Annotated in this window: 61 protein-coding genes (1 of these 61 running past the window's edge); 25 read left to right on the forward strand and 36 right to left on the reverse strand. The window is 65.2% G+C overall.

The features are described from left to right. Positions 1 to 405: 405 nt before the first annotated feature. The 5 genes from AC58EF_RS20200 to AC58EF_RS20220 form a co-directional block, all read right to left on the reverse strand. The gene (locus AC58EF_RS20200) at positions 406 to 741 is read right to left on the reverse strand and encodes a UrcA family protein (protein ID WP_497278165.1); all 336 of its coding nucleotides are present in this window, start codon (positions 739 to 741) and stop codon (positions 406 to 408) included. Positions 742 to 1,287: 546 nt separating this feature from the next. Next, positions 1,288 to 2,118 carry a phosphotransferase family protein gene (locus AC58EF_RS20205; RefSeq protein ID WP_497278166.1) on the reverse strand — a complete coding sequence of 277 codons (831 nt, stop codon included), beginning with the start codon at positions 2,116 to 2,118 and terminating at the stop codon, positions 1,288 to 1,290. Between the two features lie 60 nt (positions 2,119 to 2,178). Then, the gene (locus AC58EF_RS20210; RefSeq protein ID WP_497278167.1) at positions 2,179 to 2,409 is read right to left on the reverse strand and encodes a hypothetical protein; all 231 of its coding nucleotides are present in this window, start codon (positions 2,407 to 2,409) and stop codon (positions 2,179 to 2,181) included. A gap of 2 nt (positions 2,410 to 2,411) precedes the next feature. Then, on the reverse strand, positions 2,412 to 3,038 hold the full coding sequence (locus AC58EF_RS20215; protein WP_497278168.1) for a calcium-binding protein: 627 nt from the start codon (positions 3,036 to 3,038) through the stop codon (positions 2,412 to 2,414). A 1-nt stretch (position 3,039) separates the two neighbouring features. Then, entirely contained in the window at positions 3,040 to 3,222 is a 183-nt protein-coding gene (locus AC58EF_RS20220) for a hypothetical protein (RefSeq protein WP_497278169.1), read from the reverse strand. A 309-nt stretch (positions 3,223 to 3,531) separates the two neighbouring features. On the opposite strand from AC58EF_RS20220, the gene uvrA reads away from it, so the two are divergent. Continuing rightward, complete coding sequence (gene uvrA / locus AC58EF_RS20225; protein ID WP_497278170.1) at positions 3,532 to 6,447, forward strand: excinuclease ABC subunit UvrA; 2,916 nt, start codon at positions 3,532 to 3,534, stop codon at positions 6,445 to 6,447. A 385-nt stretch (positions 6,448 to 6,832) separates the two neighbouring features. Here the strand turns inward: uvrA and AC58EF_RS20230 are convergent, their stop codons facing one another. Continuing rightward, positions 6,833 to 7,498, reverse strand: coding sequence for a hypothetical protein (locus AC58EF_RS20230; RefSeq protein WP_497278172.1), 666 nt, complete (start codon positions 7,496 to 7,498; stop codon positions 6,833 to 6,835). Between the two features lie 103 nt (positions 7,499 to 7,601). On the opposite strand from AC58EF_RS20230, the gene AC58EF_RS20235 reads away from it, so the two are divergent. Continuing rightward, positions 7,602 to 7,736 (forward strand): hypothetical protein, encoded by a 135-nt coding sequence (locus AC58EF_RS20235; RefSeq protein WP_497278292.1) that lies wholly within the window; start codon positions 7,602 to 7,604, stop codon positions 7,734 to 7,736. On the opposite strand, the gene AC58EF_RS20240 is transcribed toward AC58EF_RS20235, so the two are convergent. Next, complete coding sequence (locus tag AC58EF_RS20240) at positions 7,684 to 7,929, reverse strand: DUF433 domain-containing protein (protein ID WP_497278173.1); 246 nt, start codon at positions 7,927 to 7,929, stop codon at positions 7,684 to 7,686. The genes AC58EF_RS20235 and AC58EF_RS20240 overlap by 53 nt on opposite strands. Positions 7,930 to 7,951: 22 nt before the next feature. Between AC58EF_RS20240 and relB the strand changes: the two genes are divergently transcribed. The 7 genes from relB to AC58EF_RS20275 all read left to right on the forward strand — a co-directional run bounded on the left by relB (position 7,952) and on the right by AC58EF_RS20275 (position 11,205). Next, on the forward strand, positions 7,952 to 8,122 hold the full coding sequence (gene relB, locus AC58EF_RS20245; RefSeq protein ID WP_497278174.1) for a type II toxin-antitoxin system RelB family antitoxin: 171 nt from the start codon (positions 7,952 to 7,954) through the stop codon (positions 8,120 to 8,122). Beyond that, positions 8,119 to 8,397, forward strand: coding sequence for a type II toxin-antitoxin system RelE/ParE family toxin (locus AC58EF_RS20250; protein ID WP_497278175.1), 279 nt, complete (start codon positions 8,119 to 8,121; stop codon positions 8,395 to 8,397). The genes relB and AC58EF_RS20250 overlap by 4 nt, the downstream gene beginning before the upstream one ends. A 79-nt stretch (positions 8,398 to 8,476) precedes the next feature. Next, a complete protein-coding gene (locus AC58EF_RS20255) occupies positions 8,477 to 9,529 on the forward strand; it encodes a hypothetical protein (protein ID WP_497278176.1) in 1,053 nt (350 codons plus the stop codon). A 217-nt stretch (positions 9,530 to 9,746) separates the two neighbouring features. Next, the gene (locus tag AC58EF_RS20260; protein ID WP_242929927.1) at positions 9,747 to 9,959 is read left to right on the forward strand and encodes a cold-shock protein; all 213 of its coding nucleotides are present in this window, start codon (positions 9,747 to 9,749) and stop codon (positions 9,957 to 9,959) included. Positions 9,960 to 10,095: 136 nt separating this feature from the next. After that, positions 10,096 to 10,293: a hypothetical protein gene (locus AC58EF_RS20265; protein WP_497278177.1), complete on the forward strand. Its 198-nt coding sequence runs from the start codon at positions 10,096 to 10,098 to the stop codon at positions 10,291 to 10,293. A 102-nt stretch (positions 10,294 to 10,395) separates the two neighbouring features. Beyond that, positions 10,396 to 10,617 (forward strand): hypothetical protein, encoded by a 222-nt coding sequence (locus AC58EF_RS20270; RefSeq protein ID WP_497278178.1) that lies wholly within the window; start codon positions 10,396 to 10,398, stop codon positions 10,615 to 10,617. Positions 10,618 to 10,845: 228 nt separating this feature from the next. Then, on the forward strand, positions 10,846 to 11,205 hold the full coding sequence (locus AC58EF_RS20275) for a glycine zipper 2TM domain-containing protein (RefSeq protein ID WP_497278180.1): 360 nt from the start codon (positions 10,846 to 10,848) through the stop codon (positions 11,203 to 11,205). A gap of 117 nt (positions 11,206 to 11,322) precedes the next feature. Here AC58EF_RS20275 and AC58EF_RS20280 read toward each other — a convergent pair whose 3' ends face one another. From AC58EF_RS20280 to AC58EF_RS20295, 4 genes are all read right to left on the reverse strand, one after another. Then, positions 11,323 to 12,252 carry an electron transfer flavoprotein subunit alpha/FixB family protein gene (locus AC58EF_RS20280; RefSeq protein WP_497278181.1) on the reverse strand — a complete coding sequence of 310 codons (930 nt, stop codon included), beginning with the start codon at positions 12,250 to 12,252 and terminating at the stop codon, positions 11,323 to 11,325. 73 nt (positions 12,253 to 12,325) lie between these two features. Further along, entirely contained in the window at positions 12,326 to 13,075 is a 750-nt protein-coding gene (locus AC58EF_RS20285; RefSeq protein ID WP_497278182.1) for an electron transfer flavoprotein subunit beta/FixA family protein, read from the reverse strand. 129 nt (positions 13,076 to 13,204) lie between these two features. Beyond that, positions 13,205 to 14,404, reverse strand: a complete 1,200-nt coding sequence (gene sucC, locus AC58EF_RS20290) for an ADP-forming succinate--CoA ligase subunit beta (protein WP_497278184.1) — start codon at positions 14,402 to 14,404, stop codon at positions 13,205 to 13,207. 144 nt (positions 14,405 to 14,548) lie between these two features. Continuing rightward, positions 14,549 to 14,875 carry a hypothetical protein gene (locus tag AC58EF_RS20295; RefSeq protein ID WP_497278186.1) on the reverse strand — a complete coding sequence of 109 codons (327 nt, stop codon included), beginning with the start codon at positions 14,873 to 14,875 and terminating at the stop codon, positions 14,549 to 14,551. 67 nt (positions 14,876 to 14,942) lie between these two features. On the opposite strand from AC58EF_RS20295, the gene AC58EF_RS20300 reads away from it, so the two are divergent. Next, complete coding sequence (locus tag AC58EF_RS20300) at positions 14,943 to 15,341, forward strand: low affinity iron permease family protein (protein WP_497278187.1); 399 nt, start codon at positions 14,943 to 14,945, stop codon at positions 15,339 to 15,341. A gap of 12 nt (positions 15,342 to 15,353) precedes the next feature. On the opposite strand, the gene AC58EF_RS20305 is transcribed toward AC58EF_RS20300, so the two are convergent. Beyond that, complete coding sequence (locus AC58EF_RS20305) at positions 15,354 to 15,533, reverse strand: hypothetical protein (RefSeq protein WP_497278305.1); 180 nt, start codon at positions 15,531 to 15,533, stop codon at positions 15,354 to 15,356. Positions 15,534 to 15,639: 106 nt separating this feature from the next. Then, entirely contained in the window at positions 15,640 to 16,851 is a 1,212-nt protein-coding gene (nhaA, locus tag AC58EF_RS20310; protein WP_497278188.1) for a Na+/H+ antiporter NhaA, read from the reverse strand. Positions 16,852 to 16,939: 88 nt separating this feature from the next. Between nhaA and AC58EF_RS20315 the strand changes: the two genes are divergently transcribed. Genes AC58EF_RS20315 through AC58EF_RS20330 form a run of 4 tightly spaced genes read left to right on the forward strand, consistent with a single transcriptional unit; the run spans position 16,940 to position 21,142 of the window. After that, entirely contained in the window at positions 16,940 to 18,349 is a 1,410-nt protein-coding gene (locus tag AC58EF_RS20315; RefSeq protein WP_497278189.1) for a glycosyl transferase family protein, read from the forward strand. Beyond that, entirely contained in the window at positions 18,346 to 19,410 is a 1,065-nt protein-coding gene (locus AC58EF_RS20320) for a hypothetical protein (protein WP_497278190.1), read from the forward strand. The genes AC58EF_RS20315 and AC58EF_RS20320 overlap by 4 nt, the downstream gene beginning before the upstream one ends. Before the next feature lie 59 nt (positions 19,411 to 19,469). Continuing rightward, positions 19,470 to 20,384 carry a sulfite exporter TauE/SafE family protein gene (locus AC58EF_RS20325; RefSeq protein ID WP_497278192.1) on the forward strand — a complete coding sequence of 305 codons (915 nt, stop codon included), beginning with the start codon at positions 19,470 to 19,472 and terminating at the stop codon, positions 20,382 to 20,384. Positions 20,385 to 20,386: 2 nt separating this feature from the next. Beyond that, a complete protein-coding gene (locus AC58EF_RS20330) occupies positions 20,387 to 21,142 on the forward strand; it encodes a TIGR02186 family protein (RefSeq protein WP_497278193.1) in 756 nt (251 codons plus the stop codon). A 36-nt stretch (positions 21,143 to 21,178) separates the two neighbouring features. On the opposite strand, the gene AC58EF_RS20335 is transcribed toward AC58EF_RS20330, so the two are convergent. Together AC58EF_RS20335 and AC58EF_RS20340 are read right to left on the reverse strand one after the other, a co-directional pair. Beyond that, positions 21,179 to 22,183, reverse strand: coding sequence for a threonine ammonia-lyase (locus AC58EF_RS20335; protein ID WP_497278195.1), 1,005 nt, complete (start codon positions 22,181 to 22,183; stop codon positions 21,179 to 21,181). Positions 22,184 to 22,315: 132 nt separating this feature from the next. After that, on the reverse strand, positions 22,316 to 23,425 hold the full coding sequence (locus tag AC58EF_RS20340) for an HlyD family type I secretion periplasmic adaptor subunit (protein WP_497278293.1): 1,110 nt from the start codon (positions 23,423 to 23,425) through the stop codon (positions 22,316 to 22,318). Here AC58EF_RS20340 and AC58EF_RS20345 point away from each other — a divergent pair. After that, positions 23,407 to 23,922, forward strand: a complete 516-nt coding sequence (locus AC58EF_RS20345) for a hypothetical protein (protein ID WP_497278197.1) — start codon at positions 23,407 to 23,409, stop codon at positions 23,920 to 23,922. The genes AC58EF_RS20340 and AC58EF_RS20345 overlap by 19 nt on opposite strands. A gap of 103 nt (positions 23,923 to 24,025) precedes the next feature. Here the strand turns inward: AC58EF_RS20345 and AC58EF_RS20350 are convergent, their stop codons facing one another. Genes AC58EF_RS20350 through AC58EF_RS20360 form a run of 3 tightly spaced genes read right to left on the reverse strand, consistent with a single transcriptional unit; the run spans position 24,026 to position 26,679 of the window. Next, positions 24,026 to 25,366 carry an SPOR domain-containing protein gene (locus AC58EF_RS20350; RefSeq protein ID WP_497278199.1) on the reverse strand — a complete coding sequence of 447 codons (1,341 nt, stop codon included), beginning with the start codon at positions 25,364 to 25,366 and terminating at the stop codon, positions 24,026 to 24,028. A 16-nt stretch (positions 25,367 to 25,382) separates the two neighbouring features. Further along, positions 25,383 to 25,943, reverse strand: coding sequence for a hypothetical protein (locus tag AC58EF_RS20355; protein WP_497278200.1), 561 nt, complete (start codon positions 25,941 to 25,943; stop codon positions 25,383 to 25,385). A gap of 13 nt (positions 25,944 to 25,956) precedes the next feature. After that, positions 25,957 to 26,679 (reverse strand): AAA family ATPase, encoded by a 723-nt coding sequence (locus AC58EF_RS20360; RefSeq protein ID WP_497278202.1) that lies wholly within the window; start codon positions 26,677 to 26,679, stop codon positions 25,957 to 25,959. A gap of 165 nt (positions 26,680 to 26,844) precedes the next feature. Here AC58EF_RS20360 and AC58EF_RS20365 point away from each other — a divergent pair, with 165 nt between their 5' ends. Then, the gene (locus tag AC58EF_RS20365) at positions 26,845 to 27,831 is read left to right on the forward strand and encodes an SPOR domain-containing protein (protein WP_497278203.1); all 987 of its coding nucleotides are present in this window, start codon (positions 26,845 to 26,847) and stop codon (positions 27,829 to 27,831) included. A gap of 409 nt (positions 27,832 to 28,240) precedes the next feature. Here AC58EF_RS20365 and gcvA read toward each other — a convergent pair whose 3' ends face one another. Continuing rightward, complete coding sequence (gene gcvA, locus AC58EF_RS20370; RefSeq protein ID WP_497278205.1) at positions 28,241 to 29,140, reverse strand: transcriptional regulator GcvA; 900 nt, start codon at positions 29,138 to 29,140, stop codon at positions 28,241 to 28,243. 86 nt (positions 29,141 to 29,226) lie between these two features. Here gcvA and AC58EF_RS20375 point away from each other — a divergent pair, with 86 nt between their 5' ends. The 3 genes from AC58EF_RS20375 (at position 29,227) to purU (ending at position 32,582) form a co-directional block, all read left to right on the forward strand. After that, the gene (locus tag AC58EF_RS20375; protein ID WP_497278207.1) at positions 29,227 to 30,267 is read left to right on the forward strand and encodes a DUF1338 domain-containing protein; all 1,041 of its coding nucleotides are present in this window, start codon (positions 29,227 to 29,229) and stop codon (positions 30,265 to 30,267) included. 5 nt (positions 30,268 to 30,272) lie between these two features. Then, a complete protein-coding gene (gene astD / locus AC58EF_RS20380; protein WP_497278294.1) occupies positions 30,273 to 31,673 on the forward strand; it encodes a succinylglutamate-semialdehyde dehydrogenase in 1,401 nt (466 codons plus the stop codon). 69 nt (positions 31,674 to 31,742) lie between these two features. Then, a complete protein-coding gene (gene purU, locus AC58EF_RS20385) occupies positions 31,743 to 32,582 on the forward strand; it encodes a formyltetrahydrofolate deformylase (protein ID WP_497278296.1) in 840 nt (279 codons plus the stop codon). Positions 32,583 to 32,584: 2 nt separating this feature from the next. Here the strand turns inward: purU and AC58EF_RS20390 are convergent, their stop codons facing one another. The 6 genes from AC58EF_RS20390 to AC58EF_RS20415 all read right to left on the reverse strand — a co-directional run bounded on the left by AC58EF_RS20390 (position 32,585) and on the right by AC58EF_RS20415 (position 37,450). Further along, complete coding sequence (locus tag AC58EF_RS20390; RefSeq protein WP_497278208.1) at positions 32,585 to 32,740, reverse strand: hypothetical protein; 156 nt, start codon at positions 32,738 to 32,740, stop codon at positions 32,585 to 32,587. A gap of 192 nt (positions 32,741 to 32,932) precedes the next feature. Next, entirely contained in the window at positions 32,933 to 33,313 is a 381-nt protein-coding gene (locus AC58EF_RS20395; RefSeq protein ID WP_497278209.1) for a VOC family protein, read from the reverse strand. Positions 33,314 to 33,702: 389 nt separating this feature from the next. Continuing rightward, positions 33,703 to 33,918, reverse strand: coding sequence for a DUF2093 domain-containing protein (locus AC58EF_RS20400; RefSeq protein ID WP_497278210.1), 216 nt, complete (start codon positions 33,916 to 33,918; stop codon positions 33,703 to 33,705). An 11-nt stretch (positions 33,919 to 33,929) separates the two neighbouring features. Beyond that, the gene (locus AC58EF_RS20405; RefSeq protein ID WP_497278211.1) at positions 33,930 to 35,333 is read right to left on the reverse strand and encodes an NAD(P)H-dependent flavin oxidoreductase; all 1,404 of its coding nucleotides are present in this window, start codon (positions 35,331 to 35,333) and stop codon (positions 33,930 to 33,932) included. A gap of 91 nt (positions 35,334 to 35,424) precedes the next feature. After that, positions 35,425 to 36,588 carry a glycosyltransferase family 4 protein gene (locus tag AC58EF_RS20410; protein WP_497278212.1) on the reverse strand — a complete coding sequence of 388 codons (1,164 nt, stop codon included), beginning with the start codon at positions 36,586 to 36,588 and terminating at the stop codon, positions 35,425 to 35,427. After that, entirely contained in the window at positions 36,581 to 37,450 is an 870-nt protein-coding gene (locus AC58EF_RS20415) for an alpha/beta fold hydrolase (protein WP_497278213.1), read from the reverse strand. Before AC58EF_RS20415 ends, AC58EF_RS20410 begins: the two co-directional genes overlap by 8 nt. Positions 37,451 to 37,487: 37 nt before the next feature. Here AC58EF_RS20415 and AC58EF_RS20420 point away from each other — a divergent pair, with 37 nt between their 5' ends. After that, a complete protein-coding gene (locus AC58EF_RS20420) occupies positions 37,488 to 38,885 on the forward strand; it encodes a protein adenylyltransferase SelO family protein (RefSeq protein ID WP_497278214.1) in 1,398 nt (465 codons plus the stop codon). Between the two features lie 63 nt (positions 38,886 to 38,948). After that, on the forward strand, positions 38,949 to 40,382 hold the full coding sequence (astD, locus tag AC58EF_RS20425; protein WP_497278215.1) for a succinylglutamate-semialdehyde dehydrogenase: 1,434 nt from the start codon (positions 38,949 to 38,951) through the stop codon (positions 40,380 to 40,382). 347 nt (positions 40,383 to 40,729) lie between these two features. On the opposite strand, the gene nagZ is transcribed toward astD (AC58EF_RS20425), so the two are convergent. The 4 genes from nagZ to AC58EF_RS20445 all read right to left on the reverse strand — a co-directional run bounded on the left by nagZ (position 40,730) and on the right by AC58EF_RS20445 (position 45,003). Beyond that, the gene (gene nagZ, locus AC58EF_RS20430; protein WP_497278216.1) at positions 40,730 to 41,743 is read right to left on the reverse strand and encodes a beta-N-acetylhexosaminidase; all 1,014 of its coding nucleotides are present in this window, start codon (positions 41,741 to 41,743) and stop codon (positions 40,730 to 40,732) included. Between the two features lie 79 nt (positions 41,744 to 41,822). Next, entirely contained in the window at positions 41,823 to 42,539 is a 717-nt protein-coding gene (locus tag AC58EF_RS20435) for an SPOR domain-containing protein (protein WP_497278217.1), read from the reverse strand. Between the two features lie 11 nt (positions 42,540 to 42,550). After that, positions 42,551 to 44,278, reverse strand: a complete 1,728-nt coding sequence (gene argS / locus AC58EF_RS20440) for an arginine--tRNA ligase (protein WP_497278218.1) — start codon at positions 44,276 to 44,278, stop codon at positions 42,551 to 42,553. A 116-nt stretch (positions 44,279 to 44,394) separates the two neighbouring features. Continuing rightward, positions 44,395 to 45,003 (reverse strand): hypothetical protein, encoded by a 609-nt coding sequence (locus AC58EF_RS20445; protein ID WP_497278297.1) that lies wholly within the window; start codon positions 45,001 to 45,003, stop codon positions 44,395 to 44,397. A 171-nt stretch (positions 45,004 to 45,174) separates the two neighbouring features. Here AC58EF_RS20445 and ispH point away from each other — a divergent pair, with 171 nt between their 5' ends. From ispH to rnhA, 3 genes are all read left to right on the forward strand, one after another. Then, a complete protein-coding gene (gene ispH, locus AC58EF_RS20450) occupies positions 45,175 to 46,134 on the forward strand; it encodes a 4-hydroxy-3-methylbut-2-enyl diphosphate reductase (protein WP_497278219.1) in 960 nt (319 codons plus the stop codon). A 124-nt stretch (positions 46,135 to 46,258) separates the two neighbouring features. Then, complete coding sequence (gene thrB, locus AC58EF_RS20455) at positions 46,259 to 47,251, forward strand: homoserine kinase (protein ID WP_497278221.1); 993 nt, start codon at positions 46,259 to 46,261, stop codon at positions 47,249 to 47,251. Positions 47,252 to 47,338: 87 nt separating this feature from the next. Continuing rightward, positions 47,339 to 47,785 carry a ribonuclease HI gene (gene rnhA / locus AC58EF_RS20460; protein ID WP_497278222.1) on the forward strand — a complete coding sequence of 149 codons (447 nt, stop codon included), beginning with the start codon at positions 47,339 to 47,341 and terminating at the stop codon, positions 47,783 to 47,785. Positions 47,786 to 47,837: 52 nt separating this feature from the next. Here the strand turns inward: rnhA and msrA are convergent, their stop codons facing one another. The 5 genes from msrA to AC58EF_RS20485 form a co-directional block, all read right to left on the reverse strand. After that, on the reverse strand, positions 47,838 to 48,371 hold the full coding sequence (msrA, locus tag AC58EF_RS20465; RefSeq protein ID WP_497278224.1) for a peptide-methionine (S)-S-oxide reductase MsrA: 534 nt from the start codon (positions 48,369 to 48,371) through the stop codon (positions 47,838 to 47,840). Positions 48,372 to 48,426: 55 nt separating this feature from the next. Continuing rightward, positions 48,427 to 50,133, reverse strand: a complete 1,707-nt coding sequence (locus tag AC58EF_RS20470; protein ID WP_497278225.1) for a long-chain-fatty-acid--CoA ligase — start codon at positions 50,131 to 50,133, stop codon at positions 48,427 to 48,429. A gap of 137 nt (positions 50,134 to 50,270) precedes the next feature. Next, positions 50,271 to 50,954, reverse strand: a complete 684-nt coding sequence (locus AC58EF_RS20475; RefSeq protein WP_497278299.1) for a DUF1013 domain-containing protein — start codon at positions 50,952 to 50,954, stop codon at positions 50,271 to 50,273. 129 nt (positions 50,955 to 51,083) lie between these two features. Continuing rightward, the gene (locus AC58EF_RS20480; RefSeq protein ID WP_497278226.1) at positions 51,084 to 52,112 is read right to left on the reverse strand and encodes a glycosyltransferase family 4 protein; all 1,029 of its coding nucleotides are present in this window, start codon (positions 52,110 to 52,112) and stop codon (positions 51,084 to 51,086) included. 11 nt (positions 52,113 to 52,123) lie between these two features. Continuing rightward, positions 52,124 to 52,999 carry a UDP-2,3-diacylglucosamine diphosphatase gene (locus AC58EF_RS20485; RefSeq protein WP_497278227.1) on the reverse strand — a complete coding sequence of 292 codons (876 nt, stop codon included), beginning with the start codon at positions 52,997 to 52,999 and terminating at the stop codon, positions 52,124 to 52,126. Between the two features lie 378 nt (positions 53,000 to 53,377). Between AC58EF_RS20485 and AC58EF_RS20490 the strand changes: the two genes are divergently transcribed. Further along, on the forward strand, positions 53,378 to 53,731 hold the full coding sequence (locus AC58EF_RS20490; RefSeq protein ID WP_497278228.1) for a YbaN family protein: 354 nt from the start codon (positions 53,378 to 53,380) through the stop codon (positions 53,729 to 53,731). 64 nt (positions 53,732 to 53,795) lie between these two features. Here AC58EF_RS20490 and AC58EF_RS20495 read toward each other — a convergent pair whose 3' ends face one another. Beyond that, entirely contained in the window at positions 53,796 to 54,212 is a 417-nt protein-coding gene (locus tag AC58EF_RS20495) for a DUF3035 domain-containing protein (RefSeq protein ID WP_497278230.1), read from the reverse strand. After that, positions 54,209 to 54,506: the 3' portion of a signal peptidase II gene (lspA, locus tag AC58EF_RS20500; protein ID WP_497278232.1), read on the reverse strand. It continues 224 nt past the right edge of the window; the window shows 298 of its 522 coding nt (coding positions 225–522); its start codon lies off the right edge, out of view; its stop codon occupies positions 54,209 to 54,211. The genes AC58EF_RS20495 and lspA overlap by 4 nt, the downstream gene beginning before the upstream one ends.

Consider the following 54,506-nt stretch of genomic DNA (forward strand, 5'->3'; position numbering starts at 1 on the left):
CTGCGCTTGATCGATGAGCGCGCGTCCGGTCAGCTTCGCTACCGTCGAACTACACCATCACCCGGGGCACGACCCGCCGCTACGCCGGCTGCATGTCGGTCCGGGTCCTGCATCGCGATGACGGAACGATGGTCAACGACCGAGCGAAACTCATTTGTAATCGGTCGAAGACCCAGCATGATGGCATTAGAGCCGCCGAGCCGATGCAATCGGATCGACGGCTCTAGTGGTCCGATTCTGACATTCGACACCGCTTGAGGCCATGTCCCACATGAATGTCAGAATCTATTCGGACCACTAGAAATATTTGATTCTAGTGGATTTTACGATTTTGACATTTGCAGACCCATCCCAACCGCCAGGGGATGCAAATGTCAAAATCAATCCACTAGATGGCGGCGGCGATCAGTTGCCGGCGATCGAACGGGTTCCGCTCGCATCGGCATAGCGTTCGCGCGTCTCGGCGCGGGCGATGGCGGCAGTGATCGGCGCCTGGACATGCGCAATCGCATTGCGGCGGCAGGCGGCCACCATCGCCAGGTCCGTCGACGCGCAAACCCGCGAAGCGGCGCGGGAGATGCGGCTGCGCAGCTCCTTCTGCTGGTCGGCCTTCGCCAGGTTCAGGTCGCCATGATAGACTTCGCTGGTGCGGCCATTGGACTGGAAATCCTCGGCCGCGGCGGCGCCGGTCAGGGCGGCGACGGCAAGGACGGCGGCGGCAATCTTCGACGAACGGAACATGGGCATATCTCCTCGAAACCTGTTGTGACCCGGGCCGCCCATGGGGGGCATCGCGGCGCCGGAGGGTGCGAGCGGGGAAGCCGGAGGTCTTGGGGTCGGCTCCTGTCCCGCTCGCTTATTCTGTGTAGGCGTGCACGCCGGTCGCCGCGCGTCCGGTTCGACCGGATGCGATCGTCATCGGCCAACGACGCCGGCTTCGACCAATGACAGGAAGGGAGGGGATGAACGGCGCGACGAACGACATCCGCCCGACGACAAGCGGCATGTTCCGTAACGGAAAGTGCGAATCGCAACGAAATCGTCAGATACAAGAACGCCCCCGGCGCAAGGGAGGGCCGGGGGCGTATCCAGGATGCTGTCGGGCACTCCGGATCGGGTTGAACGCTATGACGGAGAGACGACGCCTTTGGCGGTGAACCGTCCCTTAACGCCCACCATCATATCGTCGGGACGACATGGGTGATCCACGGTTCGATGACCGGCCTTCCCCGGACGCCGGGCGGCATGGCCGATGGACCAACCACCTACCAGCGCCGACGAACGACATCAGTCGAGCGGCGGCAGGCCCGCCGCGCGCAACGCATCGGCCAGATAGGCGGCGAAGGCCGCCGCGCGCACCGGCGCGCGCTGGCGTGTCCAGGCGAGCGCGACCAGCGGGCGCCAGGCCGCCAGCGCTTCGGCGTCCAGTCCCGTCAGCGTGCGATAGCGCCGCAGATACCAACCGCTCGCCGCGTCGCGCACCGCCGCCTCCACTCGCCCGACATCGCCGCCCCGCCCGACATCGCCTCCTGGCCCGAAACGCATCACCATTTCGGTCCGCACCAGATCCGTCGCGATCGCACCGCAGGCCGCCCGCGACCAGTCGATCACGCTCACGCCCCTGTCGGTCACGATCAGATTGGCCGGATGCAGGTCGCCATGCGACAGCGCGTCGCCTTCGTTCAGCACGTCCAGCCGCTCGATCGCCGCCAGCCGCAGCGCAGCGCCTACCGGCGCCGCCTCGATATCCTCGGCGATGATCGCCTTGCGGCTGCGCAGCGAAGGCGCATGGCAGGCCTGGATGCGCTGTTGCAGCCGCACCATCTGGTCCAGCGCCCAGCGCGTGCGGTGCGGGCGCCGGCGGATATAGGCCAGCAGATTGGGACCGCGCATCTCCTCATAGACGATGCCCTGCCGCCCGCCCGCCTCTTCCAGGCCGAAGACGCGCGGCACCGGCAGCCCGCTCGCCTGGAGCGTCCGCCCGATCGCATATTCGCGCGCGACGATGCCGGGATCGACGCCCGCATGGAACAGCTTGAGCACCCGCCCGCCGTCCAGCCGATAGACCTGCGCGCTCGCCCCGGCGGCGATGAAGGACGAAGGATCGGGCGGCGTCATTGCGCCGCCCTCTGCCCCAGCCAGCCCGGCTTGGCCAGCGTCTTTTCTACGTCTGGCCGTTTATGCCGCGACGAACATATCTGCGCCCGGCGCCAGGACGCGATGCTCATAATAGCCCGCGTCGATATAATGTTCGGTCAACGCCTCGACATCACTGCCGAAGGCGGCGGCCAGGTCGGGATTGGCTGCGGCATAGGCCAGCGCGTCGAACCCGTCGACATCGCGCCCCGCGGCCCGGCCCCACTGGATATAGTCGCGGGCCGCCGCATCGTCGTCGCTGCCCAGCGCCACGATCAGGTCGGGGTTGGACGCGATATAGCGCAGCCCGTCGAACGCATCGGCGGACCGTCCCTCGGCCCGCCCGGCCAGGTCCAGCCATCGGCGGACAGCAGACTGTAGCTCGCCTGCGTATCGCCCAGCACCAGCGTATCGAACCCCGCGCCGCCATCGACGATATTGTTACCGGCGCCCGGTTCGAGCAGGTCGTCGCCAAGGCCGCCGTCAAGCCGATCATGCCCCGCCCCGCCGGCAAGCAGGTCATTCCCGTCATGCCCGCTGAGGACATCGTCGCCCGCAAGGCCGGCCAGATGATTGTTGCCAGCATCGCCTTCCATGATGTCATGCCGGACAGTCCCGGCCCGGTCATTGTCGGGCACGGTGACGGTCACGATCTCGCTGTCCGTCCCCGCCGCGAAAATCTGCCCGCTCGCCGTCACCTTGAACGCCAGTATCTCGTCGCCCTCGATCAGAAGATCGTCCACGCCGCCGCCGATGACCGGCAGGTCGATGACATAATCGCCCGTCGGCGACTGGGAGACGGCATAGGTGCCGACAAAGGCAGGCACATTGACTTCATCGGCCGTTACGGTCGAATGTTCGGCATCGAAAGCGACCCTGACGGTGCCAGAATAACTGCTCACTTCATGTAGCGTGAGAACCGGCGAAACCGATGTGCCGGCCCCCTCCCCGATCGAACCGGATCGTCGTCACATCGTCACTCGCTCTGGCCGTGAAGGTCAATATCGTGCCACCTCCCGTCACATCCACGAGCGTCGGAAAACTCAGCGACATCAAAACCGGATTCGTCGTATCGGCAGTTGCCATGATCACCCCTGTATCACCCAGCGGATATGCCCCCATATCCTTGAGCGCGCCATCTCCAAATAAATGCAAAGAAATCAACCGTTATTCATTCGCGGCCATAACCCGGCCATGACAAATTCTATCGCGGCTCAGCAAAAATACGCTTTTCGGTTCGCGATAGCCTTCCCGTCTCGCGGCCCTTCCAACCCTTGCCGTATTCCCTCCCCATATCCATCTGGCTGGCTTTGACGGCATCTTGCCCAATCAGAACAAATATGGAACAACACGCCCCATGAGTCTCACGCACATCCAGAAGCAGAGCTTTGCCGAATGCTGACCCACATCTCCGTCCGCGGCGCGCGCGAGCACAACCTCAAGGGCGTCGACGTCGACCTGCCCCGCGATTCCCTCATCGTGATCACCGGCCTCTCCGGCTCGGGCAAGTCGTCCCTCGCCTTCGACACCATCTATGCCGAGGGGCAGCGCCGCTATGTGGAGTCGCTCTCCGCCTATGCGCGCCAGTTTCTGGAGATGATGCAGAAGCCCGATGTCGAGCATATCGAGGGGCTCAGCCCCGCCATCTCCATCGAGCAGAAGACCACCAGCCGCAACCCGCGCTCGACGGTGGCGACCGTCACCGAGATTTACGACTATATGCGCCTCCTCTGGGCGCGCGTCGGCATCCCCTACAGCCCCGCGACCGGCCTCCCCATCAGCGCCCAGACCGTCAGCCAGATGGTCGACCGGGTGATGCTCCTGCCCGAAGGCACCCGCTTCTACCTGCTCGCCCCCGTGGTGCGCGGCCGCAAGGGAGAGTATCGCAAGGAACTGATGGAGTGGCAGAAGGCGGGCTACACCCGCGTCCGCATCGACGGCGAAATCTATCTGATCGAGGACGCCCCGGCCCTCGACAAGAAGTACAAGCACGACATCGAAGTCGTGGTCGACCGCCTCGCCGTCGCCCCGGACATGGCCACCCGCCTCGCCGACAGTTTCGAACAGGCGCTCAAGCTCGCCGACGGCCTCGCCTATGTCGACCTGGCCGAAGGCGTCGTGCCGGGCCGCGAGGACGAAGCCCAGCCCGCCGACCAGAAGATGAAGGGCGCCGGTATTCCCGCCAACCGCATCGTCTTCTCCGAAAAATTCGCCTGCCCCGTCAGCGGCTTCACCATAGCCGAGATCGAGCCGCGCCTCTTCTCCTTCAACGCCCCGATGGGCGCCTGCCCGGCCTGCGACGGCCTGGGCGAGCGGCAGGAATTCGACCCCGAACTGGTCGTCCCCAATGAGGCCCTCTCCCTCAAGAAGGGCGCCGTCGTCCCCTGGGCCAAGTCCAACCCGCCCAGCCCCTATTATATGCAGGTGCTCGGCTCCCTCGCGCAGGAGTTCGGCTTCTCCCTCGACACCCCGTGGGCCGACCTGCCCGGCGAGGTGAAGCTCATCATCCTCCACGGCACCGGCGGCAAGCCCGTCACCCTACGCTTCCAGGACGGCAAGAAAAGTTACGAGGTCAAGAAAGCGTTCGAGGGCGTCATCGGCAACCTCAACCGTCGCCTCCTGCAAACCGACTCCGCCTGGATGCGCGAGGAACTGAGCAAATATCAGACCGCCATGCCGTGCGAGACCTGCAACGGCGCGCGCCTGAAACCCGAAGCGCTCGCGGTCAAGATCGCGGGCGAGGATATCTCCCTCTCCACCCGCCGCTCGGTGGTGGACGCGCTCGCCTTCTTCACCGCCATGCCGGACGCGCTCAACGACCAGCAGAACCAGATCGCCCGCGCCATCCTCAAGGAAATCGTCGAGCGCTTGGGCTTCCTCAACAATGTCGGCCTCGACTATCTGAACCTCGACCGCACCAGCGGCACCCTGTCGGGCGGCGAAAGCCAGCGCATCCGCCTCGCGTCGCAGATCGGCAGCGGCCTGTCGGGCGTCCTCTACGTCCTCGACGAACCCTCGATCGGCCTGCACCAGCGCGACAATGACCGGCTCCTCGTCACCCTGAAACGCCTGCGCGACCTCGGCAACAGCGTCATCGTCGTGGAGCATGACGAGGATGCGATCCGCCACGCCGACTATATCGTCGACATGGGGCCGGGCGCGGGCGTCCATGGCGGGCAGATCGTCGCGCAGGGCACCCTCAATGAACTGCTCGCGCACAAGGACAGCCTGACCGCCGACTATCTGAACGGCACCCGCCGCATCGAGGTGCCCACGAAACGCCGCAAGGGATCGGGCAAGAAGCTCACCGTCCACAATGCCCGCGCCAACAATCTGCGCGGCGTCACCGCGTCTATCCCGCTCGGCACCTTCACCTGCATCACCGGCGTCAGCGGCTCCGGCAAGTCCAGCTTCACCATCGACACGCTCTACGCCGCGTCGGCGCGCGCCCTCAACGGCGCCCGCATCGTCGCCGGGCCGCATGACAAGATCACCGGCCTCGACCATTGCGACAAGGTGATCGACATCGACCAGTCGCCCATCGGCCGCACCCCGCGCTCCAATCCGGCCACCTATACCGGCGCCTTCACCAACATCCGTGACTGGTTCGCGGGCCTCCCCGAAAGCCAGGCGCGGGGTTACAAGCCGGGCCGCTTCAGCTTCAACGTCAAGGGCGGCCGCTGCGAAGCCTGCCAGGGCGACGGCGTGCTCAAGATCGAGATGCACTTCCTCCCCGACGTCTATGTCACCTGCGACGTGTGCCACGGCGCGCGCTACAATCGCGAGACGCTGGAAGTGAAGTTCAAGGGCCAGTCGATCGCCGACGTGCTCGACATGACGGTCGAGGATGCGGTCGAATTCTTCAAGGCCGTCCCGCCGATCCGCGACAAGATGGCGATGCTCGCCGAAGTGGGCCTTGGCTATATCAAGGTCGGCCAGCAGGCCACGACCCTGTCCGGCGGCGAAGCCCAGCGCGTGAAACTCGCCAAGGAACTCTCGCGCCGCGCCACCGGCAACACGCTCTACATATTGGACGAGCCCACCACCGGCCTGCATTTCGAGGACGTCCGCAAACTGCTCGAAGTCCTCCACGCGCTGGTGGAGCAAGGCAACAGCGTGGTGGTGATCGAGCATAATCTCGACGTCATCAAGACCGCCGACTGGATCGTTGATATGGGACCGGAAGGCGGCGTGAAGGGCGGCGAGGTAGTCGCCGAAGGAACGCCGGAGAAGGTGGTGAAGGAAAAGCGCAGCTTTACCGGGCGCTATCTGGCGCCGCTGCTGGGGCTGGAGGCTGTGGCGGCGGAGTGAGGATTATAACTCAGGCTCGATAGGATCGACGAAAGTGTATCAGGATAATCGATGAAGGTACGCATTGTCAGCGTAGGCGAATACGATCGTCATGAAACAGAAGTGCGTTTCATTGCCACTGTGGATGGTCAATCTACACGCACAATGATAACGAACTATGCGATTTACATTCATTGGAGCGGCACTGAATATGCCTCCAGTAGATCCACTAGTGACATATGCTGCAAGTGGGAGGTTATTGGAGGTGATAGTAGCGCACACAATTAGAAATTCAGATGAACGGCCTGCTGCTTATTTGATTACTCATCAGGAAGTTTTGAGGGTAACAGGCAATATGAGTAACGCTGGAAATCCTCACACCCCAAATAAATGGAAATCCTAGAAGTTATTCATATTCCAGCCTCAGCCGTTGCCAATCGGCTAAAGCATCAGTAAAGCGCCGACGAAAAATATCCGCTTCATTCCCGTGAAGCGGATACCTATCTATGGAATAAGTCTGTCCTCGAATGACATCCAAAATTCTCATTTCATTTTGATTCACATTTGGAAAAGCATGGCCTAGCGCCCATAACGCTAGCCGAGCCGCCTCTTCGCCGAGAGCTGGTTCAGGGAACCAATATGGATAAACGAAGTGGTCTTCGTCACGCCCATCGCGAACAGACAAAATGTTTGCGAATTTTATCGACGCATCAACGTCAGGCAATCGGCAAACGGTTTTAAGAGCGTCACTCGGGACAAATGGCTGATTAGTCCAACGTCGCCGTTCATCCCACCACAGCAAAAACCCGTCTCGCAATCGGCCATATAAATTAGCACGTCTGGAATTGCCTTCAATTCTCAGCTCTGTTTGCTCAGTCAAGTCAGTTACGTCGAAGACATGATCCTTGGCGTCCCGCCAGAACGGACCATAGAAGTCCCCACCTCCCGCCTCTCCCCCATTTTCGCGAGCAAGATCATCTCGAATATCTCCTCGCAAAGCCGCAGTGCGCTGAGGTCCATGAAGATACATAATTTTCAATAACTTACGAAGATGGATGCTTTGCAATGACATATGCTCAATCCACTGTTTAGGAGAAAGTCATAACACATTGCCAACGAAAAAGAACAGTTACAGAACATGTTAGATTTGACAATTTGATCAGCGCCAGGAGTTAATTGCAACGATCATCAGCGTCCTAAACTCGCCGCATACCAACGCCGCCCGCACATCATCCGCACTCAGATACGGAAAATCCGCTACATCTCATCCACGCTCGCCCCACCGGCGAGCATATCCAAAATGTCGCTAACCCGCACCCGCGTTCCGGTCACGATCAGCCTCCCCCCGCAAATTGCAGGATCGACGGCGATACGGGAAAAGCCTGCGAGGGTCATGACAGCCAAACTATCAGACAAATTTCTTCCCTGCCAAATTTTCTCCGAATCTTGTCCGATATGGACCAATCCCCGCATCACGCCTCTGCGCGATATGGAAAGCCACATATTTCCGCGCTATCATCCGCTAATGACCAAACTCACCCCCATCGAGTCCGAGTTCGCGACGACCGAGGAAGCCGACGCCCATGACGCATGGGTCCGCGCCAAGGTAGAACGCGCACTCGCGTCCACCAAGCCGCGCATCCCGCATGACGCGGTCATGGCGAAGGCGCAGGCCATTCTCGACAAATATAAATGACGCTGCCGGTCGTTTGGGATGATGAGGCCGAAGCGGCTCTGCTCACCATTCTCGACTATATCGGCCCGCGCAACAAAGTGGCGGCTGACCGCCTCTATGCTGCCATCCGGCACACCGCCGATAATCTGCCCAACCATCCCTACGCCCACCGCCCCGGCCGCAGACCCGGCACGCGAGAAGCTGTGGTCCACCCCAACTATATCCTCATTTATCGCGTCGCCGCCGATGCCATAGAAGTGCTGACTCTCGTTCACGCCCGCCAACAATACCCCTGAAAATCCTATTTGCTGTCCTACACGGCCCCAATCTGCCTACCCTCCCGGCAAGCCTCACTCTTGAAGCAGGAGCCTTGCCATGACCATGCAATTCCCGCCCCTCCCCACCCCGGCCGATCCGGTCCGCGAAGACGGCTGGTCGCCCGCGCGCCAGCGCCGCTTCCTCGAAACCCTGGCGTCCTGCGGCGTCGTGCGCCTCGCCTGCGAATCCGTTCGCATCACCGCGCGCTCGGCCTATAATCTCCGCATCCGCCGCGACGGCGCGGCCTTTCGCCTCGGCTGGGACGCGGCGATCCTCATCGCCCGCGCGCGCCTCGCCGACGATCTGCTCGCCCGCGCCATCACCGGCTGCACCGACACGATCCGCCGCGACGAGGATAATTTCGAAGTCACCCGCCACCGCCACGACAATCGCCTCGCCATGTCGATGCTCGCCCGGCTGGACCGCATGGCCGATTGCCCGGCCGAAGGCTCCGACGCCGCCCTCGCCCGCATCGTGGCGCAGGATTTCGTCGCCTTTCTCGACATGATCTGCCCGGAGGAGGCGGTGCGCGCGGAGGCCGACCGCCTCGACCTCCCCCGCCCCGGCGCCGAACCCGGCGCGCGCACCATGGAGGATGCCCGGATGCTCGACGGCGACATGCCCGACATGCCGGAGCCGGTCGCCGGGGACACGGCCACCGCCCTGTCCCCCGCCGCCTCGGTGGCCCTCTTCATCGCCGCCCGCCTGGCGCTCCATGCGGCGCAGAAACCGCAGATTTCCGACACCCAGCAACGGTGTGAACTTCGCGCGCCGCCGGTGGTCCGCGCGACCCTTCCGCCCGACGAAGCCGCCGCGCGGCTGCGCGGCATCTGGTGGGATGAGGACCGGGAGGTCTGGCGCACCGACTTTCCCGCGCCGCCCGGCTTCGACGGCGAGGAAAGCGACGAGATTTACGATGTCGACGATTATGAGCGCGACCTGACGCCGGAGGAGGAAGAGGCGCTCGCCATCCGCGACGAGGCGGAACGCCGCCCCTATGAGGAAGCCGCCGCCCGCGCCCGCGACCTCTTCTTCGGCTTCGCCATGGACAATGGCGCGATGGCGCAGGGGACGGCGGGGGCCGTCATGGCCCAGGCCAGCCCCGGATGACGGCCCGGATGAGGCACCGCTGACGACCTTGCCGGCCGCCCCCGTCGCGCCGCACCGCGCCGATTTGCTATTATGGGCGCCTTATCCTATAAGGGCGGCGCTACAGTCGCAAATCGACGGTCTTCGGCGCTTTGCGGCCTTCCTCCTTCTTTCCCTGCCCCTTTAGCAACCCGGCGCGTCCACGCGGGATGCGTCGCATTGAAAGAAGGAATATTCCATGAGCATCGTAGGCACCGTCAAATTCTTCAACGCCGACAAGGGCTATGGCTTCATCGCCCCCGATGACGGCAGCCCGGACGCCTTCGTCCACATCAGCGCCGTGGAGCGCGCCGGCCTCGCCACGCTGCGCGAAAAGGACCGCGTCTCCTATGATCTGGAGCAGGACCGTCGCGGCAAGATGGCGGCCGTGAACATCGCCCACGCCGAATAAGCGGCGTTCGGGGCGGGCCGTCGTGCCCGCCCCCCTTCGGCCATAGGTCCGTGCCGCGCCTGCGCCCTGCGGGAATGGCGGCGCGGGCCGGCCGGGCGCCGCTCCCATGGCGTCCGGCCTCCTTCAAGGAGACTGCATGATGGCCAATCCCGACTATCGCGCCCTCGCCGCCCAGGCCCGCGGCGAAGCCGACGCCGCCACGCTGGACAATGTCCGCGACCGCTGCCTGCGGTCCGAAGCCGCCTTTCTCGCCATGGCCCGGCGCCAGGATCTGGCCGACGCCAACCGCGCCCGCCGCGAGCAGGAAGCACCGCCTCTCGTTGGCGAACCCTGAACCGCCGCATCCCCCGCTCGCCCCGTCGCGCCCTGCATATTCCGCGGAACCCGCCGCCGCCCCACCGGTTAAAGCTCCAAACCCTCACCAAGGAGCACTCCCATGATCCGTACCCTGATTTTCGGCGCCATCGCCGCCTATGTCGGCAAGAAACTTTATGACGACGGCAAGCTGACCGAGTTCAAGGACGATCTCGTCACCCGCTACAACGAAGCCAGGGCCAGGCTGGAGGATCGCCCTGCCGCGACGGCAAGCGAATCCGCCGCGCCAGCCGCCCCGCTCGTCTCCCCCGCCGCCGGCCCGGCCCGGCCCCTGCCCAATTGATCCCAGGATTCCGTTCGGCCTGAGCTTGTCGAAGGCCCATATTTTTCCTTGGAGGCTCGAAGCAACGCACTCCATCGACTCCCTGGCCACCCGCCCGCTGCCGTCTCCCCTCTCACGGCATCGGCGGGTGGCTTCTCCTTACCCGTCGCGAAATAGTTACCCTTACGCAACCATCGGCCCGCTGCGGGGTTGTTCCGCCGACGGGGTTTGAAAAAGGAGAGCGCCACCATGCGAAAAACCATTCTCGCCGCCGCCATTTTGGCGATGCTTCCGCTGGGGGCCTGCGCTTCGGACAATGGAGGTGGCTATGGTTATGGCTATGACCGTCCCGGCGACCGCCGCGGCCCGCCGCGTCATCACCGCCGGCCGATCCGCGACAGCGACACCATCTACCGCGACCGCGACGGCCGCTATTATTGCAAGCGCGACGACGGCACCACGGGCACCATCGTCGGCGCCATTGCCGGTGGCGTGCTCGGCAATGTCATCGCACCGGGCGGCTCCAAGACGCTCGGCACCATTCTCGGCGGCGCCGGCGGCGCGCTGGCGGGCCGGGCCATCGACCGGAACGACATCAACTGCGAATAAAGCATTTTCAAGTCAGAGGGTTGCATCTGACGACAGGGAAAATGCGGCAAGCAAGCAAAACATAAAAAAGGGCGCGGGGATCACGCCCCGCGCCCTTTCCTATTGCGTGACGCTGGATTACAGCTTTTCGGTAAGTTCCGGCACGATCTTGAACAGATCGCCGACCAGGCCGATGTCGGCGACCTGGAAGATCGGCGCGTCCTCGTCCTTGTTGATGGCGATGATGGTCTTGCTGTCCTTCATGCCGGCCAGATGCTGGATCGCGCCGGAGATGCCGACGGCGATATAGACTTCCGGCGCGACGATCTTGCCGGTCTGGCCGACCTGATAGTCGTTGGGCACATAGCCCGCGTCGACAGCGGCGCGGCTTGCGCCCACCGCCGCACCCAGCTTGTCCGCCAGCGGGAAGATGGTCGCCTCGAACGTCTCGCCGTCCTTCAGCGCGCGGCCGCCCGACACGATGATCTTGGCACTGGTCAGTTCCGGGCGCTCCTGCTTGGCGATCTCGGCGCCGACGAAGGACGAGATACCCTTGTCTCCGGTCGAGGACACCGCTTCGACCGCGCCCGAGCCGCCTTCCTTGGCCGCCTTCTCGAAGGCCGTGCCGCGAACGGTGAGGACCTTCTTGGCATCCTTCGACTTGACGGTCGCGATCGCGTTGCCGGCATAGATGGGACGTGTGAACGTGTCTTCGCTCTCGACCGACAATATGTCGCTGATCTGCATCACGTCCAGCAGAGCCGCGACACGCGGCGCGATATTCTTGCCGTTGCTGGTGGCGGGCGCGACGAAGGCGTCGTGGCTGCCCATCAGTTCGACGATCAGCGGCGCGACATTTTCCGGCAGCGCATGGCCAAAAGCCGCGTCATCGGCGACATGGACCTTGCCCACGCCCGCGATCTTCGCGGCTTCGGCGGCCACGCCCTCGACGCCCTGGCCCGCGACCAGCAGATGCACCTCGCCCAGCTTTCCAGCGGCGGTGACGGCGGAAAGGGTCGCGTCCTTGACGGCGCCGCCCTCATGTTCAACCCAAACAAGAGTCTTCATATTCTCTATCCTCTACACCCGTCCGGGCCGAGCCTGTCGACAAGCTCAGGGCGAACGGCGTTGGAAACCTGCGTTACGCCGCGACGCCCAGAGCCTTGAGCTTGGCGACCAGTTCATCGACATCGGCAACCTTTACCCCAGCCGACCGCTTGGCGGGTTCGGAAACCTTGAGCGTTTCGAGACGCGGCGAAATGTCCACGCCATAATCGGCAGGCGCCTTGGTCGCGAGCGGCTTCGACTTCGCCTTCATGATGTTGGGCAGCGAGGCATAGCGCGGTTCGTTGAGGCGCAGGTCGGTGGTGATGATGGCGGGCGTGTTGAGCTTCACCGTCTCCAGGCCGCCATCGACTTCGCGGGTCACGCTGACCTTGTCGCCCCCGACCTCGACCTTGGATGCGAAGGTGCCCTGCGGCAGGTTCAGCAGCGCGGCCAGCATCTGGCCGGTCTGGTTGCTGTCATCGTCGATCGCCTGCTTACCCAGGATGATGAGGCCGGCGGCCTCTTCTTCCTGCACCTTGGCGAGCAGCTTGGCCACGCCCAGCGGTTCGACTTCATCGTCGGTCTGGATCAGTATGGCGCGGTCAGCCCCCATGGCCAGCGCCGTGCGCAACGTTTCCTGCGCCTTGGCGACGCCGATGGAAACAGCCACCACCTCGGTCGCGACGCCCTTTTCCTTCAGGCGGATCGCTTCTTCCACGGCGATCTCGTCGAAGGGGTTCATGCTCATCTTGACGTTCGCCAGGTCAACGCCCGTCCCGTCGCCCTTCACCCGCGGCTTCACATTATAGTCAATCACCCGCTTCACGGGCACAAGGATCTTCATCTTCAACATCCTCCATATTAACGCCAAATTCCCAGCCGGGCCAAATCCGCAAATGGGAACAAGGGCGCGGGCAGCCCGCTTCCGGACTGCCCACACCCCCTTGGTGTATCGTTCAGGCGAAAAAGCCGGTCAGGCCGCCTTCCTCACTTCCGCCACGATCTTCTTCGCCGCGTCGCCCAGATCGTCCGCCGGGACGATGGCCAGGCCCGACTTGGCCAGAATTTCCTTGCCCTGCTGGACGTTCGTGCCTTCCAGGCGGACGACCAGCGGGACCGACAGATTCACATCCTTGGCGGCCGCGACGATGCCCTCGGCAATGATGTCGCACTTCATGATGCCACCGAAAATGTTGACCAGGATGCCCTTCACCGCCGGGTCCTTCAGGATGATCTTGAAGGCCGCAGTCACCTTCTCCTTTGAAGCGCCGCCACCGACGTCCAGAAAGTTGGCGGGGAATTCGCCGTTCAGCTTGATGATGTCCATGGTCGCCATGGCCAGGCCCGCGCCGTTCACCATGCAGCCGATATTGCCGTCCAGCTTGATATAGGCCAGGTCATATTCCGAAGCCTCGACCTCGGCCGGGTCTTCCTCGGTCAGATCGCGCAGCTGCGCTATGTCCTTATGGCGGAACATGGCGTTGCCGTCGAAGCCCACCTTGGCGTCGAGCACCAGCAGATTGCCCTGCTCGGTCAGCGCCAGCGGATTGACTTCGATCTGCTCGGCGTCGGTGTCGAGGAACGCGGCGTAGAGCGACGAGGCGACCTTGGCGGCCTGCTTCGCCTGGTCGCCGGTCAGGCCCAGCGCGGCGGCGACGGCGCGGCCATGGTGCGGCTGGAAGCCGGAAGCCGGATCGACCGAGAAGCTGTGGATCTTTTCGGGGGTCGAATGGGCGACCTCTTCAATGTCCATGCCGCCTTCGGTCGACACGACGAAGGCGATGCGGCTGGTGGCGCGGTCGACCAGCAGGGCCAGGTAGAATTCCTTGGCGATGTCGGCGCCGTCGGTGATGTAGAGGCGGTTGACCTGCTTGCCCGCTTCGCCGGTCTGGATCGTGACCAGCGTATTGCCCAGCATGTCGGCCGAATGGGCCTTCACTTCGTCCAGGTTGAAGGCAAGGCGGACGCCGCCCTTCGCTTCGGGAGCCAGTTCCTTGAACTTGCCCTTGCCGCGACCACCGGCATGGATCTGCGACTTCACGACATAGAGCGGCCCAGGCAGCTTCTTGGCGGCTTCGACGGCTTCTTCGACGGTGAAGGCGGCATAGCCGGCGGCGATCGGCGCGCCATATTTGGCCAGCAGTTCCTTGGCCTGATATTCGTGAATGTTCATGGGCTCGCCCGTCCTTTTGCGTTGAACCTGATGTCCAGCGGCTAAGCACAGGCGGCAAAGGGGCGCCAGCAGATTTTGCAAAATCACTTTGCAAAATTGCAAAACGGTTGCAGGGAACGGCGCCGGATTATTGTGAAATCGAGGTCACAGGCTGCACTTCAGGACGGCCTTGCTCATCACCCGAAATATCTCCGGATCGTCCAGCGCCCGCAGTTTGTAGAGCAGTTCGTCCATGCCCATCTTCCCGCTGTGAGATTTGCGGAGCGACGCGATCGACTGGAGCTTGCGCAACTGGTCGACGCTCAATCGGTCGGCCATCCGCCGCGCCAAACATTCCGCCTTATGCTGCGACAGGCCGGCCTCCAGCAGCTTCGCGCGCAGCCGCGATTCGGGCGACAGTCCGCTACAGGAAACCAGCAACAGCGACAGGGAAAGCAGGCCGACGGCAGCGCGAAAGGATATGGTCGTCATGCCGGCATTCATGCCAATTGTTGGCTGAACACAGCCTAAATGCAGATGCAGTGACAGGGAGCCGATAATGGACAGGATTTTCGCGACATTCTCTCACCGGATCGCCAGTTGGACCGGTCAACCGACCGCCTTCATCCTCGCCATCGGGGTCGTGCTGATCTGGGGCATCACCGGGCCGATCTTCCATTATTCGGATACATGGCAACTGGTCATCAACACCGGCACCACCATCGTCACCTTCCTGATGGTGTTCCTGATCCAGAATGCGCAAAATCGCGACGGCTCCGCGATACAGGCCAAGCTGGACGAACTGATCCGGGCGGTGGACGGCGCGCGCAACGATTTCATCGGCATCGAACATCTGACGGAAGCCGAACTGGAACGCATCAAGGATATTATGGAACGGGAATATGGCGACGATATGATCCATCGCCGCTCCATCGAACGTCTGATCCAACGACGCTGATCGCCTCACCCGCTAATGGGCGCGGACGATCAGCCGTTCATTTTCCCTGCGATAGGCATCAACTTGATTCGTGTAACCGCGCGCCAGGCTCTCATAGGCCGCACGCCCTTCCCGCGACGCACTGGCCTGTGCGCGGATCAGGGAAATCTGCTGGCGATGCAGCAGATAGTTGACATCCGTCTCCATGCTCATCTTCGCCCTCCTCATTATGAGATTGACCGATGAGCCGATAATGCGACTCACGCGCATATCAGCGACGCGATGCTATCATGATCGCGCAGGCAGGCGAACAGGCTAATTACCGCAAATGTTCGGAGCGGCGCGGTCGGGGGGCAACCCAGCGCAATACGGCAAAACCGGCCAGGGCGGACAGAAGCGATCCCATCAGCACGCCCCCCTTGGCCTCCTCCACCAGCAGTGGTTGATCGGGGAAGGCCAGCGCGCCGATGAAGAGGCTCATGGTAAAGCCGATCCCGCACAGCATGGCCATGCCATAGACCTGCGTCCAGTTCGCGCCCGATGGCCGCTCGGCAATGCCCAGCCGCGCCGCGCCCCAGATGGCGCCGAACACGCCGATCTGCTTGCCCAGGAACAGCCCCAGCGCAACGCCCAGAGGCAGGGGCGACAACAGGGCGCCCAGCATTTCCCTATTCAGCACCAATCCGCTGTTCACGAAGCCGAACAGTGGAATGATGGCATAGGCGCTCCAGGGATGAACCGCATGTTCCAGTCGATGAAGCGGGCTGTCAGCTGCATCGGGGGCGCCCGGCGTACAGCGGATCGGCACCGTCATCGCGGCCAGCACTCCCGCAACCGTGGCGTGCACGCCCGACAAGAGGGTGAAATACCAGAGCAGGGCGAAACCGATCATATAGGGCGCAAGCGCCCTCACACCCGAACGGTTGAGACCATACATCACCGCCAGCACGCTCGCCGCCGCCGCAAGAGCCGCCAGATCCAGTCCCTTCGTGTAAAAGAGGGCGATAATCGCCACCGCGCCCATATCATCGACGATCGCGACGGCGGTCAGGAACAGTTTGAGCGAGGCCGGCGCGCGATTGCCGAGCAGCGCCAGCACGCCGATGGCGAAAGCGATGTCCGTCGCGGCGGGGATGGCCCAGCCATCGGCCAGCCCCGGCTGCGCCTTCGTCACCGCCAGATAGACGAGCGCCGGGACGGCCATGCCCGCGACAGCCGCGAGGATCGGCAGCCGTCGCCTGTCCCATGTGGACAGCCCGCCGTCGAGAAATTCGCGCTTGATCTCCAGACCCACGACCAGGAAGAAAATCGCCATCAGCCCGTCATTGATCCAGAGATGGGCGGTCATCGGCCCCAATTTGGCCGACAGGGTCGGTCCGAGTTCCAGATGGACCAGCATATGATAGAGATGGCTGGTGCCCGGCAGATTGGCGAACAGCATGGCCAGCCCCGCCGCGACGATCAGCAACATCGCGCCACCCGCTTCGCCGGTCAGAAAATCCCGAAGAGCGGAAGCAGGTCGTTGCATCATCTGGAAATAAGTCCTTTTCGGTGCCTGAGGAGAAGCGAAGGGGCTTGGAAACGACATGCGTCAATGGCATCCTCTCCCCTGATCGGGCATGGGGGTCAAGCCTTTGGGGGACGGGCTGTTTGCGGCGCTTGCGGCGTTGCATCATGAATTGCTGCTGTTCGCAGCCGTGGGCCTCGCCATTGGCGGCCTGGACGACGCCCTTGTCGACCTCATCTTCCTGCTGCGAAAGGTCTGGCGCGACCTTACCATCTATGTCCGCCATCCGCGGATGACGACGGCCGGCCTGCCCCCATCCCAACGCCCCGGCAAGATCGCCATCTTCGTGCCCGCCTGGCAGGAATCCTCCGTCATCGGGCCGATGCTGCGCCACGCGCTGAGCCGCTGGGGAGACGCCCGTTATCGCATCTTCGTAGGCACCTACCCGAATGACCCGGCAACGATCGATGCGGTCGCGGCGCTGGCGGCGGACGAACCACGCCTGTTGCTGGCCATCAACGACCGTCCCGGCCCAACCACCAAAGCGGACTGCCTCAACCTGCTGTGGCGCGCCATGCTGGCGGAGGAAGCGGCTGGCGGCTTCCGTTACAAGGCCGTCGTGCTGCACGATGCCGAAGACGTCGTCCACGCCGACGAAATCCGCGTCTACGACTTCATGATCGACCGCTTCGATCTTGTTCAACTGCCCGTTCTGCCGCTGCCCGGTCGCGGCGGATGGCTCTCCCGCGCCATTGCCAATCATTATGGCGACGAGTTTGCGGAGAGCCATGGAAAATTGCTGACCGTGCGCGAGGCACTGGGCGCGTCCGTTCCCTCCGCCGGCGTCGCCTGCGCCTTTGAGCGCGACGCGCTGGAGGCATTGGCGGATGACCCCGCCTATGGCCCGTTCGATCCGTCCTCCCTGACCGAAGACTATGAGGCTGGCCTGCGCATCCGCGACATGGGCGGGCGCAGCGTCTTCATCCGAATGCGCGACGCTGCCGGAGAATTGGTGGCGACGCGCGAATATTTCCCCGACAGCATCCCTGCCGCCGTGAAGCAGAAGGCCCGCTGGATGATCGGCATTTCGCTTGCCGGCTGGGATCGGATGGGCTGGCGCGGCGGCCCCGCCGAATGGTGGATGCGCCTGCGCGACCGGCGCTCGGCAATGGCGGCGCTGGTGCTGTTCGCGGCCTATCTGACCTTGCTGCTCGGGGCCGCCCTTTTACTGATCGGCCAGTTTCGCCCGCTTCCGTCCCATATGTCGCCCCTGCTGACCCCCCTCCTCTGGCTGAACCTGGGACTGATGCTGTGGCGTGCGATCATGCGCGCGCTGTTCGTGACCCGCGCCTATGGCTGGCGCCATGGGCTGGGCGCCGTCCCGCGCACGCTCATCGCCAATTACATCGCCATCCTGGCCGCCCGCCGGGCCGTCTTCCTCTATGTCCGCTCCTTGATGGGCACACCCCTGACCTGGGACAAGACGCAGCATCATTTTCCTGATCTGCGGACCGATCCATGATAGCGGCAGGCGGTCGCCCTCTGCGCTTCTTCGCGCTGCTCATGCTTGGCTGGATCGGCGTCCGCGTTGCCGCTTATTATGAACCGGCGGGCGCGCCATTTCCCGATGTCGCCCTGCGACAGCCCGCCATGGCATCCCCGTTTTTGCCATCGCAGCCTGTCCGGTGGAGCGGCCCGCCGTTTCTCCAGCCAAGCGCGGCCGGGGTCATCCGACCCTCCGCCCGGACGCCGCTCCTGGCCGCCCGCTCTCCTCTGTCCACCGCCCCCTCGTTCGCCAATCCGGGCGCGCCGGTCGATTTGCTCGAATTCATCCGCTTCACTACTGCCTTCGCCAACCGGCATCATGCCAGCGACGCCATGGGCAGCGCGCCTACCGCCCTTCCCCGCCCCCTGCCCGCACCGCAACCGCAGCAGCCCCGCACAGATCGATGGCGCGGCGGCGCCTGGCTGCTCTGGCGCCCCGGCGACGCCAGCCGGGCCGACATCGCCACGGTCGGACGGCTGGGCGGATCGCAGGCGGGGCTTCGCATCGACTATGCGCTTGCTCCCGGCTCGGCGCGACGCCCCGCCGCCTATGCCCGCATCACCAGCGCGCTGGAACGGCCGACCGCACCCGAAGGCGCTATCGGTCTGGCCGTCCAGCCCTTCCCCGCCCTCCCCGTCAGCTTTGCGATTGAACGCCGCGTCAAGATGGGCGCCGGCGCCCGCAACGCCATGGCGGTCCTTGCCGTCGGCGGCTTCGGGCCGACCCGTATCGCGCCCGGTATAGAGGCCGAGGCCTATGCCCAGGCCGGTCTCGTCGGCTTCCGCCGCCGCGACGCCTTCATCGACGGCAAGCTCTCCCTGTTCACGCCCCTTGCCGATACGCCGCTGCGCATCGGCGCGGCCATTTCCGGCGGCGCCCAGCCCGGTGTCGAGCGGATCGATATCGGCCCGGAAATCCAGCTTCGCCTGCCCCTTCCCCAGACCGCCGCCCGCCTCTCCGTCGAATGGCGCCAACGGATCGCGGGCAAGGCGGCACCGTCCTCCGGGCTGGCCGTCACGCTGGCGGCGGATTTTTGACCGCTCCCGCCCAAGCCGCCTTTATATCGCCGCGCTTTGCGACTAGGCCTTGAGAAGCCATGGATCTTTACCTGCCCATCGCCAATCTTTCGGTGAACGCGCTGGTCATCATCGGCCTGGGCGGCGTGGTGGGCCTGTTGTCGGGCATGTTCGGCGTAGGCGGCGGCTTCCTGACGACGCCGCTGCTCATCTTCTACGGCATTCCCCCGACGGTCGCCGCCGCCTCCGCCGCGTCGCAGGTGACGGGGGCCAGCGTCTCCGGCGTCGTCACCCATATGTCGCGCGGTACCGTCGACTTCCGCATGGGCGGCGTGCTGATCGCCGGGGGCGTGGTCGGCGCGGGCCTGGGCGTGCTGATCTTCCGCCTGCTCCAATATCTGGGGCAGATCGATACCGTCATCGGCATCCTCTACGTCCTGATGCTGGGCGGAATCGGCGGGTTGATGGCCAAGGAATCGATCCAGGCGCTGGTCGCACTCAAGACCGGGCAGAAGCCCCAGGCGCGCAAGCGCCGCCACCATCCGCTGGTCGCCGCGCTGCCGATGCGCTGGCGCTTCTATCGCTCGGGTCTCTATATCTCGCCGCTCGCGCCGCTGCTGCTCGGCATGGCGACGGGCATCCTCACCATGTTGCTGGGCGTGGGCGGCGGCTTCATCCTGGTGCCGGCGATGCTCTATCTGCTCGGCATGACGACCCAGTCTGTGGTCGGCACATCGCTGTTCCAGATATTGTTCGTCACCATGGCGACGACGATGATGCACGCGATGACGACCAAGGCGGTCGATCTGGTCCTCGCCATGCTGTTGCTGATCGGCAGCGTCACCGGGGCGCAGGTCGGCACGCGCCTGTCGATGACGATCCGGCCGGAATATCTGCGCATCCTGCTGGCCGCCATCGTGCTGCTGGTCGCGGCGCGAATGGCGCTGGGCCTCGGCTTCCGGCCCGACGAAATCTACACGATCGAGGTGCGGTGACGATGCGCCGCCCACTTGCCTTGCTCACGGCGGCGCTGATGCTGGGCGCGGCCGACGAGCCGCAACTGGTGCCCGACGTGTCGCAGCGCGATGTCGAGATTCAATACAGCTTCACCGGCGCGGACCTGCTGCTGTTCGGGGCGATCGTCTATCCCGGCGGGGTGCGGCCGGAAAAGCCCGCCGACGTCGTGGTCGTGCTGAAAGGCCCGGACCAATCGATCCTGATGCGCGAAAAGCAGAAGGTCGCGGGCATCTGGGTCAATGCCGATCGCGCGCGCTTCCAGTCGGCGCCCAGCTTCTACGCCATGGCGTCGTCGCGCCCCATCGACCGGATCGTCGATGAACGCACCGCCGCCATCTACGAACTGGGCGTCGACAAATTGCAACTTTCCCCCTCCTCGCTCAACGACAGCGCGGAACTGGACCGGTTCCAGGCCGGGCTGGTCGACCTGCGCGAGCGCTCCGGCCTGTTCGTGGAGCGCCCCGGCACGATCGAGATCACCGACGGCGTGTTGTATCGGGCGCGCCTGCCCTTGTCGGCGCGCGTCATTGTCGGCGACTATACCGCCGAAACTTTCCTGGTGCAGGACGGTCGGGTTGTCGCCGCCGCGGTGCGCGACATCACCGTCCGCAAGTCGGGCTTCGAACAGTTCATGGCGGTCGCGGCCGAACGATGGTCCTTTCTCTATGGTCTGGTGGCGATCGCGCTGGCAGTCGGCATGGGCTGGACGGCCGGCGCAATCGCGCGGCGGATCTAACGTCAAATCGGACGCATCCGTGCGCGTCATCGCTTGTCAAAACGGAGGGGTCACGTCCCCGTCGGTCAGAATGGCGGCATAATCGGCCGGATCGACATTGCTGCCCGACAGGACGACCACCACCGCGCCGTCGCGCGGCGGCACCAGACCGGCCAGCAACGCCGCAAGCGCCACCGCCCCGCCCGGCTCGACCACTAGTTTGAGTGTCGAAAAGGCAAAGCGCATCGCCGCGCGCACCTGATCGTCGGTCACGGCCAACCCGCTCGTCACCAGCGCGCGGTTGATCGGAAAGGTCAGTGCGCCAGGGCTAGGCGCCAGCAGTGCGTCGCAGATGGACCGCGCATCCGGCGCCACCGTTTCCCGCAGCCCGCTGCGCAGCGATCGCGCGGTATCGTCGAACCCGGCCGGCTCGACCGTATGAATGTCGACATGCGCTGCCCGCGCCTTGACCGCCGTGGCGATTCCCGCGGTCAGCCCACCGCCCCCGCAGCAGACGAGCAGTTGCGCGATCTCCGCACCGGCCTCCGCCGCCTGGTCGACTATCTCCAGTCCGGCCGTGCCCTGCCCGGCGATGATGAAGGGATCGTCGAAGGACGGCACCAAAGTCGCACCCCGCGTCCGCGCCAGTTCGGTTGCGATCTCCTCCCGGCTCTCGGTCAACCGGTCATAGGGCACCACCTCCGCGCCCAACGCACGGGTATTGGCAATCTTGATGGCGGGCGCGTCGGCCGGCATCACGATCGTCGCTGGCATATCCAGCATCCGCGCCGCCGCCGCCACACCCTGCGCATGGTTGCCCGATGACCAGGCGACCACCCCCGCTGCCCGCTCGGCATCATCCAGCCGCGCCAGCCGGTTATAGGCGCCGCGAAACTTGAACGATCCGGTATGCTGCGCGCCCTCGAACTTCAGCAGCACGCGCCGCCCGCATCGTTCGTTAAGGCGGGTATTTTCCAGCAGCGGAGTGCGCACCGCCGCCTGCGCGATCACCCGAGCGGCATCCATTATGTCGTCGATCGCGATGGCAAGGTCCTGGCTCATGCCTTGTCTTAGAGTCTGTTTGGAAAATGCGCAAAAGCGCATTTTCGGCGCGGCGCCGGCCCGCTCCAGTGGGAACCGGCTTCATACGAGACGATGCCGCAACAAGACGGGAGAAGTCGCGTCCTCGCCGGATCATTGCTCGCGAAAGGCGCGGTGGAAGCTGTCGAACAGCGGTTGGAAGAGATATTGGAACAGCGACCGGCCGCCCAGGTTGATGAACACTTCCGCCGGCATACCGGACACCAGCCTGACATCCTGCAGCCCCCTGATCTCCGACCCGTCAATCTCGATTTCCACCTTGTAGAACAATGTGTTCGTCGCCTCATCCAGCGTCGCGTCCGGGCTCACGTCCCGCACCACGCCATGCAGCAGGGGCAATATGCGCGCCTTGTAGGGGGTCAGCTTGACCTCGGCTCGAAGATCCTTGTGAACGACGTCGATATCATGGGCCTTCAGCCGCGCCGACACGATGATCTTCTCCCTGTCGGGCACGATGTCGAGCAGCGGCTGTCCCGCGCCGACCACGCCGCCCGCCGTCACCAGCCGCAGGTTCATCACCGTGCCGTCGACCGGGGCGACGATCTGCTGGCGCTGCTTGATGTCGCGGCTGACCGCCAGCCGCTCGCGCGCATCGGCCAGGCTGACCTGGACCTCGCGCTGCTGGGCGGCGGTTTCCGTCGCCTGCTGGCCGCGGATCAGGGACATTTGCGCCGTCGTTTCGCCGATCGTGTCGCGGATACGACCCAGGCTCCCGGTCAGTTGGCCCTGCTGTCCCACCGTCGCGGCCTGCTGGCGCTGGAGCGCCAGAAGCCGCGACTTGCGCTCCAGCCCTTCATTGACGAGGGCGCTGACGCTTTTCATTTCCTCCGCCAGCAGGCTATTCTGGTCGCCCAGGGCGGCGACCTGCGACCGAGTCCCCGCCATGTCGGCACTGGCCTGGCCAAGACGCTGGTTCAGGACGGAAATCTGGTCGCCCAGGGCCCGCTTCCGGGTGCGGAACACGGCGTCGGATGCCGCAATGATCGAACGGACTTCCGGGTCGGCGTGCTTGGCCAACAGTTCCTGCGGATAGGCGACGGCACCCGCGCCGCTCAATTCCGCCGTCAGCCGTGCATCCTGCGCCAGCAAGGCATAATAGCTTGTCCGCATCGCCGCTTCGCGTGCTTCGCTCTGCGTGTCGTCCAGCAGGACGAGCGGCTGTCCGGCGACGTGGCCTGATCGGCATGTCCGGCAATGCCGAATTTCCTCATCTTCACTTTGCCGTGCGGTTTCAGGACAAGAGCATCGACCCGTTCACCGGGCCGGGCGGACCGGGCGACTGCAAGCGAAAGCAGCCGGGTGCGGGATCGCTCTGGACCGCTCGCGCGGCGCAGGCGCTCCACTACCAGCCCACGGCCGTCATCGCGATCGCCTTTGCGCCGGCCGTTCCTGCGGCGTCGGTCGCCGATCGGGCGGCGTCCATAGGCCGGCAGGGGCGGATGGACCCGATCATCCTATGGGCGGATATATTCGGGTCCCAGACGGGGGATATACAGCGTTTCCGCATCATCGACCCGAACCAGGACAGCCTGTTGGACCAAAGCAAAAAGCTGGATCAGGGGCATCTTTCCTGGTTCACCTACGCAGGTCGGCGCGCGCCCGAGGGCGGCTGGAAGCAGGGTCGCTATATTGGCACTTATGAATTGATGCGCGGCAGCGCCATCGTGGCCCGCGGCCGTTCCGAGACGGTCATCCAATAGGAGCGCAGGAACGGCCCCCCTCTCCGACCTCATGCGCAGAAAAAAGCGCGCGAAGCCGTACGGCCCCGCGCGCATCAGGTCTGCCTGGGAGAGGGAAGGAAATTCAGCGCGACGCGAATTGACGTCCACGGGTCGCGACCGCCCAGCGCTGCGGTGTCGCGTTCGGCGCGGTTTCGCGCACGAAGCACTGGCCACGCTGCGACCGGACCATCCGACAGGCCGCCATCGCATCGGCGCGGCTGGCGAAACCGCTGACCGCCAGACGGTGATAAAGCTTGCCGCCCACCGTCGCCTGGCTGGTCAGGACCGGGAAGGCCGCGATCGACGCGCTGCGCCCCGCCATTCCCATCCATTTCTCCTTGGCGATCGCCGCGCTGTCATAGGCGCCGAGCTGGACCACCCAGTTGCTGGCCCCCTTGCCGACTGGGCCGACCGGCTTGAGGAAGGCCGCCTTCCGCATCCGCGCCATCGGCGCCGGAGCAATGGCGCGTTGCGCCACGACCGGGCGACGGCCCTGTTCCTCGATGATGAAATCCCCGCTGGCGACGCGGACGGGTGCGGCGACGGAGGCCGGCGCCTGCACCGGCTGCACTATGGGCGCCTGCGCGGCTTCGGCGACCTGGACCGGCGGCATTGTTTCGGCGGCCGGAAGCGGAGGCGCGCCATGGTCCGCGGCCGCCATCTCCACCGGCGTCGCGGCCGGCGCGGCGAGCGCCAGCATGGCCGGCTGCCCCTGGTCGGCGCCATTGATCGTCACGCCCATCAGCGCAGCGACGCGCTGCGGCGCCAGCGACGGTTCGGCGATCTGCGCCCAGTCGGTGATGCGCCTGTTGGCGTCCTTCGGATCAAGGTCCATGCCCACCAGCAGCCGCGCATCCTTCCAGCGCCCGGCCAGCGCATAGGCATAGGCCAGGTTCTGGCGTGTCCGCGCGGTGGCCGACGGATCATGGATCGCTTCCGACAGGATGCGCACGCCCTCCGCCGCATCGCCCGCCATCGCCATGGCCAGGCCATAGTCGGACGCGGGGACAGTATCGGCATGGGCGGTCAGCAGATTGCGCGCGGCATCGGGGCGGCCCTGCGCCACCTGCACCAACGCCAGGCTGACGATCGTGCGCGCATCGGTGCTGCCCAGCGCCAGCGCGTCGGACAGCGCCGTCTCGGCCGAAGCGAAGCGCCCCGCCAGCACATAGGCGCGGCCCAGAATCTGGCGATATTCGCCATTTTGCGGCGCCAGTTGGACGGCGGCCTCGGCCGCCTCCACCGCCTTGCCGGCATTGCGGTCGGCCAGCGCCTTGCTGGCGGTTGCGGCCAGCTTCGCCGGATCGCCCTTGACCGGCGCGATCGACGCGGACGGACGGAAGGCCGCGCCGGTGCAGCCGACCATCGTGGTGGCGACCATCAGCGAAGCCAGTGCCGCCTTTCCGAATGTCTTGCGGTTCATATCTCTAATCCTCGCTTCATTTGCCCGCGCGCAGGCGCGGCAATTGTTCGGTCAGCCGGTCCACTTCCGGCAGGTTGCTGAGAAATTCGTCGAGCGCCTGCGTCACCATCTGCTGCGCCGAACGGCCGGTCAGCGCGCTCGCCAGCCGCAGCTTCAGGTGGCGGTCGGCATCCAGCCGCAGCGTGAAGGCCGCCTTGCGGTTGGGCGCGGGCTTGGGCGTGGGCTTCGTGCGCTCCTGCGTGGCGCCGATCCGCTCGGCCAGTTCCTCGCGCTCCACAACGACAGCGGGCACGACAGCAGCCTCCGGCGCAACCCCCGCCAGACTGACGGGCGTGGTCACGCCCATCGGCGTCAGGCCGAGCGCCACCGGCGGCTGTTCGACCGGCATGGGTTCAGGCTGAACGTCGAAGCCCATGTCGTTCCAACCGAGGTCATCCTGCTGGCCAGGCTCCAGTTGGACAGCGAGCGCCGCATTCCGGCCGAAGCCGAGCATGGGGCGGCGCATCGCCGGCTGGGCCGCGCCCTTGCGGGCGAGCAGGCCGGAGGTGAGCGATGCGAGCGGCTTTGCTTCTGCCATGACGATGCCCTCCTTACTGGCCGATCACGCGGCGGCCGAAGCCACCGCCGGCGGGACGCACGGCACCGATCGTGCCGACGCTGCCTTGCGGCACGGAAAAGACTGTGCGGCGGAAATTCTTCTCCAGCCGGTCGAAGACATAGGCCCACAGCGCCTCGACCTCTCCGGCGGAGCGGCCCTTGGGGTCGACCTCCATCACGGTGCGGCCGTCGATCATCGACGCGGCGAAATCGGTGCGGTGGTGCAAAATCACCGGCGCGACCGTGCCATGCTGCGACAGGGCGACGGCGGCTTCGGAGGTGATGCGCGCCTTGGGCGTAGCGGCGTTGACGACGAAGATCAGCGGCTTGCCCGCGCGTTCGCACAGGTCGACCGTGGCGCCCACGGCGCGCAGGTCGTGCGGGCTGGGCCGAGTCGGCACGACGATGAGTTCCGCGACCGAAATGACGCTCTGGATCGCCATGGTGATGGCGGGCGGCGTGTCGATGACGGCCAGCTTGAAACCCTGCTGGCGCAATATCTCCAGATCGGCGGCCAGACGGGCGACGGTGGTCTGGGCGAAGGCGGGAAATTCGGCCTCGCGCTCGTTCCACCAGTCGGCCAGCGATCCCTGCGGGTCGATGTCGATCAGCACGACCGGGCCGGCGCCGGCGCGCTGCGCCTGTACCGCCAGATGCCCCGACAGGGTGGTCTTGCCCGACCCGCCCTTCTGCGACGCCAATGCCAATATCCGCACGCCTAACCCCCGACGAAAATCCAGTCCCGCCAGGACCTGCCACGGGCGCACCTAAAATTCGGTTAACCGGCCCGTAGCGGAAAGGACTGCCGCCGCGCCGCACTTATGCTAATCGGACCTTAACCTTGTCGCGTCATGACAATCGCAATGGATTGCCGCAGGAGCATGAATATGAAGCAGATCTGGGGAGCCATGGCCGCCGGCGCATTGCTGGCCCTGTCCGCACCAGTGCTGGCCGATGTGAAGACCGGCGTCGATGCCTGGCAGCAGGGGGACTATGCCAAGGCGATCGGCGAATGGCGTCCTCTGGCCAATGCCGGCGATCCCGACGCCCAGTTCAACATGGGCCAGGCCTATAAGCTGGGCCGCGGCGTTCAGCCAGACCCCAGGGCCGCGATCGACTGGTATCGCAAGGCGGCCGTCCAGGGACATATGCGCGCCGAGGAGAATCTGGGGCTACTGATGTTCCAGCAGGGCGAGCGCGCGGGGGCCATGCCCTATCTGCAACGCGCCGCGATGCGGGGGGAGCCGCGCGCGCAATATATCGTCGGCACCGCCCTGTTCAATGGCGACCTGATCGGCAAGGATTGGGTGCGCGCCTATGCGCTGATGAGCCGCGCGGCGGCGTCCGGCCTTGCCCAGGCATCGACCAGCCTGACGCAGATGGACAAATATATTCCCGAGGATCAGCGCAAGCAGGGTCTGGCCATGGCGACCAATCTGGAACGGGACAAGGGCACCAGTTTCGCCGCGGCCGAACCTGCGCCGGTCCGCGCCACGCCCGCGCCGGTGCGCACGGAGGAAATGCCGGCATCCAAACCACCAGCGCCCAAACCGGCCCCGCCTGCACCTCGTCCTGCACCAAGGCCCGCCGCGCCCAAGCCGCAGGTCGCAGCCGCAGCGCTGCCCAAACCCGCATCCGGCAATTGGCGCGTCCAGCTGGGCGCCTTTGGGGAGGAAGGCAATGCCCGCGCGCTGTGGAACCGTCTGACCGGCAGGGTCAGCGGCCTATCCGCCTACCAGCCCTTCCTGGTGAAGGCCGGCGCCGTCACCCGCCTCCAGGCCGGCCCGATCGCCAGCAGCGCCGATGCCAGCCGTCTCTGTTCGCGCATCAAGGCGGCCGGGGCGGACTGTATGCCCAAGAAGATCTAGTGGTCCGATTCTGACATTCGACACCGCTTGAGGCCATGTCCCACATGAATGTCAGAATCTATTCGGACCACTAGAAATATTTGATTCTAATGGATTTTACGATTTTGACATTTGCAGACCCATCCCAACCGCCAGGGAATGCAAATGTCAAAATCAATCCACTAGTTCCTACATCCGTTCGTTTTGAGCGTGTCGAGAAACGAGGCAGAGCCGAGTTCAGCGTAGCTATAGCAGGATGGCTTTTGTTTGAATCGTCATTGCGAGCGCAGCGAAGCAATCCAATGTCACCCCCATGGATTGCTTCGCTGCGCTCGCAATAACGAGGTAAGTCGACCTGATGTCATCCGACGCTAACCGCGAGCGAAGTTCTACCCGCTTTTCGACACGCTCGAAGCGAACGGATGTGGAGTCAGTGCCTCCCCGCCTGCTCCAGCATCCAGTCGCGAAACTGCGCGACCGCCGGGCTGGCCAGCGCATCGGGCGGGTAGACGAGATAATAGGCCTGCTCGGTCGACATCGGCCGGGCGAAGGGGATGACCAAAGTCCCCGCCTCCAATTCCGGCCGAATGAGGAAGCTGGGGATCAGCGCCACCCCCGCCCCGGCCGCCGACGCCTGCGCCAGCATCAGAAAATGTTCGAAGGCCGGACCCGGCGCCAGCCCCGACGCATCCACCCCCGCCGCTGCCAGCCAGCGCGGCCAGGCGTCGCGGCGCGACGTCTGGCTGAGCAGCGGCGCATGGAGCAGGTCTGCGGGCGTGCGCAGCGGGTTCGCCGCCAGCCATCCCGGCGCACAGACCGGCACCGCCTCCTCGCGGAACAGATAGTCCATCGCGACGCCCGGCCAGTCCTGCGCGACACCGAAATGGACAGCTGCATCGAAATCCTCATGCCCGAAGTCGAAGGGCTGCGACCGGGCGGCGAAGTCGATCACCAGATCGGGATGCCGCGCCGTCAGTTGCGGCAGCCGCGGCGCCAGCCAGCGCATCCCGAAGCTGGGCAGGGTCGCGACCCGGAGCGCCGTCTGCGACGGCCGCGCCGATGCCCGTGCCGTGGCGCGACGGATGGCGTCGAGCGCGGGCAGCAGTTCCTCGGCATAGGCCCGGCCCGCTTCGTTCAGCCGCACCCGCCGCCCGATCCGGTCGAACAGCGGCGTCTGGAGCATATCCTCCAGCTGCGCGATCTGGCGGCTGACTGCGCTTTGGGTCAGGCCGATCTCCTCTCCGGCGCGGGAAAAGCCGCCATGACGCACCGCCGCCTCGAAAGCCGTCAGCGCATTCATCGGCGGCAGCCATTTGCGGAAAGCACTCATTCCAAACTCGCATCAGCAGATGACAGGTCGCCATTTTGAAAATCATACCTATCTTGCGATAAGGGCGTTGTCATCTGGAGCATATCATGTCGAATGAGAATATGGGCACGATAGAGGCGCTGGTCGTCGCCGCCCTGGGCGAAGATGTCGCCCGCCGGACGCTGGACATGCTGGCGATCGATTCCGCGCTGCTGGCCGAGCGCGGCGAGACGGTGTCCCGCGCCGCCTTCGCCATGGCGATGAACGTCGCTTTGTTCGACGATCTGCTGCGCCGGGTGCCGAGCGGCGACGCTTATGTCGCCGACACGCTGGCGCGCGGAGGCAAGGTGGTCTTCGACCATGGCGCGCTCCGATCGATCCGCTTTCCCGAAGGCCCGACCGGCGCCCTGCCCGGCGGCGAGGATGCCTTCACCCGCATCTTCCTGCCCCTGGGTTATGAGATGGCGGCCATCTATCCGCTCGATCGCCTGAAGATGACCGGCCGCGCCTATCGCCATATCGACTATCCCGAAGCGATCCCGCAATTCTTCCTGTCCGAACTCCATGTCGACCGGTTCGACGCGGAATTTGGCGAGGCGGCACAGCGCGTCTTCGGCGCCAGCCGCGATCCGCTGGACGACAGGGCGAAGGCCGTGCTCGCCCGCTACGAAGCCGGGGAGACTGTCCAGGTCGCTGACGCGATCGCCGCCTTGCCGGTGATCCTCTCCGCCTTCGACCGGCAGCATGAACCGCCCGGTTTCGAGGATTATCAGTTGCTCCTGTCCCGCTCCAACGAAGCCGCCTGGATCGCGACCGAGGGCAATGGCTTCAACCATGCGACCGACCGGGTGGCGAACGTCGCCGCCCTTGCCGAACGGCTCAAGGCCGAAGACCGGCCGATGAAGGAGAAGCTCGAAATCTCCGCCAGCGGCCGGGTGCGCCAGACCGCCTTCCGCGCCGACAGCGTCGAGCGCCTCTTTGCCGATGGGGAATTGCGGCAGGTGCCCGGCTCCTTCTACGAATTCATCAGCCGCGACATCGACCCTGAGACGGGCAGGCTCGACCTCGCCTTCGACACCGGCAACGCCACCGGCATCTTCGCCATGACGAGCGCGCAATTGGGCGCCCAGCCGGGGAACGAACGGTGAGCGCCATGTTGCAGTCCTTCGATCCGGCGTCACGCGAACTGGTCTGGGAAGGGCCGGTGGCGGGCGTGGACGATTGTAACCGCGCCATCGCCGCCGCCCGCGCCGCGCTGCCGGGCTGGCGCGCCCTGCCGGTGGACGACCGGATCGCGATCGCCCGCCGCTACGCCGCCGTGCTGGGCGCGCGGCGCGCGGCGCTGGCCGAACTCATCTCGCGCGAGACGGGCAAGCTGCTCTGGGAAAGTGACGCCGAAGTCGGATCGATGATCGCTAAGGTCGATGTGTCGATCAAGGCCCATGGCGAGCGCACCGGCGAGCGCGCCACCGACATGCCCTTCGGCCGCGCGGTGCTGCGCCATCGCGGCCATGGCGTGATGGCGGTGCTCGGCCCCTATAATTTCCCCGGCCACCTGCCCAACGGCCATGTCGTCCCTGCGCTGATCGCGGGCAATGCCGTCGTCTTCAAGCCGTCGGAGATCACCCCCGCCACCGGCGCGGCGATGGCCGACGCCTGGGCGGCGGCGGGCCTGCCCGACGGGCTGCTGACCGTGGTGCAGGGCGGCCGCTCGACCGGCGAGGCGCTGGTCGCGGGCGACATAGACGGGCTGCTCTTCACCGGATCGGCAGGCGCGGGCGCAGCGTTGCGCCGGGCGCTGGTCGACCGGCCGCATGTCATCATGGCGCTGGAACTGGGCGGCAATAATCCGCTGATCGCCTGGGACAGTCCCGAAGCTGCCGCCTCGATCATCGTCAACTCGGCCTTCATCACCACCGGCCAGCGCTGTTCCTGCGCCCGCCGCCTGATCGTGCCTGAAGGCACGGCTGGCGACGCCATCGTGGACGCAACCGCAGCGCTGGCGGCACAGCTTCCTATCGCCGCCTGGAACGAGCCGAGTGAGGCCTTCATGGGGCCTTTGGTATCGGATCAGGCCGCCGCCGCCTCGCACCGCGCCGTCAGCGACCTGATCGCGCGGGGCGCGTGGGTCATCCGCGCTTTCGACGGGGTGCAGGACCGCAGCGCCGCCTTCGTCACCCCCGCCCTACTCGACCTGACCGGCGTCGACGCGCCCGATGCGGAGATTTTCGCCCCGGTGCTGACGATCATCCGGGTGCCGGACTTCGACGCGGCGATCGCGGCGGCCAACGCCACCGCCTTCGGCCTGTCCGCCGGGCTGATCTCGCAGGACGAAGCGCTCTGGCGACGCGTCGTCGAGGAAAGCCGCGCGGGCGTTGTCAACCGCAACCGCCCGACCACCGGCGCGGCGGGCAACATGCCCTTCGGCGGCCTGGGCGCGTCGGGCAACCATCGGCCCAGCGCTTATTATGCCGCCGACTATTGCGCCTACCCCATCTCCAGTTTCGAGGCGACGGATGTCGCGGCCGTGCCGGTTAACGGCTTGATCAGCTAGACGGCTTAGGGCAACGGCTACCGATCATCATCGGAGGGGCCGTTGTCCAATCCCGTCATTCCATCCTGGGTGCTGACCCTGGTCTGTGCCGATCGCGTCGGCATCGTTGCGGCGGTCAGCCGTTTCCTGGCGGAGCGCGGCGGCTTCATCACCGACAGCCAGCAATATGCCGATCGGGAAGCCGATCTTTTCTTCATGCGCGTCGCATTCGACGCGACCGATGACCGGATGCGCGACACGGATGGGCTGCGCGCCGATTTCGCCACCATCGGCGAGGCATTCGCCATGGACTGGTCGCTGACCGCCGCCAGCCACCGTCCCCGGATGCTGATCGCCGTGTCGAAGGGATCACATTGCCTGGCCGACCTGCTCCATCGCTGGCAGACGGGGATGCTGGCGGTCGACATCATGGGCGTGGTGTCCAACCATCCCGACATGCGCCGGATCACCGAATGGCACGGCATCCCCTATCATGAGCTGCCGCCCAATGGCGACAAGGCCGCGCAGGAAGCCGCGCTGCTCGATATCTTCGATCGCAGCCGGTCGGACTATCTGATCCTCGCCCGCTATATGCAGGTTCTGTCGGAGGAACTGGTGGAACGGCTGGCGGGACGCTGCATCAACATTCACCACAGCTTCCTGCCCGGCTTCAAGGGCGCCCGCCCCTATCACCGCGCGCATGAGCGCGGGGTCAAGCTGATCGGCGCCACCGCCCATTTCGTCACCGCCGACCTCGACGAAGGACCGATCATCGAGCAGGCGGTCGAGCGCATCGACCATCGCGCCACCGCCGACGACATGATCCGCATCGGCCGCGATATCGAGGCACAGGTGCTGGCCCGCGCCGTCGGCTGGATCGCCGACCGGCGCGTGCTGCTCAACGGCGGCAAGACGGTGGTGTTCCGGTAGTTCTACAGTCCCAGCCGCGCCCAGAAATCATCCGGTTCGAGGGGCGCGACGGCCGCATGACTGCGCTCGACCCGGCTCCACGAGCTATGGGGCAGATAGACATGGCTGGTCGGCTGGGCGGGATGCTGCCGGCGGGCTCGACTGATTTTGCGAGTCATCGTCTTCTCCTGATCAAGGGAACACGACACCTGGCGAGGACGCCTGGGGAACCGTGCGCTTTAGCCGTTGATGACGCGGAGCAAGCTGACATCCTTCAAAAGCCGCGGAGCATGACGCTCGCGAACTTATCTAGCGATCCGGTTGAGAAAGTCCAAATAGCTTTGCTTGGGCATCTATCAGCCCGGCTTTGATCAGCCGATCCGATACATTCCGCACAGCTTGTTGCCGGCCGGATCGCGCAGATAGGCGAGATAGAGCTTACCGTGGCTGCCTTCCCGCACGCCCGGCGGATCTTCGCAGGTCGTTCCCCCGGCGGCCACACCGGCCGCGTGCCAGGCATCGATCTGCTCCGGAGACGCCATGGCGAAGCCGATCGTGCCGCCATTGGCGTGGCAGGCGGGCTGCCCGTCGATCGGCGTCGTGATCATGAAGAAAGCGCCATCATGCATATAGATGATGCGCCCCTTGTCGTCGGAAAAGCCCGGCTTTGCCCCGAGCGCCGCGAACAGGGCGTCATAGAAGGCTCTGGACGCATCGATATTCTTGGCCCCAACCATGACATGGCTGAACATGATCTTCACTCCAGAGGCATCAAATGGAAATGGCCGCACGAAAGACGGCGGTTCAGCGCGGCACTGAAGGCAGGAAGCGGTCAGCGGCCTTTACGGCCTCGTCCTGCAAGGGTCAGGCAATGACGCTATAGAGGAACCAGCCGACGATCAGCAGGCTCGATACAATGCAAACACGATCACCAAAAATGTCGATACGAGACATCAGTAAACATCCTTCCACCCTAGGCGCTCTTTCGTCGCCTTCCTTGGGAAGGTTACATCAGTTTTTACGCAAGCGGAATAGCAAAGTTGCGTTAAATCGCCCTGATTGGACTACGCAAAACGAGGATGTGCTACGCTGGAAATATATACACCAAACTCAAGGCGTTAGAGCCGCGAAGATGCGCTATTCAACCGCCGATGATGCCGCGATGCTTCAAAAAAGCGCGAGTCGCCTCTTCCGCCCCGCGATAGGCCTCCTGAAACTCGGCGCTCCAATATTTGAGATCGTCGATGTCGATTCGTGCGCCCGACACTGCGCAAAGCACAAAATGCCCCGGCCGCACGACATCGAAATGCGGCGTTTCATAATGAAGCACCGCCAGGCCTTGAATATCGCCCGTCATTCCAGCCGCCATCAGTCGCCGGTCAGGATGCGATCGACAAGCTGCTTCACGGTCGGCACGAACCCGTTCGAATAGAAAGGGTCCTGCTTGAACCGATAGGCGGCATGGCCCGCGAACAGAAGATTCTTGTCGAGATCGCCGCCATGGACCGATTGCTGCAAGGACTTCTGGATGCAGAAGCTGCGCGGGTCAGCGAGACGCCCGGTCGAATTGGTTTCGCTGTCCATCCAGCTGGAAAAGCTGCACTGCGACAGGCAACCCATGCAGTCGGTCTGGTCCTTGCGGATTTCCGCCTTTTCTTCGTCGGTCACGAAGACGAGCGTGTTGTCCGGCGTCTTGAGCGCGGAGGCGAAACCCTGCCCCACCCATTCGCGCGCGCGGGTCAGGTCGCCCAGAGTCACCCAGAAATTCTTGCCCTTCACGCCCACGTCGAGCTGGTGGGTATGGTCGCCCGCCTGCTCGGTACTGAAGGGAATTTGCCGATCCGACCGCGCTTCGAGCGAACGCAGGAAGGGGTTGCGGATCGCCGAACTGTAAAAGCCGGTGGGCGAGAATTTGTGCAGCAGCACATCGCCCGGCTCCAGTTGCATCAGCCGATCCTTCCAGTCCTGTGGGATCGGGCTTTCCTGCGTCAGCAGCGGACGTGTGCCAAACTGGAACATGATCGCGCCCAGTTCCGGGTTGTCGATCCAGTCGTTCCAGTCCTTGAGCGCCCAGACGCCGCCGGCCATCACAATCGGCACCTCGTCCGAAATGCCGCCTTCGCGCATGGTGGCGCGCAGATCGCGGACGCGGGGATAGGGGTCCTGCGGCGCGCGCGGATCTTCGGCGTTGGAGAGGCCGTTATGGCCGCCCGCCAGCCAGGGATCTTCATAAACCACCGCCGCCAGCCATTCCGACGCCTTGGAGTATGCGCGCTTCCACAGCGCGCGGAAGGCGCGGCCGGAGGAGACGATGGGGAGATAGCTGACATTGTAGGAGGCGGCGATTTCCGACAGCTTATAGGGCATACCCGCGCCGCAGGTGACACCCGCCACCATGCCCTTGGTCTTTTCCAATACGCCATGCAGCACCCGCTGCGCGCCGCCCATTTCCCACAGGACGTTGATGTTGATCGCGCCCTTGCCGCCGGCGATCTCGAACGCGCGCTTCACCTGCTCGACGGCGCCGTCGATGGCATAGGCAATCAGTTCTTCATGCCGGTCGCGGCGGGTGCGGCCATGATAGATTTGGGGGATGACGTTGCCGAAGCTGTCATAGCTGTCGGCATTGACCGCAGAGACCGTGCCGATGCCCCCGGCCGCCGCCCATGCGCCCGAACTGGCGTGGTTGGACACGGCAACGCCCTTGCCGCCTTCGACCAGCGGCCAGACTTCACGTCCACCATAGACGATGGGCTTCAACCCCTTGAACAACGACATCTCCTGCACATGCACCCGGCCCCCTCGACCGGATAAAAAGCGACCCTATAGCAGCTTTGGCTGTCTATGACGAATTTCGCGCGCCCTAGCGCAAAATCATGGGGCTGGCCAGAGCCTCACCATAAAGCTGTGCATAGGCGTTTACCATGTCTTGTTCGGCATAATCGCGTTCCGCGCGCTGCCGGTTGACCGCGCCCAGACGCGCGCGCAGATCGGCATCGGACGCCAAGGCGCCGATCGCCTCCGCCAGCCCCACCTCATCGGGCACGACGAAGGGCCGGTTTTCGGGCGCGACCATGTTGGCGACATCGCCGACGTCCATCGAAGCGGCGGGAACGCCCGCCGCCATCGCCTCCACCAGCGCGATCGGGAATTGCTCGCTGTCCGACGACAGGGCGAAGATGTCGAACAGCCCAACGAAGCGCCAGGGCCGGTCCATGAAGCCGGCCATATGGATATCATCCAGCCCATGGGCCGCGGCCTCCGCCAGAATCGCCGCGCGCTCCGGCCCCTCGCCCACCACCACCAGTTGCAGCCGGTCCCGGTGCGCGGCGACCGCCCGGACGAGGCGCGGGATATTCTTGACCGCGCGCAGCCCCGCCAGCGTGCCGACCAGCAGCTTGCCGGGGGAACGGACCAGGCCGGGAAGGGCGTCGGGCGCGGGCGGCGCGGCATAGCGGGCGACGTCGATGCCGTTGCGGATCAGGTGCAGCCTGTGCGTCGGCTGCTTCCAGACGGTGCGGGCGATGCCCTCCAGCCGCGCGGATGGCACGACCAGCCCATAAGCGTGGCGCAGGGCGAGACGACGATAGAGATTGCGCGGGCGCTTGAGTCCGGCCGCTTCGTCGGCATTGAATCCGTCCTCATGATGGATGAGCGGCGGCATCTTTTCCGACAACGACCTGGACAATCGATGCGCCATCACCGCATCCATCCCGCCCCAATTATAGGTCAGGATTAAATCAAATTTTTTCAGATAGTTAGCTATGCCTTTAAGGCGTGCATAGCCCGGTCGGCCGGCCATGGACGGGCCGTCGGGAAAATCCACTTCGACCGCCGGATCGATCGCGTCGCGCGCGCCCGTCGCGGCCGGATCGGCGCTGACGATGCTGTGCCGCGCCCGGTCGCCCCAGATGTTCATCAGCCGCACCGCGCGCGCTTCCTTGCCCCCCAGCGAGAAGCTGCCATGGACGTGGAGAATATGCGGCCGGGGCATATAATGGGGAGACTGGCCGGACCCGTCAGCCATGCAGGACGCGATCCAGCAGCCGGTCGATCGCGGCGACGCTTTCCGGCTCGTCGAGCGCCGGGGCGTGGCCGACATTGGGGACCGTCACCAGTTCGGCGCCCGCGCCCATTTCCCGCACCATCCGCTCCGCGCTGGCGGCGCTCAGCAGGTCGGATCGCTCGCCGCGCAGCAGCAGCGTCGGGATGCCCCGGAACGCCTGCATCACCGGCCACATATCGACGCCCGCCTCGCTGCCCATGGCGCGGATCGGCTCGGCGATCTTCATGTCATAATCCAGAACGACCCGCCCGCCGCTGTTGAGGCGATAGAGACGCTTGGCCATGGCGAGCCATTGTTCCAGATCATAGCCGGGATAGACGTCTTCGTTATTTTCCGCGAGCGCGCGGGCGGCATGAACCCATGTCGGGTGCGACTGGCCGACGCCGACATAGGATCGGATGCGCGCCAGCCCTGCTTCGTCCAGCGCCGGTCCGACATCGTTGAGCAACGCGCCCGCCAGCCAGTCGCGCTGGGTCGCGGCGATGAGCATGGTGATGAGGCCGCCCAGCGACGTGCCGACCGCGACGAAGCGGGTGATGGCCAGATCCGCCAGCAAGCGGCTGATATCCTGCAAATAGGTCAGCGGAACATAGGTCATCGCGTCCTTGGCATAGGCGCTTTCGGCGCGCCCGCGCATGTCCGGGCAGATCAGCCGCCACTCGCCCGCCAGCCGTCCGGCCAGCGGCTCGAAATCGCGGGCGTTGCGGGTCAACCCCGGCAGGCAAAGCAAGGGCGGACGGCCATCGTCACCACCGGCATAATCCCGATAATGGAGCCGCAGCCCATCGGGTGACCACCAATATCCGTCCTGATAGCCGGTCAAGCTTGATCCTTCCGCCCTGTCTCCCCCATATCGCCATATGAACCAGACGCCGCAAGCCGCCAAATATCGTCCCGCGACCGAAATCGACACGCTGATGCCCGACATCGGCGATCCCGTCGCGGCGGCGGACTTCCCGCAGACCATCCTGCGCTACCGCAACGACCGGGCGGCCGCATCCGTCGGGCTGGGCGGATTGAGCGACGAGGAATGGATCGCGCATTTCGGCCGCTTTTCGCCACTCGAAGGCAGCCTGACCCGGCCGCTGGCGCTGCGATACCATGGGCATCAGTTCCGCCATTATAATCCCGATATCGGCGACGGGCGCGGTTTCCTGTTCGCGCAGTTGCGCGATGATGTGGGGCGCTTGCTGGACCTTGGCACCAAGGGATCGGGGCAGACGCCCTATAGCCGTTTCGGCGACGGGCGGCTGACGCTGAAGGGAGGCGTGCGCGAGATATTGGCGACCGAGATGCTGGAGGCGCTGGGGGTCAATACGTCCAAGACCTTTTCGATCATCGAGACAGGCGAGGCGCTGGAGCGCAATGACGAACCCTCCCCCACCCGCGCGGCGGTGATGGTGCGCCTCAGCCATTCGCATGTGCGCATCGGGTCTTTCCAGCGCGCCGCCTTCCATGACGACAAGGTGCTGCTGGAGCGGCTGACCGACTATGCACTGACGCGGCTCTATGACGAGACGCCGGGCGAAAATCCGCCCGCGCAACTATTGGGGCGGGTGGTGGAGCGCACCGCCGATCTCGCCGCCAGCTACATGGTCGCGGGCTTCGTCCATGGCGTGCTCAACAGCGACAATATCAATGTGACGGGCGAGAGCTTCGACTATGGCCCGTGGCGCTTCACCCCGCTCTGGGACGCGGGCTTCACCGCCGCCTATTTCGACCATGCCGGCCTCTACGCCTTCGGGCGGCAGGCGGAGGCGATCCATTGGGACGTGGCGCAACTGGCGGTGTCGCTGCGGCCATTGGTGGAAGCCGAGCCGCTGATCGCAGAGCTGGAACGGTTTCCGGCGCTCTATGGCGAAGCCATGCAGCGGCGCTTCTGCTGGCGGCTGGGCGTGGAGCCGGGCGCGGAACCCGGCGCGATGATCGAGGCGGCGGTTCGCGGCATGGTGACGTCCGGCACGGGGATCGACCGTTTCTTCCACGACTGGCGCGGCGGGATGGCCCGCGACGGGTCCATCTATGGTGACGCCGCCTGGGCGCCCTTCCGCGAGGCGATCATGGACTTTACGGCTGTGTTGGGGGTGAGGGATCACCCCTATTGGGCCGACGAAGCCCCCTGCTCCATGCATATCGAGGAGGTCGAGGCGATCTGGAGCGCGATCGACAGGGACGACGACTGGGCGCCGCTCCACGCCAAGGTCGCGGCAATCCGGCGGATGGGCGCGGCGCATGGGGATGGACCGGCGGTGCCTTGAAGGCTCGGCCTTTGATGGCCCCCTCGTCTTTCCTTAACCATTTTCCGCCATACCGGCCCGCAAATGGTCGCGCCGCTTACATCCCATGAACCCGCTACCGGCGCGCTGCTCTGGCAGGGCGAGCCGGGCGATGTCGATGCCGAAGTGGCGCGCGCCCGCGCCGCCTGGCCGAAATGGGCCGCGCAGCCCATCGCCTATCGCATCGAGACGCTGCGCCGTTTCGTCAATGTCGTGCGCCGCAACGAGGAAGCTCTGGCCGACCTGATCGCGCGGGAGACGGGCAAGCCGCTCTGGGATGCGCGGACCGAAGTCGCCGCCGTCATGGCCAAGGTCGACATCAGCGTCGCCGCCTATTCCGAGCGCACCGGGCAGCGGCGGCTGGAGGCCAATCTGGGCGCGCGCCAGTCGGTGCGGCACAAGCCCCATGGCGTGATGGCGGTGATCGGCCCCTATAATTTCCCGGCGCACCTGCCCAACGGCCATATCATTCCCGCGCTGCTCGCCGGCAATGCGGTGATATTCAAGCCGTCGGACAAGACGCCCGCCGTGGGCGAGATGCTGGTGAAACTCTATCATGAGGCGGGCGTGCCGGCGGATGCGGTGCGGCTGCTGGTCGGCGGGGCGGATGCGGGCAAGGCGCTGGCCGCGCATCCCGATGTCGGCGGCATCCTCTTCACCGGTTCGGCGCAGACCGGCATCGCGATCAATCGCCAGTTCGCGGCCCAGCCGTCCAAGATCCTGGCGCTCGAAATGGGCGGCAACAATCCCATCGTCGTGTGGGACACGCCCGAAATCCACGCCGCCGCCGCGATCGTCATCCAATCCGCCTTCCTCAGCAGCGGCCAGCGCTGCACCGCCGCCAGCCGGCTGATCGTCAAGGAAAGCCTGGCCGACCGGCTCATCGCGGAGGTCAAGAAACTCGCCGATCGGCTGATCGTCGACCATCCCCATGCCGATCCCGCCCCCTATATGGGGCCGGTGATCGACAATCAGGCGGCCGACGGCCTCACCGAAAGTTTCCTCTGGCTGATGAGCAACGGCGGCCGGCCGATCAAGCATATGGTCCGCACCAAGCCGGGCCTGCCCTTCCTGACGCCCGCGATCATCGACGTGACCGCGATGAAGGAACGGCCCGATGTCGAACTGTTCGGGCCGCTGCTCCAGGTCGTGCGCGTGGCCGAGTTCGGCGACGCCATCGCGGAGGCGAACAACAGCCGCTACGGCCTCTCCGCCTCATTGATCGGCGGATCGCCCGAACAATATAGCCAATTCTGGTCGAACGTCCGCGCCGGCGTGGTCAATTGGAACCGCCCGACCAACGGCGCGGCGTCCAGCGCCCCCTTTGGCGGCGTAGGCATATCGGGCAATCACCGGCCCAGCGCCTATTATGCCGCCGATTATTGCGCCCATCCGGTGGTGTCGGTCGAGATCGAAACGCCCCGCGCGTCGATCGGCGTGGGGTTGAGGGAGATCGACGTCAGCGCGATGGGGGATTGAGCGAGGGACGCCTGCCGGTTCGGCGGGTTTGGGCCATTTGCGGACATAGTTCCCCCTCCCGCTTGCGGGAGGGGGTTAGGGGGTTGGCCTACGCGACCTTGGTGCTATAGCCCACCCCGCTGCGACTAATTCGCTCCGCGAATAAGTCTCGCTGCCCCTCCCGTTTACGGGAGGGGAATGTCATGTTCCCACCCATCCTCGTCATTCCACCGGTCAAGCCGCGACCGGCTCCAGCAACTGGTCCCGCGTCGCGAGCAATTCCTCCAGCGGCGGCTGGTCGATTCCCCGCGTCACACTCGCCATGGCGCGATCGAGCCGCGTCCTCGACACNCTCGTCATTCCACCGGTCAAGCCGCGACCGGCTCCAGCAACTGGTCCCGCGTCGCGAGCAATTCCTCCAGCGGCGGCTGGTCGATTCCCCGCGTCACACTCGCCATGGCGCGATCGAGCCGCGTCCTCGACACCTCGCTGATCTCCGGCAGCCTTTCCGCAATGCCCACCATGTCATCCATCCGGCCGAAGCAGTTGAGCGCCAGGTCGCATCCGGCCGCCACCACCCCCGCCGCCAGCTCCGGGATGCTGCCCCTGAGTGCCTTCATGTCGAGGTCATCGGACATCAACAGCCCGTCGAAGCCGATCCGCTGGCGGATGATCTCGCCGATCACGGTCGGCGACAGGCTGGCGGGGCGATCCGCATCCCATTCGGTGTAGACGACATGCGCCGTCATCCCGATCGGCGCGCTCCGCAGCGTACGGAACGGCGCGAGATCGGTTTCGAGCGCGTTGAGATTGGCGTTCACGACCGGCAGTGCCAGATGGCTGTCGACCAGCGCGCGGCCATGGCCGGGAATATGCTTGACGATGCCGACCACGCCACCATCTGCCAGCCCTTCCAGCACCGCGCGGCCCAAAGCCGCCACCCGCATCGGTTCTGCGCCCAGGGTTCGGTCGCCCATGATGTCGCTCGCCCCTTCCTGCCGCACGTCGAGCAGGGGCAAGGCGTCGACGGTGATCCCCACCTCCGCCAGCGTCAACGCGATCGCCCGCGCATTGGCGCGCGCCGCCGCGATCGCACTCGACGGCGCCACGTCATAGAGCCGGTCGAACACCGCACCCGGCGGGAAGCTCGGCCAGACCGGGCTTTGCATCCGGGTCACGCGCCCGCCTTCCTGATCGATCATGATCAGCAGGTCGTCGCGCCCATGGATGGAGCGCAGATCGTCGGTCAGCGCCCGCAACTGTGCGCGGTCGACGATATTGCGCTTGAACAGGATATAGCCCGCCGGCTCCGCCTCCGCGAAGAAGGCGCGCTCGTCGGGGGTCAGGGTGTCGCCGGCAAGGCCGAAGATGACGGGTTTCATGGCGACGATTCTAGCGTCCCCCACGCCGGCTGTCGAAGCGCAAATGGCAGGGCGACCATAACCGGCGGTCGCCGCGGCCTCAGTTCACCACCATGCAGCTTTCGCCCGCGACCTTGAGCTTGCCGCAGATCATGCTCGCCTGCCCGCCGGCGCCGGCGCGCAGGCGATAGAGGGTGCCGCCGCCGACCTCGGCAGCCTCGATCGTCATGGCGAGCGGGGCGAGATAGGCGAAGCGCTTGGACAGGCGGCCCCAGGCATCCTTGGCGACCGCCGCGCTGCCATAGGCGCCCAGCTGGATCGTGCCGCCAGCCGTCGCCGCCTTGGGCGCGGCCGCCGGCTTGACCGCGGTTTCATCGGTCACGCGGGCGGACACGCTCTGCGCCGCGCGCGGCGCGACAGAGGGCCTGGCGTTGCCGGGCGCGGGCGCAGTGCCGGTGATCGGCGCTTCGGGCACGCGGCTCGGATCGATCCGGCCATCGCGCGCCACGCCCTCGCTCGCAGCGTAGCTGGCGTCGCCTTCGCCGTCGAACTTCCTGGCGTCGGCCTCATGCGCGGGGATCTTGTAGTCGCCCGTGGGCGCGGGGATCAGCTTGCCTTCGCCGGCCGCGCCGCCATTGCGGTTCTGCACCCACCAGACCCCGGCCACGACCGCGCCGATCAGCGCCAGCCCGACCAGGATCAACCCCAGCAGGCGCAGCGGCGAAAGCCGTTCCTCTTCCTCGTCCATCGCCGGCTCCAGCCAGGGCAGCCGATCCTCATCGTCCAGATCGAGTCGACCGCGCGCATAATCGCCCATGTTTCAGCGCCTCACTGCATTTCCGTCAGGGCGGCCACACCCATCAGGGCCAGGCCATTGCGGATAATCTGCCCGATTCCCTGGGCGAGGAAAAGGCGGGTAGCCGTAATCGCCGGATCATCCGCCAGAATCACGCGCGCCCGCGGATCGTCATTGCCCATATTCCACCAGCCATGGAAGGCCGACGCCAAGTCATTGAGATAGAAGGCGATCCGGTGCGGCTCGCGCGCCTGCGCCGATCCTTCCACGACGCGCGGGAACTGGGCGGCCAGCTTGACCATGGCCAGTTCCGCCGTCCCAAGAAGGGACAGGTCGGGCGCGGGCAGATCGATCCCCGCCTCCTGCGCGCGCCGGCCGAGCGAGGAAATCCGCGCATGGGCATATTGCACATAGAAGACCGGATTGTCCTTCGACGCCTCCACCACCTTGGCGAAATCGAAGTCCATCTGGGCGTCGGCCTTGCGGGTCAGCATGGTGAAGCGGACGACATCCTTGCCCACTTCCTGGACCACATCGGCCAGCGTCACGAAATTGCCCGCGCGCTTGGACATCTTCACCGGCTCGCCGTCGCGCAGCAGCCGGACCATCTGGATCAGCTTCACGTCGAACCGCGCCTTGCCCTCGGTCAGCGCGGCGACGGCGGCCTGGATGCGCTTCACCGTGCCGGCATGGTCCGCGCCCCAGATGTCGATCAACTGGTCGGCGCTCTGCGCCTTCTGGTAATGATAGGCCATGTCGGCGCCGAAATAGGTCCAGGCCCCGTTCGACTTCTTGATCGGACGATCCTGATCGTCGCCGAATCTGGTCGAGCGGAACAGCGGCAGCTCCACCGGCTCCCAGTCGTCGGGCAATTCGCCCTTGGGCGCTTCCAGCACGCCGTCATAGACCAGGTCATGGGCGCGCAGCCAGGCTTCGGCCTGTTCCGGCTTGCCCGCCGCCTGCAATTCCGCCTCCGACGAGAAAATGTCATGATGGATGCCGAGCAAAGCGAGGTCGCTGCGGATCATGTCCATCATTTTCGCCACCGCGAAGGTACGGAACAGCACAAGCCAGTCCACTTCCGGCGCGCCCACGAACCTGTCGCCATATTCGGCCGCAAGCGCCTGCCCCACCGGCACCAGATAGTCGCCCGGATAGAGGCCTTCTGGGATGGGGCCGACATCCTGGCCCAGCGCCTCGCGGTAGCGAAGATGCGCCGACCGGGCGAGCACATCGACCTGCCCACCCGCATCGTTGATATAATATTCGCGGATCACCTTGTGCCCGGCATATTCCAGCAGCGTGGCGAGCGCGTCGCCCACCACCGCGCCGCGGCAATGGCCCATATGCATGGGGCCGGTCGGGTTGGCCGAGACATATTCGACATTGACCGTCACGCCCTGCCCGACATCGGAGCGGCCATAATCGGCCGCGTCGGCATGGATCGCCGCCAGTTCCGCGCGCCAGGTGGCGTCGGTCAGGCTGAGGTTGATGAAGCCGGGACCGGCGATGGCGGCGCTTTCGACTTCGTCCAGCGCCTGGAGCCTGGTCACGATCGCTTCGGCCAGCGCGCGCGGATTGGCGCCGGCGGGCTTGGCCAGCACCATGGCGGCGTTGGTGGCAAGGTCGCCATGGCTGGGATCGCGCGGCGGCTCCACCGTCACCGGCTTGCGGTTGAGGCCGGCGGGCAACACACCGTCGGCCTCCAGCGCGTCGAGCACAGCATCGAGATGGGCGGTGAAACGGATGTAAAGGGACACGGGACGAAACTTTCTTACAAGTTCCGTTCGCCCTGAGCCTGTCGAAGGGCCGCTCTTTTCTTCAAGAAGGGCAGGGCTTCGACAAGCTCAGCCCGAACGGTTGAATGGGGCTGAGCTTAACGGGTCGCGTTATATCGGAGCTGGTCCTGGGTCAGGTTGAAACCCACGAGCAGCTCGAAACTGGTTCGCTGCAACGCCGCCTTGACGTCGGGCTGGGCGAAGGGATCGATCGCGGCGTCGGCGTCCCCGGCCTTGCGCTTCTGCGTGATCTTCTGCTGGATGTCGGCGGGCAGCGTGGCGGCGCCCTTGTCGACATAGGAGCCGCCCTTGGCCTGCGCGCTGGCCCGATAGTCGCCGGCCGCGAAGTTCAGCGTCACCTGGCCGATGCGCTTGGCGATCACGGCGTTGCCGCCCTGCACCACGGCCGAGAAATAGGGCAGCACGACCTGCCGCGCCGCGCTGGCGTCGCTGCGGCGGGCGTTCACGGTGAAGGTCGCCTCGGTATAGAATTGATCGCCATCCGCGCAGGTCGATCGCAGGTTGGTGATGTTCGCCACCACGTCGATCGCCGACGCATCGGTGCTGCTGGAGGGGTTGAACAGGGTGATGTCGCCGGTCTGCGCCGGGATCGCCGCCACCGGGCAAGCCGACCGCACTGCCACGATGCCGCCCGTCGGGTCGATCTCACCCCGCCGCGAGCAGCCCGCCAGAGCAAGGGCCAGCATGGCGGTCAGGGCGATAGAAGATTTTTTCACAGGCAGATATTCCTTGGCGCAGCCCGCAAGGGCCAGAAGCTTTGCGCTTCCTTATCCATCCCCCGCCTGCCACGCAACCGCAAGGAAGCGGCTTTCCGGTTCACCCTTTCTTCCGGAGCCACATTCGCCTAAGCGGCAGGCATGACCGATGCGCCCGCCGCCCTGCCGCCCATGACCCTGCTGATCGCCGCGCCGCGCGGCTTCTGCGCCGGGGTCGACCGTGCGATCGTCATCGTCGAGAAGGCGATCGAGAAATATGGCGCCCCCGTCTATGTCCGCCACGAAATCGTCCACAACAAGTTCGTCGTCGACAGGCTGAAGGCCAAGGGCGCCATCTTCGTCGATGAACTGGACCAGGTGCCCGACGGCGTGCCCGTGGTCTTTTCCGCCCATGGCGTGCCCAAGGCGGTGCCGGCCAAGGCGGAGGAGCGCGGCCTCGACTATCTCGACGCCACCTGCCCGCTGGTCAGCAAGGTCCATCGCCAGGCCGAGCGTCAGGTCGATGCCGGCCGCCACATCCTGTTCATCGGCCACAAGGGACATCCGGAGGTGATCGGCACCTTCGGCCAGGTGCCGGCCGGCACGATGAGCCTCATCGAAACGGTGGAGGATGCCGAGGTTTTCACGCCCGCCGACCCGGCCAACCTGTCCTTCCTGACCCAGACCACCCTGTCGGTCGACGATACCGCCGCGATCGTCGCGACGCTGCTGCGCCGCTTCCCGGCGATCCACGCGCCCAAGGGAGAGGATATCTGCTACGCCACGTCCAACCGCCAGACGGCGGTGAAGGCGATCGCCGCCCGCTGCGACGCGGTCTATGTGATCGGCGCGCCCAACAGTTCCAACTCGCTGCGGCTGGTCGAGGTGGCGGAGCGCGAAGGCACCCCCGCCCGCCTGATCCAGCGCGCCGCCGACATCGATTTCGACTGGCTGACGAATGTGAAGACGCTGGGCCTGACCGCCGGCGCCTCCGCCCCCGAAGTGCTGGTGCGCGAAGTGGTGGACCATATCGGGGCGCGTTTTGCCCTCGACGAGCAGCAGGTCGAGACCGCGCAGGAGCATATCGCCTTCAAGCTGCCCCGCGGACTGGAGACAGCCTGAGCCTGTTCATGAAGCAGGTTTTTTTCATCCGTCATTGCGAGCGTAGCGAAGCAATCCAATGGCGGCACGATGGATTGCTTCACTACGCTCGCAATGACGATCCTCCAGATGAAGATAGTGTGAAATGGCCGTTTATACCCATGTCCCCGCCGAGGAGATTGACGCCTTCCTCACCCGCTATGACGCCGGCCGCCTGGTATCGGCCAAGGGCATCGCCGAAGGCGTGGAGAACAGCAATTATCTGCTCGAAACCACCGGCCGCGACGGCGCTTCCGGTCCTGGAGGAAGCCATCGCTACATCCTGACGCTCTACGAAAAGCGGGTGGACGAGGCGGACCTGCCTTTCTTCATGGATCTGCTCGACCATCTGGGGGCGCGGGGCTGCCTCGTCCCCCGCTTCATCGCCGATCGTGAAGGCAAGCGCCTCCAGCAACTGTCGGGCCGCCCCGCCTGCCTGATCGAGTTCCTGACCGGCATCTCCGTCACCGAGCCGACCCCTGGACAGGCGCGCGCCGCCGGCGTGGCGCTGGGCGAGTTGCACCGGGCGGCGCAGGGTTTCGCCGGCGAACGCCGCAACGCGCTCGACAAGGATGGCTGGCGCGCGCTGGCCGCCGCCTGCGGCGAGGATTTCGACCGGATCGAACCCGGACTCGCCGCCCGCGTCGCCGAGGAACTGACCTATCTCGACGCCCATTGGCCCGCTGATCTGCCCCGTTCGGTGATCCATGCCGATCTCTTCCCCGACAATGTGCTGATGCTGGGGGAGGAGGTGACGGGCCTCATCGACTTTTATTTCAGCTGCACCGATATCCGCGCCTATGATCTGGCCGTCATGCATAGCGCCTGGGTGTTCAGCCATGACGGCGCGACCTGGTTCGGCGAGCGCGCGGCAGCGTTGGGCGCGGGCTATGAGGAAGCGCACGGCCTCAGCGACGCCGAGCGCGCCGCCTTCCCGATCCTGTGCCGTGGCGCGGCTTTGCGCTTCCTGCTGACGCGGGCCTATGACTGGATTAACACGCCCGCCGACGCGCTGGTGACGCGGAAAGACCCGCTGGCCTATCTGCGCCGGCTGGACTTCTACGCCAAGGCCGACCCGGCTGAATTGCTGGGCGCATGAAGAATTAGGATCCGTTCGCTTCGAGCGAAGTCGAGAAGGGGTCAAGAGCCGGTTCTCGACACGCTCGAACCGAACGGAGGAGAAAATATGACCGATCTTCCCCAAGTCGATATCTTCACCGACGGCGCGTGCAAGGGCAATCCCGGCCCCGGCGGCTGGGGCGCGGTGCTGCGCTTCGGAACCACGGAAAAGGAAATTTCCGGCGGCGAGGCGCAGACCACCAACAACCGCATGGAGATGATGGCCGCCGTCGAGGCGCTCAACATGCTCAAAAAGCCTTGCCGCGTGACCCTCCATACCGACAGCAAATATGTGATGGACGGCATCACCAAATGGGTGTTCGGCTGGCAGAAGAAGGGCTGGAAGACCGCCGACAACAAGCCGGTCAAGAATGTCGAGATCTGGCAAGAACTGCTCAAGGCCGCCGCCCGCCATCAGGTGACGTGGAAATGGGTGAAGGGCCATGCCGGCCACCCGGAGAATGAACGCGCCGACCAGCTTGCCTGCGCGGCGGCGGAGATGTTTCGGAAATAGCGCTGACCGGCGTTCAGCGCGGGTTCCGACTGCGGAGCAGCTTACGCGCGCCTCACCCCTCGATCCGCGCTGCAAATCCCTTGCGCAGCTTGGCGAGCTTAGGCGGGATCACGGCCATGCAATAAGGATTCCGGTCGCCGACCCGCTCCCAATATTTCTGATGATAATCCTCGGCCGGATACCAGGGGGCGTCCGGTTCGATCGCGGTGACGATCGGGTCGCTCTGGTCCGCCTGTGCCCGCTCGATGCCCGCGCGCGCCTGCGCTTCCTGATCGGCGGAATGGGGGAAGATGGCGGAGCGATATTGAGTGCCGATATCATTACCTTGGCGGTTCAGCGTCGTCGGGTTATGCGTCGCGAAGAAGATGTCGAGCAGGTCGGCATAGCCGATAACCGCCGGGTCATAGGTGATGCGGATCGCTTCGGCATGGCCGGTCGTGCCCGAACAGACCTGCTCATAGGTGGGATCGGGCAGCGTGCCGCCGATATAGCCGCTTTCCACCGCCCTCACGCCCTTGAGATTCTGATACACCGCCTCGGTGCACCAGAAGCATCCCCCGGCGAGCGTCGCGATTTCGTCGGCCATATGTCCAGTTCCTTGTCTATTTCGGGGTCTTTGTCGACCGCACAGATAGGAAGGATCAGGCCGCCGTTCCAGCCTCCTTCGCCACCGCTTCCGCCTTGGCCCGTTCCTCCACCACCAGTTCCTTGCGCGACAGCTTGCCGACCAGAGTCTTGGGCAGGTTCAGCCGCACCTCCACCTCGCTCACCCGCTCATGCTTGCCGAGCTGCGGGTTGAGCCAATCCTTGAGGCCCGCCCCGTCTATCTCCGCGCCCTCGTTCAGCGTCACGAAGGCCTTGGGCTGTTCGCCCCGGTAGCGGTCGGGCACGCCGATCACCAGCGCCTCCTTGACCGCGGGATGATGGTAGAGGACCGATTCCACCTGGCTGGGGAAGACCTTGAACCCGCCGACCGCGATCATATCCTTGAGGCGATCGACGATCTTCACATAGCCGTCCTCGTCGATGATCCCCACATCGCCGGTGCGGATGAAATCGCCGACGAACACTTCGGCGTCGGCATCGGGCCGGTTCCAATAGCCCTTCATGATCTGCGGCCCGGCGAAGAGCAGTTCGCCCGGTTCGCCTTCCGGCGGCGGACGGGTCGGGTCCTCGCGGTCGACCAGCTTCACATGCGTGCCCGGCACCGGTTGCCCCACCGTCCCGCTCTTGTTCACCCCCTCATAGGGATTGGCGCAGACGATCGGGCTGGTCTCGGTCAGGCCATAGCCCTCGATCAGGCGCGCGCCGGTCGCCGCCTCGAACTTCTGCTTCAGTTCCAGCGGCAGCGGCGCGCCCCCCGATATGCAGGCGCGCAGCGAGGAAAAGTCGATATTGCGGATCGCCGGATGGTCGAGCAGCGCCTGATACATGGTCGGCACGCCGGGCAGCGAGGTCGCCTTGACCCGCTGGATCGCGGCCAGCACTTGGGCCGCATCGAAGCGCGGCAGCATCACCATCTCGCCGCCATTCATCACCGTGCGGTTGAGCGTGCAGGTGTTGGCGAAAACGTGGAAGAAGGGCAGAACCGCGATGATCCGGTCTTCCTCATTGACGCGCGGGTCGATCGCCTGCGCCTGCCGGGCATTGGCGGTCAGATTCTGGTGCGTCAGCATCGCCCCCTTGGGCGTGCCGGTGGTGCCCCCGGTATATTGCAGCAGCGCGATATCGTTCAGCGGATCGATGTCCGCCACCGCGCAATCGCCCTTGTTGGCGATGAAGCGGTCATAGCGCAGCACACGGGGATCGTGGGGCAGCGGCGCGCATTCGCTCGCCTTGAACCAGCGGAACAGCAGCGACTTGACCGGCGAGAGCACTTCCGCGACCGTTCCGACGATCAGCGTTTCGAGCGAGCTATGCTCCAGCACCTCCAGCGCGGTCGGCAGCAGCGCCTTGGCCGATAGGGTGAAGAGGATTTTCGTGCCGCTGTCCTCGACCTGATGCTCCAGTTCGGCGGCAGTGTAGAGGGGGGAGAAGTTCACGACGATTGCGCCGGCCAGCAGCGCGCCATAATAGGCAGCAACATAATGGGGCGTGTTGGGCAGATAGAGGCCGACCCGGTCGCCCTTCCTGACCCCAATCGCCTGCAACCCGCAGGCGACGCGGCGGATCTGGTCGTACATCTCGCCATAGCTGAACTTGCGGCCCATGAAATCGATCATGGCGGCCTGTGGATGCGCCGTCGCGCTATCCGTCACCATCTGTCCCATAGACAGCGGCGGGAAGGTCTGGTCCCACGCGGTGGGATGTTGATATTTATCCGTCAGGATTTTTTCTACGCTCTCCATAGCCGAACTGTATGGCCAACATCTGCTTTACGCAAGCGTCAACCATAGGAAAAAGGGCTGCGCCGAATGCCAGCGCAGCCCCTGGAATTTCCCTGCGTCGCGGGGATCGGGATGCGACCGCCGATGACGCTACGGCATCACTCCTCGCTCTTGTTCCCGCTGAAGGGATCAAGGATGGAGGCGGCGCCCGAAATCAGTTCGGCTTCGCTCTTCAACGCCTCTTCGGCGCGGCGCGCTGCGTCCTGGCGCTCGCGGCGCAGTTCCTCGATCAGCGCCTCGCGGTCGCCGTCCAGACGCGAATCGGTTGGCGCCTCGATGCCCGCCTTCTTCGCCGCCTTCGTCACCAGCGCATCCAGTTCGCGCTGCGAACAGAGGCCCAGCGTGACCGGGTCCTTGGGCACGATGTTGCTGATGTTCCAATGGGTGCGGTCGCGGATCGCAGCGATGGTGGTGCGGGTGGTGCCGATCAGCTTGCCGATCGCACCGTCCGAAATCTCCGGGTGGTTGCGCAATATCCAGGCGATGCCGTCAGGCTTGTCCTGACGCTTGCTGACCGGGGTGTAGCGCGGCCCCTTGGTGCGACGGACCGGCTCCGGCCCCTTCAGCATCTTGAGCTTGTAATCGGGGTTCTGCTCGCCCTTGTGGATTTCCTCCATGGTGATCTCATGGGCGCGCACCGGATCGCGGCCGGTATATTTGATGCTGGCGGTATCGTCGGCGATCGCCTGCACTTCGAGGATATGAAGCCCGCAAAATTCCGCGATCTGGTCGAAGCTCAGAGCGCTATTGTCGACCAGCCAGCTGGCAGTCGCGTGGGGCATGAGAGGCTGGGACACGGGGTCATCTCCGGCACGTAAAAACGATAAGGGCCGCCCAATCAGGGCGGCCGCGACGGAGCAGGGATAGTCCATCCCGGCCTTTGCGGCAAGAAAATCCGGCAGGGAAAAGCGTCAGGCGGCGCTTTCGATGACCTCGGGGTCGATCGCGTGCAGCCCGGACAGGAATTCGCGCGCGCTGCGATCCCAGCTGAAGCCGCGACCATAAGCGGCGCAGGTCTGCCGGTCCCGCGCCAGCGCGTCGGTGATGGCCTGCCCCAGATCTTCCGACAGCGCGCCGGTTTCCGGCGTCACGATATCGACCGGCCCCGTCACCGGATAGGCCGCGACTGGCGTGCCGCAGGCCAGCGCCTCGATCATCACCAGCCCGAACGTATCGGTACGGCTGGGGAAGACGAACACGTCAGCGCCGGCATAGGCGCCCGCCAGTTCCGTCCCGAACAAGGCGCCCAGGAAACGCGCCTGCGGATAGGCCCGCTCCAGCGCCGCGCGCGCGGGGCCGTCGCCGACCACCACTTTGGTGCCGATATGATCGGTCGCGAGGAACGCTTCCAGATTCTTCTCGACCGCGACCCGCCCGACATAGAGCATGATCGGACGCGGCAGATCAGCGAACAGCGCCGGCGGTGACGCATCGGGCGTGAAGGCAGCCAGGTCGACGCCCCTGCCCCAGGGACGCACATTGGCGACGCCATGGGCACGCAACTGCTCGCGCACGGATCGGGTCGACACCAGCACCGCCTGAGCCGGGCCATGGAACCAGCGGATATAGCGCCAGAACCAGGCGGCGGGCAGGCCGGTGCGCTGCGCCACATAATCGGGGAAATGGGTGTGATAGGCGGTGGTGAAGGGCACGCCGCTGCGCAGGCACCAGCGCCGCGCCGCGACGCAGAGCGGCCCCTCGGTCGCCAAATGCACCGCATCGGGGCGGAAGGCCGCGATCGCCTGCCCCACCACGCTCGACCGAACCAGCGCCAGCCGGATTTCGGGATAGGTCGGACAGGGAATGGAGCCGTAAAGGTCGGGGGAGATCACCTTCACCGCATGCCCCATCTGCTCCAGCTCGCGCTGGATCGTCTGGAGCGTGCGCACCACGCCATTGACTTGCGGGGTCCAGGCGTCGGTGACGATCGCGATCCGCACGCCCGCCTCCGTCAAGCAGCCAGCCGGGAGGATTGCTTCGGATTTTCCTTGGCGGTGCGGGCGGCGATCTCGTCGGCCCAGTGCAGCACCTCCATCCGCCCGTCGAAATGCTCGACCAGCGCGGTGCAGCCTTCCACCCAGTCGCCGTCATTATAATATGCGACGCCGTCGATCTCGCGCATTTCGGCATTGTGGATATGGCCGCACACCACGCCGTCGACGCCGCGCGCGCCGGCCTCGTGCGATACCACTTCCTCGAAGCGGGAGATGAAGGAGACGGCGTTCTTGACCTTGTGCTTGGCCATCTTGCTGAGCGACCAGTAAGGCAGGCCCATGCGCTGGCGGACGGCATTCACCACCACGTTGAGGCGCATCAGCGTCGTATAGGCGGCGTCGCCGACGAAGGCGAGCCAGCGGTGCGCCAGCATGATCGTGTCGAACTCGTCGCCATGCAGCACCAGCAGCTTGCGCCCGTCCGCGGTCATGTGGATCGCCTTGCGCCGGATTTCCACGCCGCCAAAGCTCATGCCCGTGAACTGGCGGAACATCTCATCATGATTGCCGGGGATGTAGACGACCCGCGTGCCGCGCTTGGCGCGCTTCATCAGGCGCCACACCACGTCATTATGGCTGGCCGGCCAGTAAAAGCGCTTCTTCAGCCGCCATCCGTCGATGATGTCGCCCACCAGATAGATGGTGTCGCTGTCCACATTGTCGAGGAAATCGATCAGCATGGTCGCGTTGCAGCCGCGCGTGCCGAGGTGGATGTCCGAAATCCAGATGGTGCGATAGCGGCGACGCTGCCCTTCCCTCTCCGGGATATGGAAGCGGTCGTCCGCGCCTTCTTCCAGGTCGCTAAGGAAGGGCAGGCGCGTAATGGCGTTCATGATACGATCCCCAAAGACGTGTGTCCTTGGGAGCGAATCCCTAGCGCCGCTATGTTACAACTTCGCAGGGAATATGACGAAAATGCTACGATTTGCGTGGGTTCATGCACGCATAGCGGCGCTGAGGCGCATCGCCGTCGCCCTGAAAGCACTGCGCCGATAGGGGAAGGTTTACCGAAACGAAGGTCAGGGCGGCAAACAGCGCTCACCGTCGCGCCGGGCGCGACAGCAATCTCTGCAACCCAACGAAGCAAGCAAATATGCTTCTTTTGACAGGCGAAATGATCATGTTGACGACAACCGGCACTTGTCAGATCGTGACGCACCTGCGAGGCGATAGCATGGCGGCGCACCCCACCGGCCTGGAACAGGACAAACATGCGGCGGCATCTCTATCTCATCGCCGGGCTCATTTCGATCGGCCTTGGCGCGATCGGCGCCTTCCTGCCGCTGCTGCCGACCGTCCCCTTCATGATCCTCGCCGCCTTCTGCTTCGCCCGCTCCAGCCCTCGCCTCGAAGCGAAACTGCTCGACCACAAGCATTTCGGCCCGCATATCCGCCGCTGGCGCGAACATGGCGCCATCAGCCGCCGCGGCAAGAAAGCGGCGCTGGCCGCCTTTGCCTTCAGCGTGCTGCTGGCGTTATTCTTCTCCCCATGGCCCTGGCCCCTCGCACCTCTTGCCGCCGCACTGATCGGCGGCCGCTGGATATGGACCCGGCCGGAGGCATGACGGACGACGCATAATCAATGCGCCTGGAGCATGTTTCCTGCGTCCGCCCCTTCCTTCGCTATTCTTATTGTTGCGGCACCGAGGCGCGGGCGTTCTGGCCGTCGCCTTCGGGCGCGGCGATGATGTCGCGGGTGGTGGCGCCCTTGTCGACCACCTGCGTGTCGGGATCGCCCGCCGAAGACCGGATGCCCGCAGCCGCATTGGCGCGGCCAGCGGCGCTCAGGGTCGCGCTTTCGCTGGCGCTGCGCGGCGCGGGGCCGCCGAACATAGCCTGCATCGCTTCGCTGCGCGAATCGACCGCGGCGGCGGCCGGCGTGCCGGGCGCGGGCGGGACGAGCGCGAAGTCGGGCGGGATCACCAGCGGCGCCTGACGCGAGACGGCGAATTCATCGGGGCGGTCGCGGCCCATCAGGCCGCCGCCACCGCCACAGGCCGACAGGGTGGTCACAAGGCCAGCGGCGAGGATCAGTTTACGCTTCACTTCAAAGTCTCCGTCTTTGCGCCCTTGTCGCGCAGCAGCAGCGCCCGCGCAAGCAGGATCAGCACGCCGATCGTGATCGCCGCGTCGGCCAGGTTGAAAATCAGGAAGGGCCGCCATTCGCCGAAATGCAGGTCCGCATAATCAACGACATAGCCCAGGCGAACCCGGTCGACGATATTGCCGATCGCCCCGCCCAGCACCAGCCCCAGCGCCGCGACATCCTGCCGCGCGCGCTCGCGCCACATCCACACGCCCACGAAGCCCGCGATCAACATGGTCATGCCGACCAGCGCC

This window comes from Sphingobium sp. WR1 (genome assembly GCF_059693745.1).

Excerpts from the sequence above, each read along its gene's own strand:
- AC58EF_RS20200 (WP_497278165.1), bottom strand. The coding sequence starts at position 741 with ATGTTCCGTTCGTCGAAGATTGCCGCCGCCGTCCTTGCCGTCGCCGCC.
- AC58EF_RS20205 (WP_497278166.1), bottom strand. The coding sequence starts at position 2,118 with ATGACGCCGCCCGATCCTTCGTCCTTCATCGCCGCCGGGGCGAGCGCG.
- AC58EF_RS20220 (WP_497278169.1), bottom strand. The coding sequence starts at position 3,222 with ATGGCAACTGCCGATACGACGAATCCGGTTTTGATGTCGCTGAGTTTT.
- uvrA (WP_497278170.1), top strand. The coding sequence starts at position 3,532 with ATGCTGACCCACATCTCCGTCCGCGGCGCGCGCGAGCACAACCTCAAG.
- AC58EF_RS20230 (WP_497278172.1), bottom strand. The coding sequence starts at position 7,498 with ATGTCATTGCAAAGCATCCATCTTCGTAAGTTATTGAAAATTATGTAT.
- AC58EF_RS20240 (WP_497278173.1), bottom strand. The coding sequence starts at position 7,929 with ATGTGGCTTTCCATATCGCGCAGAGGCGTGATGCGGGGATTGGTCCAT.
- relB (WP_497278174.1), top strand. The coding sequence starts at position 7,952 with ATGACCAAACTCACCCCCATCGAGTCCGAGTTCGCGACGACCGAGGAA.
- AC58EF_RS20250 (WP_497278175.1), top strand. The coding sequence starts at position 8,119 with ATGACGCTGCCGGTCGTTTGGGATGATGAGGCCGAAGCGGCTCTGCTC.
- AC58EF_RS20255 (WP_497278176.1), top strand. The coding sequence starts at position 8,477 with ATGACCATGCAATTCCCGCCCCTCCCCACCCCGGCCGATCCGGTCCGC.
- AC58EF_RS20260 (WP_242929927.1), top strand. The coding sequence starts at position 9,747 with ATGAGCATCGTAGGCACCGTCAAATTCTTCAACGCCGACAAGGGCTAT.
- AC58EF_RS20265 (WP_497278177.1), top strand. The coding sequence starts at position 10,096 with ATGATGGCCAATCCCGACTATCGCGCCCTCGCCGCCCAGGCCCGCGGC.
- AC58EF_RS20270 (WP_497278178.1), top strand. The coding sequence starts at position 10,396 with ATGATCCGTACCCTGATTTTCGGCGCCATCGCCGCCTATGTCGGCAAG.
- AC58EF_RS20275 (WP_497278180.1), top strand. The coding sequence starts at position 10,846 with ATGCGAAAAACCATTCTCGCCGCCGCCATTTTGGCGATGCTTCCGCTG.
- AC58EF_RS20280 (WP_497278181.1), bottom strand. The coding sequence starts at position 12,252 with ATGAAGACTCTTGTTTGGGTTGAACATGAGGGCGGCGCCGTCAAGGAC.
- AC58EF_RS20285 (WP_497278182.1), bottom strand. The coding sequence starts at position 13,075 with ATGAAGATCCTTGTGCCCGTGAAGCGGGTGATTGACTATAATGTGAAG.
- sucC (WP_497278184.1), bottom strand. The coding sequence starts at position 14,404 with ATGAACATTCACGAATATCAGGCCAAGGAACTGCTGGCCAAATATGGC.
- AC58EF_RS20295 (WP_497278186.1), bottom strand. The coding sequence starts at position 14,875 with ATGACGACCATATCCTTTCGCGCTGCCGTCGGCCTGCTTTCCCTGTCG.
- AC58EF_RS20300 (WP_497278187.1), top strand. The coding sequence starts at position 14,943 with ATGGACAGGATTTTCGCGACATTCTCTCACCGGATCGCCAGTTGGACC.
- AC58EF_RS20305 (WP_497278305.1), bottom strand. The coding sequence starts at position 15,533 with ATGAGCATGGAGACGGATGTCAACTATCTGCTGCATCGCCAGCAGATT.
- nhaA (WP_497278188.1), bottom strand. The coding sequence starts at position 16,851 with ATGATGCAACGACCTGCTTCCGCTCTTCGGGATTTTCTGACCGGCGAA.
- AC58EF_RS20315 (WP_497278189.1), top strand. The coding sequence starts at position 16,940 with ATGGGGGTCAAGCCTTTGGGGGACGGGCTGTTTGCGGCGCTTGCGGCG.
- AC58EF_RS20320 (WP_497278190.1), top strand. The coding sequence starts at position 18,346 with ATGATAGCGGCAGGCGGTCGCCCTCTGCGCTTCTTCGCGCTGCTCATG.
- AC58EF_RS20325 (WP_497278192.1), top strand. The coding sequence starts at position 19,470 with ATGGATCTTTACCTGCCCATCGCCAATCTTTCGGTGAACGCGCTGGTC.
- AC58EF_RS20330 (WP_497278193.1), top strand. The coding sequence starts at position 20,387 with ATGCGCCGCCCACTTGCCTTGCTCACGGCGGCGCTGATGCTGGGCGCG.
- AC58EF_RS20335 (WP_497278195.1), bottom strand. The coding sequence starts at position 22,183 with ATGAGCCAGGACCTTGCCATCGCGATCGACGACATAATGGATGCCGCT.
- AC58EF_RS20345 (WP_497278197.1), top strand. The coding sequence starts at position 23,407 with ATGTCCGGCAATGCCGAATTTCCTCATCTTCACTTTGCCGTGCGGTTT.
- AC58EF_RS20350 (WP_497278199.1), bottom strand. The coding sequence starts at position 25,366 with ATGAACCGCAAGACATTCGGAAAGGCGGCACTGGCTTCGCTGATGGTC.
- AC58EF_RS20355 (WP_497278200.1), bottom strand. The coding sequence starts at position 25,943 with ATGGCAGAAGCAAAGCCGCTCGCATCGCTCACCTCCGGCCTGCTCGCC.
- AC58EF_RS20365 (WP_497278203.1), top strand. The coding sequence starts at position 26,845 with ATGAATATGAAGCAGATCTGGGGAGCCATGGCCGCCGGCGCATTGCTG.
- gcvA (WP_497278205.1), bottom strand. The coding sequence starts at position 29,140 with ATGAGTGCTTTCCGCAAATGGCTGCCGCCGATGAATGCGCTGACGGCT.
- AC58EF_RS20375 (WP_497278207.1), top strand. The coding sequence starts at position 29,227 with ATGTCGAATGAGAATATGGGCACGATAGAGGCGCTGGTCGTCGCCGCC.
- astD (WP_497278294.1), top strand. The coding sequence starts at position 30,273 with ATGTTGCAGTCCTTCGATCCGGCGTCACGCGAACTGGTCTGGGAAGGG.
- AC58EF_RS20390 (WP_497278208.1), bottom strand. The coding sequence starts at position 32,740 with ATGACTCGCAAAATCAGTCGAGCCCGCCGGCAGCATCCCGCCCAGCCG.
- AC58EF_RS20395 (WP_497278209.1), bottom strand. The coding sequence starts at position 33,313 with ATGTTCAGCCATGTCATGGTTGGGGCCAAGAATATCGATGCGTCCAGA.
- AC58EF_RS20400 (WP_497278210.1), bottom strand. The coding sequence starts at position 33,918 with ATGACGGGCGATATTCAAGGCCTGGCGGTGCTTCATTATGAAACGCCG.
- AC58EF_RS20410 (WP_497278212.1), bottom strand. The coding sequence starts at position 36,588 with ATGGCTGACGGGTCCGGCCAGTCTCCCCATTATATGCCCCGGCCGCAT.
- AC58EF_RS20420 (WP_497278214.1), top strand. The coding sequence starts at position 37,488 with ATGAACCAGACGCCGCAAGCCGCCAAATATCGTCCCGCGACCGAAATC.
- astD (WP_497278215.1), top strand. The coding sequence starts at position 38,949 with ATGGTCGCGCCGCTTACATCCCATGAACCCGCTACCGGCGCGCTGCTC.
- nagZ (WP_497278216.1), bottom strand. The coding sequence starts at position 41,743 with ATGAAACCCGTCATCTTCGGCCTTGCCGGCGACACCCTGACCCCCGAC.
- AC58EF_RS20435 (WP_497278217.1), bottom strand. The coding sequence starts at position 42,539 with ATGGGCGATTATGCGCGCGGTCGACTCGATCTGGACGATGAGGATCGG.
- AC58EF_RS20445 (WP_497278297.1), bottom strand. The coding sequence starts at position 45,003 with ATGCTGGCCCTTGCTCTGGCGGGCTGCTCGCGGCGGGGTGAGATCGAC.
- ispH (WP_497278219.1), top strand. The coding sequence starts at position 45,175 with ATGACCGATGCGCCCGCCGCCCTGCCGCCCATGACCCTGCTGATCGCC.
- thrB (WP_497278221.1), top strand. The coding sequence starts at position 46,259 with ATGGCCGTTTATACCCATGTCCCCGCCGAGGAGATTGACGCCTTCCTC.
- rnhA (WP_497278222.1), top strand. The coding sequence starts at position 47,339 with ATGACCGATCTTCCCCAAGTCGATATCTTCACCGACGGCGCGTGCAAG.
- msrA (WP_497278224.1), bottom strand. The coding sequence starts at position 48,371 with ATGGCCGACGAAATCGCGACGCTCGCCGGGGGATGCTTCTGGTGCACC.
- AC58EF_RS20470 (WP_497278225.1), bottom strand. The coding sequence starts at position 50,133 with ATGGAGAGCGTAGAAAAAATCCTGACGGATAAATATCAACATCCCACC.
- AC58EF_RS20475 (WP_497278299.1), bottom strand. The coding sequence starts at position 50,954 with ATGCCCCACGCGACTGCCAGCTGGCTGGTCGACAATAGCGCTCTGAGC.
- AC58EF_RS20485 (WP_497278227.1), bottom strand. The coding sequence starts at position 52,999 with ATGAACGCCATTACGCGCCTGCCCTTCCTTAGCGACCTGGAAGAAGGC.
- AC58EF_RS20490 (WP_497278228.1), top strand. The coding sequence starts at position 53,378 with ATGCGGCGGCATCTCTATCTCATCGCCGGGCTCATTTCGATCGGCCTT.